This is a genomic window from Actinomadura geliboluensis (assembly GCF_043197915.1).
GTDB classification, from domain to species: Bacteria; Actinomycetota; Actinomycetes; order Streptosporangiales; family Streptosporangiaceae; genus Spirillospora; species Spirillospora geliboluensis.
In genome coordinates, this window is record NZ_JBICUA010000011.1 from 1 (window position 1) to 52,832 (window position 52,832).

At 75.9% G+C, this 52,832-nt stretch carries 64 protein-coding genes and 1 pseudogene (1 of these 65 running past the window's edge); 29 read left to right on the plus strand and 36 right to left on the minus strand.

All coding sequences use genetic code 11. The features are described 5' to 3' along the window. Positions 1–3: 3 nt before the first annotated feature. From ACGFI1_RS31335 to ACGFI1_RS31365, 7 genes and pseudogenes are all read right to left on the minus strand, one after another. On the minus strand, positions 4–402 hold the full coding sequence (locus ACGFI1_RS31335) for a hypothetical protein (protein ID WP_392791174.1): 399 nt from the start codon (positions 400–402) through the stop codon (positions 4–6). Then, positions 399–752 carry a sodium:proton antiporter gene (locus ACGFI1_RS31340; protein ID WP_392790617.1) on the minus strand — a complete coding sequence of 118 codons (354 nt, stop codon included), beginning with the start codon at positions 750–752 and terminating at the stop codon, positions 399–401. Before ACGFI1_RS31340 ends, ACGFI1_RS31335 begins: the two co-directional genes overlap by 4 nt. A gap of 49 nt (positions 753–801) precedes the next feature. Beyond that, positions 802–1,350, minus strand: a pseudogene (locus ACGFI1_RS31345) (MnhB domain-containing protein); the annotation flags it as partial. Next, positions 1,347–1,697 carry a Na(+)/H(+) antiporter subunit B gene (locus tag ACGFI1_RS31350; RefSeq protein ID WP_364554826.1) on the minus strand — a complete coding sequence of 117 codons (351 nt, stop codon included), beginning with the start codon at positions 1,695–1,697 and terminating at the stop codon, positions 1,347–1,349. The pseudogene ACGFI1_RS31345 and the gene ACGFI1_RS31350, both read right to left, overlap by 4 nt. Positions 1,698–1,714: 17 nt before the next feature. Next, complete coding sequence (locus tag ACGFI1_RS31355) at positions 1,715–2,008, minus strand: monovalent cation/H(+) antiporter subunit G (RefSeq protein ID WP_387066911.1); 294 nt, start codon at positions 2,006–2,008, stop codon at positions 1,715–1,717. A 16-nt stretch (positions 2,009–2,024) separates the two neighbouring features. Continuing rightward, on the minus strand, positions 2,025–2,291 hold the full coding sequence (locus tag ACGFI1_RS31360) for a monovalent cation/H+ antiporter complex subunit F (RefSeq protein ID WP_301178218.1): 267 nt from the start codon (positions 2,289–2,291) through the stop codon (positions 2,025–2,027). After that, complete coding sequence (locus ACGFI1_RS31365) at positions 2,288–2,821, minus strand: hypothetical protein (RefSeq protein WP_392790619.1); 534 nt, start codon at positions 2,819–2,821, stop codon at positions 2,288–2,290. The genes ACGFI1_RS31360 and ACGFI1_RS31365 overlap by 4 nt, the downstream gene beginning before the upstream one ends. A 145-nt stretch (positions 2,822–2,966) precedes the next feature. Between ACGFI1_RS31365 and ACGFI1_RS31370 the strand changes: the two genes are divergently transcribed. From ACGFI1_RS31370 to ACGFI1_RS31415, 10 genes are all read left to right on the plus strand, one after another. Further along, a complete protein-coding gene (locus tag ACGFI1_RS31370) occupies positions 2,967–3,926 on the plus strand; it encodes a TIGR03557 family F420-dependent LLM class oxidoreductase (protein WP_392790621.1) in 960 nt (319 codons plus the stop codon). A 62-nt stretch (positions 3,927–3,988) separates the two neighbouring features. After that, positions 3,989–4,261: a hypothetical protein gene (locus ACGFI1_RS31375; protein WP_392790623.1), complete on the plus strand. Its 273-nt coding sequence runs from the start codon at positions 3,989–3,991 to the stop codon at positions 4,259–4,261. 229 nt (positions 4,262–4,490) lie between these two features. Next, positions 4,491–4,937, plus strand: coding sequence for a gas vesicle protein GvpJ (gene gvpJ / locus ACGFI1_RS31380; RefSeq protein ID WP_301178214.1), 447 nt, complete (start codon positions 4,491–4,493; stop codon positions 4,935–4,937). Then, complete coding sequence (locus tag ACGFI1_RS31385) at positions 4,934–5,710, plus strand: GvpL/GvpF family gas vesicle protein (RefSeq protein WP_392790625.1); 777 nt, start codon at positions 4,934–4,936, stop codon at positions 5,708–5,710. Before gvpJ ends, ACGFI1_RS31385 begins: the two co-directional genes overlap by 4 nt. Before the next feature lie 5 nt (positions 5,711–5,715). Further along, positions 5,716–5,967, plus strand: coding sequence for a gas vesicle protein GvpG (locus ACGFI1_RS31390; protein ID WP_301178220.1), 252 nt, complete (start codon positions 5,716–5,718; stop codon positions 5,965–5,967). Between the two features lie 12 nt (positions 5,968–5,979). Next, positions 5,980–6,240 carry a gas vesicle protein GvpO gene (gene gvpO / locus ACGFI1_RS31395; protein ID WP_301178212.1) on the plus strand — a complete coding sequence of 87 codons (261 nt, stop codon included), beginning with the start codon at positions 5,980–5,982 and terminating at the stop codon, positions 6,238–6,240. Between the two features lie 7 nt (positions 6,241–6,247). Beyond that, on the plus strand, positions 6,248–6,691 hold the full coding sequence (locus ACGFI1_RS31400) for a gas vesicle protein (RefSeq protein ID WP_392790627.1): 444 nt from the start codon (positions 6,248–6,250) through the stop codon (positions 6,689–6,691). Further along, the gene (locus tag ACGFI1_RS31405) at positions 6,688–7,590 is read left to right on the plus strand and encodes a GvpL/GvpF family gas vesicle protein (protein WP_392790629.1); all 903 of its coding nucleotides are present in this window, start codon (positions 6,688–6,690) and stop codon (positions 7,588–7,590) included. The genes ACGFI1_RS31400 and ACGFI1_RS31405 overlap by 4 nt, the downstream gene beginning before the upstream one ends. Beyond that, positions 7,587–7,793 carry a gas vesicle protein gene (locus ACGFI1_RS31410; protein WP_301175847.1) on the plus strand — a complete coding sequence of 69 codons (207 nt, stop codon included), beginning with the start codon at positions 7,587–7,589 and terminating at the stop codon, positions 7,791–7,793. The genes ACGFI1_RS31405 and ACGFI1_RS31410 overlap by 4 nt, the downstream gene beginning before the upstream one ends. Further along, the gene (locus ACGFI1_RS31415; RefSeq protein WP_386865802.1) at positions 7,790–8,260 is read left to right on the plus strand and encodes a gas vesicle protein K; all 471 of its coding nucleotides are present in this window, start codon (positions 7,790–7,792) and stop codon (positions 8,258–8,260) included. The genes ACGFI1_RS31410 and ACGFI1_RS31415 overlap by 4 nt, the downstream gene beginning before the upstream one ends. Positions 8,261–8,300: 40 nt before the next feature. Here the strand turns inward: ACGFI1_RS31415 and ACGFI1_RS31420 are convergent, their stop codons facing one another. Then, positions 8,301–9,152: a methyltransferase domain-containing protein gene (locus ACGFI1_RS31420; RefSeq protein ID WP_392790632.1), complete on the minus strand. Its 852-nt coding sequence runs from the start codon at positions 9,150–9,152 to the stop codon at positions 8,301–8,303. A 29-nt stretch (positions 9,153–9,181) separates the two neighbouring features. Here ACGFI1_RS31420 and pdxR point away from each other — a divergent pair, with 29 nt between their 5' ends. Beyond that, a complete protein-coding gene (gene pdxR / locus ACGFI1_RS31425) occupies positions 9,182–10,669 on the plus strand; it encodes a MocR-like pyridoxine biosynthesis transcription factor PdxR (RefSeq protein WP_392790635.1) in 1,488 nt (495 codons plus the stop codon). Positions 10,670–10,700: 31 nt separating this feature from the next. Here the strand turns inward: pdxR and cydC are convergent, their stop codons facing one another. From cydC to ACGFI1_RS31455, 6 genes are all read right to left on the minus strand, one after another. Next, the gene (gene cydC / locus ACGFI1_RS31430) at positions 10,701–12,434 is read right to left on the minus strand and encodes a thiol reductant ABC exporter subunit CydC (RefSeq protein ID WP_392790637.1); all 1,734 of its coding nucleotides are present in this window, start codon (positions 12,432–12,434) and stop codon (positions 10,701–10,703) included. Continuing rightward, positions 12,431–14,041, minus strand: coding sequence for a thiol reductant ABC exporter subunit CydD (gene cydD, locus ACGFI1_RS31435; protein WP_392790641.1), 1,611 nt, complete (start codon positions 14,039–14,041; stop codon positions 12,431–12,433). Before cydD ends, cydC begins: the two co-directional genes overlap by 4 nt. 13 nt (positions 14,042–14,054) lie before the next feature. Next, a complete protein-coding gene (locus ACGFI1_RS31440; RefSeq protein ID WP_392790643.1) occupies positions 14,055–14,798 on the minus strand; it encodes a cytochrome d ubiquinol oxidase subunit II in 744 nt (247 codons plus the stop codon). A gap of 48 nt (positions 14,799–14,846) precedes the next feature. Further along, entirely contained in the window at positions 14,847–16,097 is a 1,251-nt protein-coding gene (locus ACGFI1_RS31445; RefSeq protein WP_392790646.1) for a cytochrome ubiquinol oxidase subunit I, read from the minus strand. A 122-nt stretch (positions 16,098–16,219) separates the two neighbouring features. Continuing rightward, entirely contained in the window at positions 16,220–17,311 is a 1,092-nt protein-coding gene (locus ACGFI1_RS31450) for an MFS transporter (protein ID WP_392790649.1), read from the minus strand. Between the two features lie 168 nt (positions 17,312–17,479). Further along, entirely contained in the window at positions 17,480–18,043 is a 564-nt protein-coding gene (locus tag ACGFI1_RS31455; RefSeq protein WP_392790652.1) for a TIGR03086 family metal-binding protein, read from the minus strand. Between the two features lie 144 nt (positions 18,044–18,187). Between ACGFI1_RS31455 and ACGFI1_RS31460 the strand changes: the two genes are divergently transcribed. Continuing rightward, positions 18,188–18,811, plus strand: coding sequence for a hypothetical protein (locus ACGFI1_RS31460; RefSeq protein WP_392790654.1), 624 nt, complete (start codon positions 18,188–18,190; stop codon positions 18,809–18,811). A gap of 571 nt (positions 18,812–19,382) precedes the next feature. Here the strand turns inward: ACGFI1_RS31460 and ACGFI1_RS31465 are convergent. Continuing rightward, positions 19,383–19,892: a GNAT family N-acetyltransferase gene (locus tag ACGFI1_RS31465; RefSeq protein WP_392790657.1), complete on the minus strand. Its 510-nt coding sequence runs from the start codon at positions 19,890–19,892 to the stop codon at positions 19,383–19,385. A 105-nt stretch (positions 19,893–19,997) separates the two neighbouring features. Between ACGFI1_RS31465 and ACGFI1_RS31470 the strand changes: the two genes are divergently transcribed. Together ACGFI1_RS31470 and ACGFI1_RS31475 are read left to right on the plus strand one after the other, a co-directional pair. Beyond that, on the plus strand, positions 19,998–20,558 hold the full coding sequence (locus ACGFI1_RS31470; RefSeq protein WP_392790659.1) for a hypothetical protein: 561 nt from the start codon (positions 19,998–20,000) through the stop codon (positions 20,556–20,558). Between the two features lie 17 nt (positions 20,559–20,575). Then, entirely contained in the window at positions 20,576–21,103 is a 528-nt protein-coding gene (locus ACGFI1_RS31475; protein WP_364553534.1) for a hypothetical protein, read from the plus strand. A gap of 129 nt (positions 21,104–21,232) precedes the next feature. Here ACGFI1_RS31475 and ACGFI1_RS31480 read toward each other — a convergent pair whose 3' ends face one another. Then, on the minus strand, positions 21,233–21,952 hold the full coding sequence (locus ACGFI1_RS31480) for a DUF72 domain-containing protein (protein ID WP_392790661.1): 720 nt from the start codon (positions 21,950–21,952) through the stop codon (positions 21,233–21,235). A 38-nt stretch (positions 21,953–21,990) separates the two neighbouring features. After that, positions 21,991–22,446, minus strand: coding sequence for a hypothetical protein (locus tag ACGFI1_RS31485; RefSeq protein ID WP_364553530.1), 456 nt, complete (start codon positions 22,444–22,446; stop codon positions 21,991–21,993). A gap of 82 nt (positions 22,447–22,528) precedes the next feature. On the opposite strand from ACGFI1_RS31485, the gene ACGFI1_RS31490 reads away from it, so the two are divergent. Next, positions 22,529–23,554 (plus strand): tyrosine-type recombinase/integrase, encoded by a 1,026-nt coding sequence (locus ACGFI1_RS31490; RefSeq protein ID WP_301175856.1) that lies wholly within the window; start codon positions 22,529–22,531, stop codon positions 23,552–23,554. A gap of 68 nt (positions 23,555–23,622) precedes the next feature. On the opposite strand, the gene ACGFI1_RS31495 is transcribed toward ACGFI1_RS31490, so the two are convergent. Both ACGFI1_RS31495 and ACGFI1_RS31500 read right to left on the minus strand, forming a co-directional pair. After that, positions 23,623–24,261, minus strand: a complete 639-nt coding sequence (locus ACGFI1_RS31495; RefSeq protein ID WP_301175857.1) for an HAD family hydrolase — start codon at positions 24,259–24,261, stop codon at positions 23,623–23,625. Between the two features lie 46 nt (positions 24,262–24,307). Then, positions 24,308–24,745 carry a DUF1707 SHOCT-like domain-containing protein gene (locus ACGFI1_RS31500; protein ID WP_364553526.1) on the minus strand — a complete coding sequence of 146 codons (438 nt, stop codon included), beginning with the start codon at positions 24,743–24,745 and terminating at the stop codon, positions 24,308–24,310. A 186-nt stretch (positions 24,746–24,931) separates the two neighbouring features. Here ACGFI1_RS31500 and ACGFI1_RS31505 point away from each other — a divergent pair, with 186 nt between their 5' ends. Beyond that, positions 24,932–25,600 carry a DedA family protein gene (locus ACGFI1_RS31505; protein WP_392790663.1) on the plus strand — a complete coding sequence of 223 codons (669 nt, stop codon included), beginning with the start codon at positions 24,932–24,934 and terminating at the stop codon, positions 25,598–25,600. A gap of 143 nt (positions 25,601–25,743) precedes the next feature. Next, positions 25,744–26,514, plus strand: a complete 771-nt coding sequence (locus ACGFI1_RS31510; RefSeq protein ID WP_392790665.1) for a phosphatase PAP2 family protein — start codon at positions 25,744–25,746, stop codon at positions 26,512–26,514. A gap of 83 nt (positions 26,515–26,597) precedes the next feature. Here ACGFI1_RS31510 and ACGFI1_RS31515 read toward each other — a convergent pair whose 3' ends face one another. Together ACGFI1_RS31515 and ACGFI1_RS31520 are read right to left on the minus strand one after the other, a co-directional pair. Next, positions 26,598–27,263, minus strand: a complete 666-nt coding sequence (locus ACGFI1_RS31515; protein WP_301175861.1) for a response regulator — start codon at positions 27,261–27,263, stop codon at positions 26,598–26,600. Next, positions 27,260–29,002 carry a sensor histidine kinase gene (locus tag ACGFI1_RS31520; protein ID WP_392790668.1) on the minus strand — a complete coding sequence of 581 codons (1,743 nt, stop codon included), beginning with the start codon at positions 29,000–29,002 and terminating at the stop codon, positions 27,260–27,262. The genes ACGFI1_RS31515 and ACGFI1_RS31520 overlap by 4 nt, the downstream gene beginning before the upstream one ends. A 179-nt stretch (positions 29,003–29,181) precedes the next feature. Here ACGFI1_RS31520 and ACGFI1_RS31525 point away from each other — a divergent pair, with 179 nt between their 5' ends. The 5 genes from ACGFI1_RS31525 (at position 29,182) to ACGFI1_RS31545 (ending at position 32,931) form a co-directional block, all read left to right on the plus strand. Further along, the gene (locus tag ACGFI1_RS31525) at positions 29,182–29,847 is read left to right on the plus strand and encodes a response regulator (protein ID WP_301175863.1); all 666 of its coding nucleotides are present in this window, start codon (positions 29,182–29,184) and stop codon (positions 29,845–29,847) included. 70 nt (positions 29,848–29,917) lie between these two features. Continuing rightward, on the plus strand, positions 29,918–30,571 hold the full coding sequence (locus ACGFI1_RS31530; RefSeq protein ID WP_392790670.1) for an RNA polymerase sigma factor: 654 nt from the start codon (positions 29,918–29,920) through the stop codon (positions 30,569–30,571). Next, on the plus strand, positions 30,571–31,374 hold the full coding sequence (locus ACGFI1_RS31535; RefSeq protein WP_301175865.1) for a methylated-DNA--[protein]-cysteine S-methyltransferase: 804 nt from the start codon (positions 30,571–30,573) through the stop codon (positions 31,372–31,374). The genes ACGFI1_RS31530 and ACGFI1_RS31535 overlap by 1 nt, the downstream gene beginning before the upstream one ends. 125 nt (positions 31,375–31,499) lie before the next feature. Beyond that, positions 31,500–32,576, plus strand: a complete 1,077-nt coding sequence (locus ACGFI1_RS31540; RefSeq protein ID WP_392790673.1) for an NAD-dependent epimerase/dehydratase family protein — start codon at positions 31,500–31,502, stop codon at positions 32,574–32,576. Positions 32,577–32,679: 103 nt separating this feature from the next. Continuing rightward, entirely contained in the window at positions 32,680–32,931 is a 252-nt protein-coding gene (locus ACGFI1_RS31545) for a hypothetical protein (RefSeq protein ID WP_301175867.1), read from the plus strand. Between the two features lie 40 nt (positions 32,932–32,971). Here the strand turns inward: ACGFI1_RS31545 and ACGFI1_RS31550 are convergent, their stop codons facing one another. The 6 genes from ACGFI1_RS31550 to ACGFI1_RS31575 all read right to left on the minus strand — a co-directional run bounded on the left by ACGFI1_RS31550 (position 32,972) and on the right by ACGFI1_RS31575 (position 37,810). After that, positions 32,972–33,136, minus strand: a complete 165-nt coding sequence (locus ACGFI1_RS31550) for a CDGSH iron-sulfur domain-containing protein (protein WP_301175880.1) — start codon at positions 33,134–33,136, stop codon at positions 32,972–32,974. Between the two features lie 73 nt (positions 33,137–33,209). Continuing rightward, positions 33,210–33,935 (minus strand): HemK2/MTQ2 family protein methyltransferase, encoded by a 726-nt coding sequence (locus tag ACGFI1_RS31555; RefSeq protein ID WP_392790676.1) that lies wholly within the window; start codon positions 33,933–33,935, stop codon positions 33,210–33,212. Beyond that, complete coding sequence (locus ACGFI1_RS31560; protein ID WP_392790678.1) at positions 33,932–35,050, minus strand: iron-containing redox enzyme family protein; 1,119 nt, start codon at positions 35,048–35,050, stop codon at positions 33,932–33,934. Before ACGFI1_RS31560 ends, ACGFI1_RS31555 begins: the two co-directional genes overlap by 4 nt. Beyond that, entirely contained in the window at positions 35,047–36,294 is a 1,248-nt protein-coding gene (locus ACGFI1_RS31565) for a carboxylate-amine ligase (protein ID WP_392790680.1), read from the minus strand. Before ACGFI1_RS31565 ends, ACGFI1_RS31560 begins: the two co-directional genes overlap by 4 nt. Positions 36,295–36,389: 95 nt before the next feature. Continuing rightward, the gene (locus tag ACGFI1_RS31570) at positions 36,390–37,181 is read right to left on the minus strand and encodes a sulfite exporter TauE/SafE family protein (RefSeq protein WP_387066843.1); all 792 of its coding nucleotides are present in this window, start codon (positions 37,179–37,181) and stop codon (positions 36,390–36,392) included. A 47-nt stretch (positions 37,182–37,228) separates the two neighbouring features. Further along, the gene (locus tag ACGFI1_RS31575; RefSeq protein ID WP_392790682.1) at positions 37,229–37,810 is read right to left on the minus strand and encodes a TetR/AcrR family transcriptional regulator; all 582 of its coding nucleotides are present in this window, start codon (positions 37,808–37,810) and stop codon (positions 37,229–37,231) included. Positions 37,811–37,934: 124 nt separating this feature from the next. On the opposite strand from ACGFI1_RS31575, the gene ACGFI1_RS31580 reads away from it, so the two are divergent. The 3 genes from ACGFI1_RS31580 to ACGFI1_RS31590 all read left to right on the plus strand — a co-directional run bounded on the left by ACGFI1_RS31580 (position 37,935) and on the right by ACGFI1_RS31590 (position 40,468). Further along, the gene (locus ACGFI1_RS31580; protein WP_386865752.1) at positions 37,935–38,285 is read left to right on the plus strand and encodes a YciI family protein; all 351 of its coding nucleotides are present in this window, start codon (positions 37,935–37,937) and stop codon (positions 38,283–38,285) included. Next, positions 38,282–39,571: an RNA polymerase sigma factor gene (locus ACGFI1_RS31585; RefSeq protein ID WP_392790685.1), complete on the plus strand. Its 1,290-nt coding sequence runs from the start codon at positions 38,282–38,284 to the stop codon at positions 39,569–39,571. The genes ACGFI1_RS31580 and ACGFI1_RS31585 overlap by 4 nt, the downstream gene beginning before the upstream one ends. Before the next feature lie 111 nt (positions 39,572–39,682). Next, entirely contained in the window at positions 39,683–40,468 is a 786-nt protein-coding gene (locus ACGFI1_RS31590; RefSeq protein ID WP_138641415.1) for an alpha/beta fold hydrolase, read from the plus strand. A 43-nt stretch (positions 40,469–40,511) separates the two neighbouring features. Here the strand turns inward: ACGFI1_RS31590 and ACGFI1_RS31595 are convergent, their stop codons facing one another. Beyond that, positions 40,512–41,135: an IMPACT family protein gene (locus ACGFI1_RS31595; protein WP_138641414.1), complete on the minus strand. Its 624-nt coding sequence runs from the start codon at positions 41,133–41,135 to the stop codon at positions 40,512–40,514. Between the two features lie 53 nt (positions 41,136–41,188). On the opposite strand from ACGFI1_RS31595, the gene ACGFI1_RS31600 reads away from it, so the two are divergent. Further along, a complete protein-coding gene (locus tag ACGFI1_RS31600; RefSeq protein ID WP_138641413.1) occupies positions 41,189–41,596 on the plus strand; it encodes an ester cyclase in 408 nt (135 codons plus the stop codon). 41 nt (positions 41,597–41,637) lie between these two features. Here ACGFI1_RS31600 and ACGFI1_RS31605 read toward each other — a convergent pair whose 3' ends face one another. Beyond that, on the minus strand, positions 41,638–42,417 hold the full coding sequence (locus ACGFI1_RS31605) for an HAD-IIA family hydrolase (protein ID WP_138641412.1): 780 nt from the start codon (positions 42,415–42,417) through the stop codon (positions 41,638–41,640). Positions 42,418–42,593: 176 nt separating this feature from the next. On the opposite strand from ACGFI1_RS31605, the gene ACGFI1_RS31610 reads away from it, so the two are divergent. Further along, on the plus strand, positions 42,594–44,363 hold the full coding sequence (locus tag ACGFI1_RS31610; RefSeq protein WP_392790689.1) for a class I adenylate-forming enzyme family protein: 1,770 nt from the start codon (positions 42,594–42,596) through the stop codon (positions 44,361–44,363). 70 nt (positions 44,364–44,433) lie between these two features. Continuing rightward, positions 44,434–44,868 (plus strand): RidA family protein, encoded by a 435-nt coding sequence (locus ACGFI1_RS31615; protein ID WP_392790691.1) that lies wholly within the window; start codon positions 44,434–44,436, stop codon positions 44,866–44,868. 80 nt (positions 44,869–44,948) lie between these two features. On the opposite strand, the gene ACGFI1_RS31620 is transcribed toward ACGFI1_RS31615, so the two are convergent. The 3 genes from ACGFI1_RS31620 to ACGFI1_RS31630 form a co-directional block, all read right to left on the minus strand. Next, entirely contained in the window at positions 44,949–45,524 is a 576-nt protein-coding gene (locus ACGFI1_RS31620; protein WP_138637870.1) for a TerD family protein, read from the minus strand. Between the two features lie 154 nt (positions 45,525–45,678). Then, a complete protein-coding gene (locus ACGFI1_RS31625) occupies positions 45,679–47,520 on the minus strand; it encodes an acyl-CoA dehydrogenase family protein (protein ID WP_392790694.1) in 1,842 nt (613 codons plus the stop codon). Beyond that, on the minus strand, positions 47,520–48,536 hold the full coding sequence (locus ACGFI1_RS31630) for an ACP S-malonyltransferase (RefSeq protein ID WP_392734814.1): 1,017 nt from the start codon (positions 48,534–48,536) through the stop codon (positions 47,520–47,522). Before ACGFI1_RS31630 ends, ACGFI1_RS31625 begins: the two co-directional genes overlap by 1 nt. A gap of 149 nt (positions 48,537–48,685) precedes the next feature. Here ACGFI1_RS31630 and ACGFI1_RS31635 point away from each other — a divergent pair, with 149 nt between their 5' ends. Beyond that, the gene (locus ACGFI1_RS31635; protein ID WP_392790697.1) at positions 48,686–49,696 is read left to right on the plus strand and encodes a 3-oxoacyl-ACP synthase III family protein; all 1,011 of its coding nucleotides are present in this window, start codon (positions 48,686–48,688) and stop codon (positions 49,694–49,696) included. A 7-nt stretch (positions 49,697–49,703) separates the two neighbouring features. On the opposite strand, the gene ACGFI1_RS31640 is transcribed toward ACGFI1_RS31635, so the two are convergent. The 4 genes in view from ACGFI1_RS31640 to ACGFI1_RS31655 are tightly spaced (at most 5 nt apart) and all read right to left on the minus strand, a layout consistent with a single transcriptional unit that may run on beyond the window. After that, a complete protein-coding gene (locus ACGFI1_RS31640; RefSeq protein WP_392790700.1) occupies positions 49,704–51,119 on the minus strand; it encodes a hypothetical protein in 1,416 nt (471 codons plus the stop codon). Then, complete coding sequence (locus tag ACGFI1_RS31645) at positions 51,116–51,532, minus strand: hypothetical protein (protein ID WP_392790703.1); 417 nt, start codon at positions 51,530–51,532, stop codon at positions 51,116–51,118. The genes ACGFI1_RS31640 and ACGFI1_RS31645 overlap by 4 nt, the downstream gene beginning before the upstream one ends. Next, a complete protein-coding gene (locus ACGFI1_RS31650) occupies positions 51,529–52,689 on the minus strand; it encodes a molybdopterin-dependent oxidoreductase (protein WP_392790705.1) in 1,161 nt (386 codons plus the stop codon). The genes ACGFI1_RS31645 and ACGFI1_RS31650 overlap by 4 nt, the downstream gene beginning before the upstream one ends. A 5-nt stretch (positions 52,690–52,694) precedes the next feature. Continuing rightward, a protein-coding gene (locus ACGFI1_RS31655; RefSeq protein WP_392790707.1) for a class I SAM-dependent methyltransferase crosses the window boundary here: on the minus strand, positions 52,695–52,832 show its 3' end. It continues 498 nt past the right edge of the window; 138 of the gene's 636 nt are visible here — the last part of the coding sequence; the start codon falls outside the window, past its right edge; it ends in the stop codon at positions 52,695–52,697.

Consider the following 52,832-nt stretch of genomic DNA (forward strand, 5'->3'; position numbering starts at 1 on the left):
GCGTCAACGTCCTGCACGCCATCCTGCGCACCCGACACCCCTACAGCACCGACTACACGCCCGCAGCGGCTTGACAAAGTCATTAGGCAGCCAGGAGAAGGCCAGCGCGGCCAGGGTGAGGGCGGCGGTGACGCAGGCCAGCCCGGCGGCGAGGGGGTCGGCGGCCAGGGGGATGCCGACGCCGGTGCCGGGCCCCCACCCGCCGAGCCAGGCGACCTGGGGGCCGCGGCCGGAGCGGGCGAGGGTGAGCGCGGTCAGGGCGGTGACGGCGGCCGCGGCCGCCAGCGCGGTCGCGTCCACGGCGGGCCGCGGCAGCCACCGCCCGGCGCCGGCCAGCACCGCCGCGGCCAGCACCGGCAGCGCGACGGCGGCCTGCAGCGCGACCGCGGCGGAGGGGATCACGATTCCAGCGAGCGCAGCGCGTCGGGGTCCAGGGTGCCGCGCCGCTTGGCGACCTGCACGGCCAGGGCCAGCAGCAGCGCGGTGACGGTGGCGCCGACGACGATGTCGGTGAGGGCCATGGCCTGCACGACGGGGTCGGTGACGGGCGGCCCGGCGGGCGGCGGCGGCCGGTCGGAGAACACCGGCGCGGTGGCGCCGTAGCGGTGCCCGATGGCCAGCAGCAGCACGTAGGTGCCGGACTGGGTGACCGACAGGCACACCACGGCGTGGATCAGGTCGCGGCTGGTGACGATCCCGTACACGCCGGCGAGCATGATCCACCCGGCGGTCAGGTAGGGCAGGACGCTCATGCGGGCCCCTCCCGCGTCCGGGCGCGGCCTGCCCGGCGGCGGCCAGGGCCAGCAGCGTGAACGCGGCGGCCGCCGCTGCCTCGGCGGACTCCAGCACCGGGACCGGGCGCAGCCGCCGCAGCGCCGGGTAGTCGCCGGCCAGGTAGAGCAGGTGGACGGCGGTGCCGAGGACGACGCCGCCCTGGAATCCGCCGCCGGGGGACTGGTGGCCGTGCGCGACGATGTAGACCCCGGCGACCAGGGTCAGGGGCAGCAGCAGGCACCCGGTGACGCGCAGCGCGTCCGGGACCTCGGCGGGCCCGTGCCGGTGCGCGGCGCCGCGCCGCTCCCCGGCGACGGCGCGCAGCAGCACGACGGCGCCGAGCGCCGCCGCCAGCAGGATCAGCTCCTCCCCGAGGGTGTCGAAGGCGCGCTGGTCGAAGGTGACCGACGCGACGGCGTTGGGGGTGCCCTGCCGGACGGCCTCCCGGACGGCGCGGTCGGCGTAGGGGTGCGACGCGCCGCCGAACGCGGGCAGGCCGAGGACCCCGGCGGTGAACAGCGCGAAGGTCCCGGCGGCGCCGCCGGCGAACAGCAGGAGGCGGGCGCGGGGCGTCATCGGCGCGCCTCCCGCCCGTCCCCGGCCCCCTCACCGCCACCGCCGTCGCTGTGGTCGCGGCGGTGGCGGCGGGCGGCGTGCAGGGCCAGCACCACGATGAGCGGCAGCAGGACCGTCCCGACGCCCAGCTGCGACATCGCGACGTCGGGCGCCTGCAGGATCAGGAACAGCAGCCCCAGCGTCGCCCCGTACCCCGACAGCACGATCGCCTGCCGGACGGGGTCGCGGGTCAGCACGACGGCGGTGGCCATGGCGGCGGTCAGCGCGAGCGCGGCGGTGATGAGCGCGTCGGCGAGCGGCCCCGACAGCGCGTCCGCGGCGACGGTGGTCAGGGCGGCGGTGGTCACGGCTGCTTCACTCCCTTTCACTCCCTGCCGGTGGTGGCGCGGTCGGCGGCCTGCCCGGCGGTGATGACGGCGGGCGGCCCCGTCGCGGTCAGCAGCACCGCGATCGCGGCGAGCTTGGCGACGTCGTGCCAGGACGACCAGGGCCGCAGCGCCACCCCGGCGATCAGCAGCGGCGCGGCCAGCGCGGTGACCGGCGCGACCGCGTGCAGCCGCGCCGCGGCGCCGCGGGTGAGGGGCAGCCGCAGCCCGGCGGCCACCGCGACCGCGGCGCCGGCCCAGGTCAGCGCGTCGGCGAGCAGGTCCAGGCTCATCACGGCTCCCGAGGGCTCACAGGGTCCGGTTCAGGAACCGGGCGAACACCAGCGACCCGGCGAACGACAGCAGCGCCAGCACCAGCGCCACGTCCAGGTAGGCGGGGCGGCCGTAGGCGGCGGCCAGCAGCACCAGCACCAGGGTGACCAGCGGCCCGGTGACGATGAGCCCGGCGAGCCGCGTCGCGGGACGCCCGCGCAGCGTGCCCAGCAGCGCCGGCGCGAGACCGCCGAGCATGAGCACCAGCGCGGGGACCGCGGTGCCGGCGGCGCCGCCCGTCACGGCGCGCCGCCGCCGCGTCCGGGACCGATGAGCCCGGCCGCGCGCAGGCTCCGCTCGAAGGGCGACGGCCCGCGCGCCAGGCGGTGGACGCGCACCACGCCCCGCCCGGGATCGACGCCGCCGACGTAGGAGGCGGGGGAGGCCGACAGCAGCAGCGCCGCGGCGCCGAGCCCGGCGGGACCGGGCACTGCGGGCAGTTCCGTCCAGTGCCCGCCGGACGCGCCGCGCACGGTGATCCGGGCGGTGTCGGCGACGACCTGGACGGGCAGCCGCGCCAGCGCCGCCGCGACCCGGCCCGCAGCCGGCGCGGGCCGCGGGCCCCACCCACGGCCGCCGGTGAGCAGGGCGCGGCGCGCGGCGACCGCGGCGGCGGCGCCGGCCGCTGCCGCCGCCGCCGCGACCGCGACCTCCGTCGGGGAGATCGCCGGCACCAGCCCGAGGTAGACCGCCATCAGCGCCGTCCACCAGGCCGGCGGCTCGGCGGCCCGGCGGACCCAGCCGGACCGATGGGGGAGTGTTGGGGCGGACATGACCTCCGCCATACCCGGACCGACGATTCCAACCGTCCCGCCCGGGCGCCTGGCCCCGCGCGGCGCCGATGTTTGGCGGGTTCCGCCGGGGTAGGGCGCGCTAAGCGCAGGCACGGCGAAACCCAGTGGCGCAGGGGAGGCGTGGATGACCAGGTACGGGTACTTCCTGGCGACCGAGGAGCACGAGCCCGCCGAGCTGATCCGGCAGGCGCGGATGGCCGAGGAGGCCGGGTTCGAGGCCCTGTGGATCTCCGACCACTTCCACCCGTGGCTGGACGAGCAGGGCCAGGCGCCGTTCGCCTGGTCGGTGATCGGCGCGCTGTCGCAGGTGACGTCGCTGCCGATCGGGACCGCGGTGACGTGCCCGCTGGTGCGCACCCATCCGGCGATCGTGGCGCAGGCGGCGGCGACGAGCGCGGTGCTGACCGGCGGCCGGTTCACCCTCGGCGTCGGGACGGGCGAGTTCCTGAACGAGCACATCCTCGACTCGCGGTGGCCGCCCGCCGCCGAGCGGCTGGAGATGCTGGAGGAGGCCGTCGAGCTGATCCGGCGGCTGTTCACCGGCACGCTCGTCACCCACCGCGGCGAGCACTACCGGCTGGACACCGCGCGGCTGTACACGCTGCCGGACGAGCCGCCCCCGATCCACATGTCCGGGTTCGGCGCCAAGGCGGCGACGCTGGCCGGGCGGCTGGCCGACGGGTTCATCTGCATGATGCCCGACGCCGACCTGGTGAGGGTGTTCCGGCACGGCGGCGGCGAGGGCAAGCCGGTGCAGGGCGGGCTGAAGGCGTGCTGGGGACCCGACGAGGCCGAGGCGCGCGAGACCGCCCGCCGGATCTGGGGCAGCGACTACCTGCCCGGCGAGGCCAACCAGCTGCTGCCGCTGCCGCGCCAGTTCCGGCAGCTGACGCAGCTGGTGACCACCGACATGGTGGCCGAGGCGGTGCCGTGCGGACCCGACCCGGCGGTGCACGAGCGGGCCCTGCGCGCCTACGCCGACGCCGGCTGCGACGACGTGTTCGTCTCGCAGATCGGGCCCCGCGCCGACGGGTTCTTCGAGTTCTACGCCGGCGAGGTCCTGCCGCGCCTGCGCGGCGGCTGACCCGCCCCCACGCCCACCCCACACGACCACTGCCCAACGATTCCCCGAAGGAAGGAAGGACGATGGAAACCCCCTCGGTTCCCGGCAACGGGTCCGGACAGGTGAAGCAGAACGCGGCCCGGCTCGGCGGGAACGCCGCCGACGCGGGCCGGTCCGCCGGCGCGACCGCGCAAGCCGCGGCAGGACCGGTGGCGGGACCGGTGGCGGCGCTGCCCGGCCGCGCGAAGGCGCTGGCCAGGCTGGTGACGCTGCGGCGGTTCCTGCGGGCCGCGCCGGTCGCGGCGGCCGCCGTCGCCGGCGTCGCCGTAGGCCGCCTCACCGCCAAGAGGCGCTGACCCCGCACCACCGGCAACCGCCCCCTACCGGACGCCCCCGGGCAGGCCCCGGGGGCGTCCGCACGCCCACCCGCTGACACGCGGTGAAACAGCACCGTGACGGTCCGTGGACGGACGCCGACCTGTCCGTGACCAAAACCAGACCTCCCGTTTAGAGAGATCGGTGTGGGTACACCGGGGTCCATGCCGAACCCCAATCCCATACAAAACCCCCAGCAGAGGAGATGACATGACTGGGCCGATCGCCCAGCAGACTTCGGGCAGCAACTACGTCCAGCGCGGCGGATCCAGCAGCAGCCTCGCCGACGTCGTCGACCTGATCCTGGAGAAGGGCCTGGTCATCGACCTGTACGCGCGGGTGTCGCTGGTCGGGATCGAGATCTTGACCATCGACGTGCGGATCGTCGTCGCCAGCGTCGACACCTACCTCCGCTTCGCCGAGGCGGTGAACCGGCTCGACATCGCCCACGACGGCACCTCCCAGGGCCTGCCGCAGTTCGTGGAGGGCATGCAGGAGTCGGGCGCGAAGAAGAAGACCCGCGGCGCCCTGGAAGGCGCGCAGGAGCGGCTGAAGGAGACCTTCGGCGGCGGCGACTCCGACTCCGAGGACTCCGGTGAGGAGCGGCAGCCCGCACGGCGCCGCTCGTCCCGCAAGAAGGAGGACGAGGACGAATGAGCACGCCGCAACCCCCCGCCGGCGCCGGCGCCCCGCAGTACGTGTACGGAGTGACCCGCGCGGACGCGCGGCTGCCCGACGGCCTCGCCGGCCTGGACGACGCGCCGGTGGCGCTGGTCGGCGACGGCGGCCCCTGCGCAGCGGTCGTCAGCGACCTGCCCACCGGCCGCGCGCTCGGCGAGCGCGCCGACCTGGTCTCCCACCAGCGGGTCCTGAACGCCCTGGTGGAGGCCGGAACCGCGGTGCTGCCGTTCCGGTTCGGCGCCGCGCTGGCCGACCGCGGCGCCGTGGAGAAGGAGCTGCTGGCCGGCAACGCCGACCGCTTCGCCCAGGTCCTGGACGGCCTGGAGGGCCGGGTCGAGCTGCGCCTGAAGGCCACCTACGTCCAGGACGAGGTCCTCGGCGAGATCATCGCGGCCGAACCGGAGATCGCCGAGCTGTCGCGGCGGCTGCGCGAGGTCCCCCCGGACGCCGCCGACGCCGTCTACTACGACCGCATCCGGCTCGGCGAACTGATCGCGCAGGCCATGGAGCGGCGCCGCGGCGGCGACGGGCAGGCCCTGCTGGACCGGGCCGCGCCCGCGGCGGAGGCGTTCGCCCGCAAGACGCCCGCCCGCGAGGAGGACGTCCTGGACGCCTCGTTCCTGGTCCGCGCCGACCGCCGCGACGCGTTCGAGCGGGCGGTGGAGGAGCTCGGCCGCGAGCACGCCGACCGGATCCGGATCCGGCTGATCGGGCCGCTGCCGCCCTACGACTTCGTCCCGGAGGCGTGACCGCGATGGGACTGTTCACCGGCCTGGTGACGCTGCCGCTCGCGCCCGTGCGGGGCGTGATGTGGCTGGCCGAGACCCTCACCGAGCAGGCCGAGGCGCAGCTGTACGACCCGGCGCGGATCGCCGCGGAGATGCAGCAGGTCGCCGACGAGGCCGCCGCCGGCGAGATCACCGACGAGGAGGCCGCGGCCCGCGAGGACGAGCTGATCCGCCGGCTCAACGAGGGCCGGGCCCGCGGCTACCGGCCGGGCGGGTGACGGGAGGCCGCGATGCTGTCCGCGTCCGAGGCCGCCAAGCGGGCGGCCGAGCACGTCACCGCGATGACCGGCCGCGCCGCCGAGAGCGTGGTGGGGATCGAGCGCGCCGGGGAGGGCGGCTGGCGCGTCACGGTCGAGGTCGTGGAGACCCGCCGCATCCCCGATTCGGCCGACATCCTCGCGGCCTACGACACCGAGGTGGACGCGGAGGGGGAGCTGGTCGGCTACCGCCGCGCCCGCCGCTACCCCCGCGGACGAGTGGAGAGGGACTGAACGCGACGTGAGCGAGATCTCCTGGACCGGCGCCCGGTCCCCGGCACGGTCGATGGCCGGCGAGCGGACCTCGGCCAACCTGGCGGACCTGCTGGAGCGCATCCTCGACAAGGGGATCGTGATCGTCGGGGACGTGCGGGTGAACCTGCTCGACATCGAGCTGCTGACCATCAAGCTGCGGCTGCTGGTGGCGTCGGTGGACCGGGCCAAGGAGATGGGCATCGACTGGTGGGAGCACGACCCGTCGCTGTCGTCCAAGGCCCGCCGCGACGACGCGGCGGGCGCGGGCGACCGCGACGAGCTGGCCGCGGAGAACCGGCGGCTCCGCGAACGCCTCGCCGCCCTGGAAGCCGGCACCGCCGGCACCGCCGGCACCGGCGCGGACGGCGCGGACGGCGGCGGCGAGCGCGACGCGGCCCGCCCGGCACCCGGGAAGGAGTCCACATCATGACCGGCACCACCGAAACCGGCCCCGAGACCGGCACCGCCACGGCCACGGGCATGGACGGGGACAGCGCCGTCTACCTGTACGGGGTGGCGCGGGGCCTGGACCCGGCCGCGCTCGGCGGCGCCGCCGGGGTGGGCGGCGCGCCCGTGCGCGGCGTCGCCGCCGGCGGGCTGACCGCGCTGGTCAGCACCGTCGCGCTCGCCGAGTACGGCGAGGCCGCGCTGCGCGCCAACCTGGAGGACCTGGCGTGGCTGGAGGCCACTGCCCGCGCCCACCACGACGTGGTGGACCGCGCCGCGCGCACCGCTCCCACCGCCCCGGTGCGGATCGCCACGATCTACCGCGACGACGGCCGCGTCGCCGAGGTGCTGGCGGCGCAGGGCGAGCGGTTCGCCGAGATCCTCGACCTGGTCTCCGGCCGCGCCGAATGGGGCGTGAAGGCCTACGCCGACCCCGAGGCCATGCGGGCCGGCACCGACCCCGGTGGGGGGCTCGAGCCCACGGCCGAGCCCCTCACCGGCCCCAACCCCGGCGCCGGCGACGCACCGGCCGCCGGCGCGGGCACGGCCTACCTGCAGCGCCGCCAGCGCGAACGCCGCCGCCGCGCCGACGCGGGGCGGCGGGCCGCCGAGCAGGCCGCCGCCGTCCACGCCGAGCTCGCCGACCACGCCGTGGCGTCCCGGCACCACCCGCCGCAGGACCCGCGCCTGTCCGGCCGCGACGGCACGCAGATCCTCAACGCCGCCTACCTGCTGGACGAGGAGCAGGCGGCGGGGTTCCTGGCGGTGGCGCGCGCGGCGGGGGACCGGCTGCCCGGCATCGAGGTGGAGGTGACGGGGCCCTGGCCGCCGTACTCCTTCATCGAGGCCGCCGCGCCCGCCCGGACGCCGGAGGACGTGTGACGGCCGTCCTGGACCACGGCGCCGACGCGCCGCTGGAGCGGATCGCGCTGGTGGACCTGCTCGACCGGCTGCTGGCCGGCGGCGTCGTCATCGCCGGGGACCTGGTGATCTCCATCGCCGGGGTCGACCTGGTGCAGGTGTCGCTGCGGGCGCTGATCACCACCGTCCGCGACGAGCTGCTGCCCGAGGAGGACCGCCCGTGACCGACCACGCCCCCCACCACGACCACCACCACGACCCCTACCGGGAGCCGGTGACGGGGGAGGTGTCGGTGCGCGACCCCGCCCCCGGCGACCCGTTCACCGACGACCTCCTCACCGGCCCCGCCGCCGGCGGCGGCCCGGTGCGGGCGGCGCCCGCCCGGGAGCGGGACCTGCGCGAGCGGTCGTCCCGGACGATGCAGCGGCTGCGGTCCGACCCCGAGACGGTCGAGCGGGACCTGGTCAAGCTCGTCCTCACCCTGGTCGAGCTGATCCGCCAGCTCATGGAGCGGCAGGCGCTGCGCCGCGCCGAGGGCGGCGACCTCACCGACGCGCAGATCGAGGACCTCGGGCTGGCGCTGATGCGGCTGGAGGAGGCCATGACCCGGCTCAAGGACCACTTCGGCCTCGACGACCACGACCTCAACCTCGACCTGGGCCCCCTCGGGCCCCTCCTGCCCGACGACTGACCGCCCGGCCCCGCCGGGACGGGCGGGGACCGGCGGGGCGTCACCCCGGGTTCACCGCCGTCGCCTTGAAGAACGTGTAATGGAACGTCCCCTCCGGCCCGGCGGCCCGCAGCAGGTCGGCGACACCGCGGTCCCAGTCGGCGGGCGTGGCCAGCCCCGCCGCGACCGCCTCGTCGCGCACCGACGCCATCATCGCGGTGAACGTGGCGCGCGTGAACGCCTCCGCCAGGCCCGGCCGGTCCCGGTCGGTGTACACCGTGCGGGGACCGGCGCTCACTCCCGCGTACCCGGCCGCCGCCAGCAGCGGACGCAGCCGCCGCCCGATCAGCGCGTCCCCGCCCGCCGCGGCCTGCAGCGCCACCTGGTGCGCGATCACGGCGCGGGCGTGGGCGCTGTCGGGGTGCAGGAACGCCGACCCGTGGTCGCCCTCCACCACCGTCAGCGTCCCGCCCGGCCGCAGCACCCGCCGCAGCCCCGCCAGCGCGCCCCGCGGATCCGGCAGGTGCTCCAGCACGAAGCAGACGAACACGTGGTCGAACACGCCGTCGCCGAACGGCAGGTCGTACAGGTCCGCGCGGCACCACTGCACCCGCGCGCCGGGACGCTCGGCCTCCACCCGGGCGCGGGCCCGCGCCAGCGACGCCGCCGAGACGTCCATCGCGGTCACGTGCGCGCCGGGGGAGCGGGCCACCAGGTGCACCGTCTGCGCGCCGACCCCGCACCCGGCCTCCAGCACGCGGCTGCCCGCCGGATAGGACGTCCCGCCGTGCAGCAGCTCGGCGAGCGCGTCGGCCTGGTCGCCGAGCCGCCGCGCCTCCCGGCCCGAATACCCGTGCACGTAACCGGCCGCCGCCCCCGCGCCGCCCCCGGCCGCCGTCGTCATCGTCTCCATGGAACCCACCCTGGGGCCACAATGGTCCGGTGCACAGGTCCAATCGCGACGAAACCGACCGGGCCATAACCCGCGGGTCGGACTTCCTGCAGCTCGACCCCGCCGACGCCCCGCCCGGCGGCCTGGCGGACTGGCTCGCCCGGCGGCTCCGCGACGCCATCGCCGACGGCCGCCTGCCCGTCGGCGCCCGCCTCCCGCCCACCCGCACCCTCGCCGCCGACCTGCGCGTCTCCCGCGGCGTCGTCACCGACGCCTACCAGCGCCTCACCGACGAAGGCCACCTCGCCGGACGCGGCCGCGCCGGCACCGTCGTCGTCGCCGCACCCCTCACCCCGCCCCCGGCACCCGCCGCCCCGCCCACCGCCGACCCGTCCCACCCCGACCCGTTCCACGGCGCGCCCGGCGCCGACGCCTTCGACGCCCTGCGCGCCGCACCCGCCCGCATCGACCTCACCCCCGGCGTCCCCGACCTGTCGGCCTTCCCCCGCGCCGCCTGGCAGCGCGCCGAACGCACCGTCCTGCGCGACCTGCCCGCAGCCGCCCTCGGCTACGGCGACCCCCGCGGCGCCCCCGCCCTGCGCACCGCCGTCGCCGACTGGCTCGCCCGCAACCGCGGCATCCGCGCCGACCCCGCCGCCATCGTCATCACCGCCGGCACCGCCCAGGCCCTCGGCCTCATCGCCCGCGCCCTCACCGCCGCCGGCACCCGCACCGTCGCCGTCGAGGACCCCGGCTCCCTCGGCGCCCGCCAGCACCTGCGGCACGGCGCCATCGCCACCCCGCCCGTCCCCGTCGACGCCGACGGCGTCCGCGTCGACCGCCTGCGCGCCACCGCCGCGCCCGCCGTCCTGCTCACCCCCGCCCACCAGTTCCCGACCGGCGCCGTCCTGTCCGGGCCCCGCCGCCGCGACCTGCTGGCCTGGGCCGCCGCCGGCGGACTGATCATCGAGGACGACTACGACGCCGAGCACCGCTACGACCGCCCGCCCGTCCCCGCCCTGCGGTCCCTGCTCACCGACCGCGTCTTCTACGCCGGCAGCGTCTCCAAACTCCTGGCCCCCGCCCTGCGCACCGGCTGGCTCCTGCCGCCCCCCGCCTTCCTGGACGCCGTCATCGCCGAGAAGCGCTTCGCCGACCTCGGCAACGCCGCCCTGCCCCAGCTCGTCCTCGCCGAACTCATGGCCACCGGCGCCATGGAACGCGCCCTGCGGCCGCTGCGGACCCGCCACCGCCGCCGCCGCGACACCATGATCGACGCGATCCGCGCGCACCTGCCCGGCGCCGCCGTCCACGGCGCCGCAGCCGGCCTGCACCTCACCATCACCCTGCACCCCCGCACCGACGACACCGCCCTGGCCGCGGCCGCCCTCCGCGAAGGGGTCAAGGTCCAGCCGCTGTCCTGGCACGCCCAGCGCCCCGGCCCGCCCGGACTCGTCCTCGGCTACGCCGCCGCCACCGCCACCGACATCACCGACGGCATCGCCGCCCTCGGCCGCGCCCTCAAAACCCTCACCTGACCACCCACCCCACCACCGGAGGCGAAGGGGGTCACGCCGCCAGCAGCTCCGCCTCCCACAGATCCCGGTAAGCACCCGGCACCGCCACCAGCTCCGCATGCCGGCCCCGCTGCACCACCCGCCCCCGGTCCATCACCACCACCTCGTCCGCCGAACCCAGCGCCGCCAGACGATGCGTCACCAGCAGCAGCGTCCCCCCGCCCGGCGCCTCCAGCAGATCCCGCGTCAACGCGTCCGCCGCCACCGGATCCAGCGCCTCGGCCGGCTCGTCCAGCACCAGCACCGGCGGATCGGCCAGCAGCGCCCGCGCCAGCAGCAGCCGCTGCCGCTGCCCGCCCGACAGGCCCCGCCCGCCCGCGCCCACCACCGTGTCCCACCCCTCCGGCAGCGCCTCCACCACCTCGGTGAACCGCGCCCGCGCCGCCGCCGCCGCGAGCTCGGCCTCACCCGCGTCCGGACGCGCCAAAAGCAGGTTCGCCCGCACCGTCCCGGCGAACACGTGCGCGTCCTGCGCCAGCCCCCGCACCGCCGCCCGCACGTCCCCGGGCGCGTACCGGGCCACCGCCCGCCCGCCCAGCAGCACCGCCCCCGACACCGCCGCGACCTCACCCGACACCGCCGCCAGCAACGTGCTCTTGCCCGCCCCGCTCGCCCCCACGACCGCGACCCGCCGGCCCCGCCCCACCCGCAGATCCACCCCGTCCAACGCCACACGCCCGCCATAGCGGACCCGCACCCCCAGCAACTGCACCTCCAGCGGACCCCGCGGCACCGCCACCGGACACGACACCGCCAGCTCCGCCGGAGCCGCCAGCACCGCACCCACCCGCCGCACCCCCGGCCACACCTCCCGCAGCCGCTGCGCCGCACCCGCCAGCGGCAGCACCGACTCCACCGCCACCAGCGCCGTCAACGCCAGCACCGCCGCCCCCACCTCGTCCACGCCCGCACGCAACCCCGCCCACACCGCCGCGGCCACCACCGCGCCCTGCACCGCGAAACCCGCCGCGGCCACCACCGCCGCCACCCGCGCACCCGACCGCTCCGCACGCTCCAGCCGCCCCGCCACGTCCCGCGCCCGCGCCGCGAACCGGTCCGACGCACCGAACACCGCCAGATCCGCCGCCCCCTCCAGCACGTCCAGCGACGCCACCGCCAACGCCTCACGCCCCGCCGCGGCCCGCGCCGCCGCCCGGCCGCCCGCCACCGCAGCCGCCACCGGCAGCACCACACCCGCCACCAGCACACCCGCCGCCACCACCAGCCCCGCCCGCACGTCCACCGCCGAGCACACCGCCACACCCGCGCCACCGCACACCACCGCCGCGAACGCCGGCAGCACGCACCGCAGCAGCAGATCCTGCACGGCGTCCACATCCGACACCATCCGCGTCAGCGCATCACCGTCCCGCACCCGGCCCCGCACCGCCGCGGACGACGCCGCCAACGCGTCGAACACCCGCCCCCGCAACTCCGCCAGCGCCCGCAGCGCCGCGTCATGCCCCGCCAGCCGCTCCACATACCGCAGCGAACCCTTCGCCAGCGCGAACCCCCGCACCGCCACGATCGCCAGCGACAGCGCCGCCAGCTCCGGCCGCTGCGCCGCCCGCGCGATCAGCCACGCGGCCGCCGCGATCAGCCCCAGCCCGCACAGCTCCGCCGCCGCACCCGCCAGCCCCGCCGCCACCAGCCGCACCGCATGCGGGCGCACCGCACCCCACACGCCCCGCAGCCCGCCCGCCCCGTTCACGTCCACCCCGTTCACGCCGCCTCCTTCTCCCGCGCCGCCGCCACACGGCCGCCCTCCAGCCGCACCACCCGGTCCACAAGCCCCAGCAGCGCCGGACGATGCGCCACCACCACCGCCGTCCGCCCCGCCAGCAACCGGCCCGCCGCCTCCACCAGCAACCGCTCACTGTGCAGATCCAGCCGCGCCGTCGGCTCGTCCAGCAGCATCACCGGCCCACCCGACAAGAACGCCCGCGCCACCGCCAGCCGCTGCCGCTGACCCGCCGACACCCCAGCACCGCCCTCACCCAGAACCGTCGCGAACCCCTCCGGCAACTCCTCGACGAAATCCGCGGCCGCGGCCCGCGCCGCCGCCCGCACCTCCGCGTCCCCGGCCCCCGGATCACCCAACCGGATGTTGTCGGCCACCGACGCCGCGAACAGATGCGGACGCTGCGGCACCCACCCCAGCCGCGCCCGCCACGCCGCCGCGTCCAACTCCGCCAGATCCACCCCGTCCACCAGCACCCGCCCCGACTCCGGAACCACCAGCCCCGCCACCACCAGCAGCAGCGTCGACTTGCCCGCACCCGACGGACCCGTCACCGCCACCCGCTCACCCGCCGCGACCCGCAACGACACCCGGTCCAGCGCCGGCTCCGCCGACCCCGGATACCGCACCGTCACCTCCTCCAGCACGATCTCCGGCACCCCGCCCCCCGGAACCACCCGCCCCGGCGCCGGGGGAGCGGGCACATCCAGCGCCCCGAACACCGCCTCCGCCGCCGCAACCCCCTCCGCACTCGCGTGGAAACGCTGCCCCAGACCCCGCAACGGCGCATACACCTCCGGCGTCAGCACCAGCACCAGCAGCCCCGACGCCAGCACCATCCGCCCGTCCAGCAGACGCAACCCCACCGGCACCGCCACCAGCGCCACCGACAGCGCACACACCAGCTCCAGCACCAGCGACGACAAGAACGCCACCCGCAGCGCCCGCACCGTCGCCCGCCGATGCTCACCCGCCAGCTCCCGCACCACCACCGACTGATGCCCCGTCCGGCCGAACGCCCGCAACGTCCCCAAACCCGCCAGCACATCCCGGAAATGCCCGCCCAACCGGTGCAGCAGCCCCCACTGCCGGCCCGTCAGCGCCGCCGTCCGCATCCCCACCAGCGCCCCGAACACCGGAACCAGCGGCAACGTCACCGCCACCACCAGCGCCGACGCCCAATCCACCGTGAACAGCCGCACCAGCACCAGCAGCGGCACCGCACACGCCGCCAGCAACTGCGGCACATACCCGGTGAAGAACGGATCCACCGCGTCCAAACCCCGCGTCAGCAGCGTCACCCGCGACCCCGCGTCACCCGCCGGGACACCCAGCAGCCCCGCCCGCAGCCCCCGCTTCACCCGCGCCGCCGCCCGGCCCGCCACCAGCGTCACCGCCCACGCCAGCACCGCCCGCACCGCCACCGCACCCGCCAGCCACGGCAGCGGACCCGCATCCAGCCCCGCCACCGCCCGCACCAGCAGCTCCGCCTGCACCACCAGCAGGACGCCCTGCCCCACCGCCAGCACACCCAGCCCCGCCACCACCCGCCGGGGCAGCAACCCCAGCAGACGCCGCTCGACCGCCTTCACCGCCCGCCACCGCCTACAGGTACGACGGGGCCTCGACCCGCCCCCGGAACGTCCACCACACCAACGCCTGCGACCCCAGCAGGAACGGCAGCACCACCACCGTCCCCACCACCGTCAACGTCAGCCCGCCACCCGCGGCCACCACCTCCGACCACGGCAGCTCCACACCCGCCACCACCGGCGCACCCGCCATCACCAGCGCCGACAACCCGTACCGCGCCGGCACCCGCGCAGCCCGCGCAGCCAGCCCCTCCGGCAGCCGCCACCGCGCGAACCCCGCACCATGCCACGCGAACAGCGCCGCCAGCGGCAGCCCCAGCACACTCCCGGCGTTCAACCCGCCGCCCGCCACCACCGAACCCAGCACCGACCCCCACGCCAGCGCCAGCGCCCAACTCCCCGCCACGATCGCGCCGTCCCACAGCGACCGCCACGCCGCCGCGTCCACCCGGCCCCGCAGCCACAACCCCATGTCGCGCACCACCCAGCCGATCAGCAGCACCACGACCAGCGGATACAGCTCCTCCAGCAGCCGGTGCTCCAACCCCGGGAACGCACCCGCCACCAGCCCCGCCGACGCCACCAGCCACACCTCGTTGCCCAGGAAGAACGGCGCGAACGACGCGATCACCAGCCGCCGCTCCCGCTGATCACGCCCCAGCCAGGGCAGCAGCATCCCCACCCCGATGTCCGCGCCGGCCAGCACCAGATACCCGCCGGCGAACAACGCCAGCAACAGCACCGCGAGAGAATCCATGATCAGGCTCCAGTCGAAACGTCGTGCGCCACTTCGGAACGACGCGCGTCAGAACGTCGGGCTCATCGCCGGGACCGGCGGCTCCGCCGGGGGAGAGGCACCCAGCCCCGCCCCCTCCGGCCCCCGCCGCGCGAACCGCGCCAGCAGCCACGCGTTCACCCCGAACAGCACCGCGAACAGCACCGAGAACGCCGCGAACGACACCGCGACCGTCCCCGAACCCACCCCCGGCGACAACGCGTCCTCGGTCTTCAGCACCCCGTACACCATCCACGGCTGCCGCCCCACCTCACGGAACACCCACCCCGCCACCATCGCCACATACGGCAGCGGCACCGCCACGATCATCAGCACGTGGAACACCCGCCCCCGCACCAGCCACCGCCCGAACGGCAGCTTCACCAGCGCCACCCCGGCCACCAGCATCATCAGCGACCACATCGACATCATCAGCGCCTCACCGACCCCCGCCAGCCCCGGCGCCATGTAGTCGCCCGGACCGAACCGCGCCGTGAAGTCCGCCACCGCGGCCGCCGCGTCGTCCCCGCCCGACTTCGTCGGCTGGACGTACTGGAACTGCATCCCCCCGAACACCACCACCGGCATCACCGACAGCACCACCGTCACCAGACCGATGCGCATCGACCGCCGGAAGAACTCCACCTCCGCCGTCCGCCGCAGCAGATGGAAGCCGCTCACCCCCGCCATGAAGAACCCAGCCGTCAGCAGGCCCCCGAACAGGACGTGGAAGAACGCCAGCACCGCCGTCGGATTCGCCAGCAGCGCCCCCGCATCGGTCAGCCGCGCCGTCCCGTCCACCATCTCGAACCCCACCGGACGCTGCAGCCACCCGTTCGCGACCAGCACGAAGTACGCCGACAGGTACGCCGTCAGCGTCACCACCCAGATCAGCGCCAGATGCACCCACCGGTTCAGCCGATCCCACCCGAAGATCCACAACCCCAGGAACGTCGACTCCACGAAGAACGCGATGATCGTCTCCAGCGCCAGCGGCGCCCCGAACACGCTCCCCGACACCCGCGACAGACCCGACCAGTTCAACCCGAACTGGAACTCCATCACCAGCCCCGTGACGATCCCCACCGCGTAGTTCACGACGTACAGCTGGCCCCAGAACCGCACCATCCGCGCGTGCACCGCACTGCCCGACACCGCCGCCCGCGTCTGCGTCAACGCCACCAGCGTCGCCAGACCCAGCGTCAGCGCCACGAACAGGAAATGCGTTCCCGCCGTCAACGCGAACTGCACCCGCGCCAGCATCAGCGCGTCCACACCCATCAGCGCACACTCCAAGGATCGCCCCGCAAAGACCCCACGATCCTCGGCCCCCGCACCCCACCGGCGAATCGGGCGAGAGCGTGCAACCGCCATGCGCTTTTTGCGTAGCCGCCCCGCCCCGCCTACATCTCCCGATGTACGCGCCGCCGCCGCGGCACCAACCCCAGCACTAACGCCACCACCGCGTACGGCGCCGCGGCCACCCCCATCAGCACCCCCGCGCCCGCCCACCGCGACCCCAGCGCCCACCCCGCGAACACCAGCACCGCCACCGTCTCCGCACCGAAACCCGCCACCGACGTCACCGTCGCCCGCGCCCCGTCACCGATCCGCTCCTGCAACCGCGCGTCCGCCGCCGCCATCGCCCACCGGAACACCCCGAACGCCGCCGCCACCAGCACCAGCCCACCCGCACGCCCGCTCAACGCACCCGCCGCAAGGCACACCGCACCCACCACCAGCACCGGCGCCAGCCACCGCGCACCCCGACCCGCCAGCCACCCGCCCACCGCATCACCCACTGTCACCACCAGAACCAGCAACGGCACCGACGCCGCCGCCACCCCCGTCGACCGCACCAGCAGCGGCACATACTCGTCCAGCGACGTCACCCCCTCCAGCACCACCACCAGCAGCAGCGCCCACCGCACCGCCGGCTCCCGCCGCACCTGCGCCCACCCGTCCCGCACCACCGCCCTCAGCGACGGCTCATCCCCGCCCGCACGCGACCCCCGCACCTCCGGCAGGAACCACCCCGCCACCGCGCACGCCGCGCACACCACCGCACTCGCCACCCCCAGCGCCCGGTAACCGCCCACCGCCAGCACCGGCGACGCCACCGCCGACGCCGCCACCACAGCCAGCAGCGACACCGCCTCGGACCGGCCGATCACACGCGCGTACGCACTCGCCGCACCGACCCGCTCCAACTCCTCGTACACCAGCGCCTGCATCGTCCCCGAACGCAGCGCCGACCCCACACCCCACAGCACGAAACCCGCGGCGAACACCGGGAACGACGGAAAGAACGCCCACAGCACGAAACCCGTACCAGGCAGCAGGGGAGCGATCACCAGCAGCAACCGGCGAGAGAACACATCCGCCCACAAACCGGACGGCAGCTCCAAGAAGAACGCCGTGGCCGACCACAGCGCGAACAGCGACGAGATCTCAGCGGGGGACAGCCCGGCGTCGGCGAACAGCACCGCGTACACCGGGTACAGAAGAACGAAATCCTCGAGGAACGCGTAGGCGTACAGCCTCCGCGCGAGCCCCGCCTCAGGTGAAGATCAATGTCGTCGGCGCATACCCGCACCCTAACCGCCGCCACCGCTCCCGCGCACCCCTGTATTCCGGGGCAGGGGAGAGGCCGGTCGGACGGGTCAGGCGGCGGGGTCGCGGCCGAACAGCGCCAGCAGCCGCGCCTGGGAGTCGGCGTCGCCGGGCACGGGGACCTCGGCCCCGAGCATCCCCGCCTCACGGCCCCGAGGCGCCATCGCCTTCGCCGTCTCCAGCGCCGCGTCCACCAGGTCCGCGGGGAGTACCACGGTCTGCCCGGTCGCCCGCGCCAGGTCCCAAGTGTGCACGAGCAACTCCAGCGGATACTGCTCGATCCACTCGCGCACCGTCATCTCGATGCCCATCGCCAGCGGAACCCGCCGATCCAGCGCAGCGGGCGTCAGCTCCGCCGTCATCCTGGCGCGGACCTCGCGCCAGGACGCCAGCGGGTCCGCGCCGGCGACCTCCCGCCAGTCCGGATCGTCCTGGGGGAGCGGCCGCCCGGCCGCCCGCAACTCGACCACCAGCAGCCCGGCGGTGACGTGCCCCGCCACATCGACGGCCGCCCAGCCCTCGCACGGCGACGGCGACAGCCACCGGTCCACCGGCACCGCCGCCAGCACCGCCTCGAACGCGTCCAGCGCACGGACGAACCCCTCAGGAACCACGTCGCCACCACCTCGCCGGGCCCGGAACACCGTCATGCGAACCCCGCCAATCTAACGATCAGCGCGGCGCGCGTCCGCCTCTTTTCCGCGTTGATCGTCCGCCGAGCAGGCGGGCCCCCCGCATGGGAGTGGGAGAGTGGCGGCATGGAAGCTGCCAATCGCACGCTTACCGCAGACGTGATCGCGGCACTGACGTACTGGCCCGGCATCCTTTACGCCGGTCAGAAGAACCCTCCGGACCCGGTCGACATCTCCGTCCTGCTCCCTTTCTTCAACGAATTGCTGCAGGATTTGCCCTGGTGGAACCGCGACTGGAAAGTCACCCGCGTCGAACCCGGCATCCCCTTGGAGATCGCGAGCGGTCACGACCGCGGCAGGACGAGGTTCACTGAGACCTCCGTGCCCGGCACCGTCGGCCCCGGCGACGGGGAGAGCCTGCCCTTCGTCGCGAAGGTCAGGTTCGAAGGCGACCGACTGATCAGGTTCCAGGCCAAGGTCGGCGACCTGCTCATCGAGCCCGCGGCCGCACCGGCCGGCCAACTGGAACCGCATCCGTTCGGTAACGTGTTCAGCGGACTGATGGACCTGCGCGGAATCCCGAGCAGGGAAATGGCGGAGCGAACCGCACGATCGAGGTCCACGATCCACATGCTGCGCAGCGGAAGTCTCAATCCGCATCCCGTTCTCGTCAAGGAGATCGCCAACGCCTTGGACATGTCCGAAGCGGACATCAGGGTAATTTCCGGGCTCGGCGACGGCGATATCTGATCCGCAGCGGCGCCTGCAACAGCAGAGACCAGGGGAGTGTCTTCGGTCAGGTTGGCTGACAATCTCGCGTAAGCAGCCAGGGGAGCGGACGGTGCGGCAGGGCAGGCTCGCGGATGATTGTCGACTGCAGCCAAGCAAGCCGGCAGCGCTGGACGGTTCTCTCCCGGCGGCCGGGATGGCGATCCGAGCGATCTTGGAGCCTGGCCGGGTGACGCCGCCGCGGAGGCAGTAGCCAACTCGGCGTCGGCGGAGCGGGTGCGGAGGTCGACTTGTTCGCCATGTGCACGCGGACGAGTGGCACGAAGGGAGCCGGGCTCGTCTTCGAGGGGGCGACGAGGACGCCACGGGCCGTCCACACCCGCAGAGGTCTTCTTCGGAACCGTCAGACCAGCTGAAGGGCCTCGCATGGTCCGGAATCCGGTCTACTTAACATAATGTGCATTATCGACCATCGATCAGACGAGGCGGGATAGGGGCGAACCGGGCGAGATTGCGCGTGCTGCGCTCGACGCGCGTGCTCCGTCGAGCGTCTGCGGGTTCTACTCGCGGCGCCGGTCGTCCGGCCGGGATCTCAGTGCGCCGGGGTGAGCGCGATCCAGTAGCGATCTTCGCCGCGGACCCGGCCGTCGTGCACGCCGCCGTTAGCGATGATCACCCGGCGGGACGGCTCATTGTCGGCGGCGCAGGTCAGCAGGACGCGCTCCAGACCCAGCCCGCGGCACTCCACCAGCCCGGCGGCGAGCATCCGCGTGGCGTGCCCGCGGCGCCGCCACGGCGCGACGACGTGGTAGCCGACATGGCCGCCGACCTCGGCGAGCTCCGGCGTCAGGCGGTGCCGGACGATCAGCGTCCCCAGATAGTGCTCGCCCGCCACGTACCAGAACGTCGTGCACGGCACGCCCCACCGCTCCTGGACGCCGCGGCGCCGCGCGACGAACGCGCCGAAGTCGCGGTACGCCTCGTCCAGCCAGTCCATCGGGTCGCCCGCCGCCAGGTGGTCGGCCCGCTCCCCGGCCAGGAACGACTCACGCACCGCCGTGCTCGGCGGGATCAGGCGCGGCGCCGGGACGAGGAGGCTCACGCGCCCAGTGTCCCCGATCCGGCAGTGTCCCCGATCCGGGAACCGGGGGCGGCGGCGCGGGAGTCTCACACCCGTCCCCCTGATCCGCAACGACGAAAGGTGATCGTGAGCGAGCACCTCGACCAGGTCTTCGGCCAGCTCGTCAACCGCAGCTGGGAGCGGTTCTCCGAACAGCTCCACACCTGCGAGATCGACGACCTCCTCGTCGGCGCCGTCATCACCGCGGCGGTTGCCCAGGGCAACGCCCTCATCGACCTCAACTCCGACGGCGACCACCACTACCTGCGGTTCCAGCACCGGGAGCGCAAGCACCGGCTGATGTTCCAGCTGACGCACCTGGCCGGCAGCGTCACCGCCGCCAGGACGCTCGGGCAGCACGCCGCCGTGACGATGGCCTACGGCGAGTACGTCCAGGACGCGCGGACGGTGTGGCAGGCGCTGAAGTCGGAGGTCAAGAGCGGCTTCCTCGACGTGGGCGAGCCGGGTGTGTTCACCGTCGACGCCGACCTCGGCACCGGATACGTGTACGTCCAGGTCCCCCTGCTGCTGGACCTGGACCAGTACTTCGCCGGCCACTACACGGTGAAGTACCCGGTGCTGCAGGAGCACATCGCCGCCGTCGCCCAGGCCTGCGCGAAGTACCTGCACGGCCGCATCGCCGCCTGAACGGGAGGACACCCCCAATGCTTTCGATGATCAACAAGTTCAAGAACAACGCCGAGGCGCGGGAGAGCAAGGACGAGGCGCTCATCGGCGAGATGGTGTTCACGATGGCGCACCTGGGGTGCCCCGTCATCGGGATCAAGTCCGGCGGCGACCTGCAGTACGTGCGGTTCAAGCCGGTCGGCGACCCCGTCCTGTACAGCTTCACGATCGTGCTGGACCGCAAGACCGGCGACGGCGTGCTGCAGCAGGCGGTGCTCGGCAGCAAGGCGACGCTGACGTTCGTGGCCGAGGTGAAGAACCACATCGCCGATCCCGACGACCTGGTGGCGATGTTCCGCACCGACATGGCGAACATGCTGCGCAGCCCGTGGTTCGGCGACGTCAAGCTCGACCACCAGCTCAACTCGGTCACCGCGACGAAGAAGCAGCTGATCGACATCGACGACTACGCGGACGCGGACGGCGCCGACCGCGACCGGCTGCGGCAGCTGCTGCAGGGCACGATGCAGGAGCTGCGGGAGAAGGTCGCCCCGTACAAGAAGTGAGGGCGGGCGGGGGGCGGCGCGAGGGTGTCGCCGCCCCTCCCCTCCACGGCCTTCGTGCCGCTCCCCTGTGGTCTCTGTGGTTGACCGGACAGAATCCAGCTTCTGTCCGGTTTCCGTAGTTTGTTGTCTTTAATCCGTTTCGGGGTGCGCGGTGAGCTCGGCGAAGCGCAGTGCGTTGCGGACGGCCGCTCCTCCGGGGTCGTTGTTGAAGTAGACGTAGGCGTCGTCGGCGTCGGCGAGATCGTCCGCCCAGCCCTGAAGGGTCTCGTCGTCGTAGTTCGGCCAGGGCTCGGCGGGGCCTTCGTGGAAGCGCAGGTAGAGCCAGCCGGTGGTCCGCCACAGCGGTGTCTGGGGGCGGCCGAGGCGGTCGGTCCAGCACAGGGCGGCGCCGTGGCGCTCCAGGAGGCGGCGGGTCTCGTCCGTCCACCATGAGGGGTGGCGCGGCTCGACCGCGACGCGCACGCCCGCCGGGAACCGCTGCAGGCACGCGGCGAGGCGGTCGGGTTCGGCGCGCAGGGTGGGCGGGAGCTGCAGCAGGACCGGCCCGAGCTTGGGACCGAGCCCGGCGGCGGCGTTCATGAGGCGCTCGACGGGCTCGGCCGGGTCGGTGAGGCGCTTCATGTGGGTGAGGTAGCGGCTCGCCTTCACCGCCATGACGAAGCCGGGCGGGGTGCTCCCCCGCCACTGCTCGAACGTCTCACGGCCCGGCAGCCGGTAGAAGGCGTTGTTGTTCTCGACCGTGGCGAAGACGTCGCCGTAGTGCCGCAGCCAGCGCCGCTGCGGGAGGCCGGGCGGGTACAGGACGCCGCGCCAGTCGGCGTACTGCCAGCCCGATGTGCCGATGAGCATCGGCCCTCCCCTACGTCCGGCGGTGCCCTCGGGGGTGGTCATACCCGCCGGTGGGGTTCCAGGGCGCGGATGTAGTCGACGAGGCGGACGCCGATCTCGAAGGGGGCGTCGGGGGCGTCGAGGTCGAGGTCGGGCCAGGTCTCGGAGATCCGGCGCCAGGTGCCGCGGCCGAGGAAGGGGCCGGTGGCGGGGTCGTCGCCGAGGTCGGCGCGCCAGCGCGGCTCGGTGGTGCGCAGGCGGGCGAGGGCGGCCTCGTTGGCGGGTTCGTCGCGGTGCTCGGCGTGGAAGCCGATCTCGACGGCGTGGGTGCGGGCGCCGGGGGCCAGTTCGGCGGGGATGACCTGGGCCTCGTAGTGCTCGCGCTGGGGTTCGGGGTCGCCGAACCACGCCTTGACGCCGTTGTGGCGCACCTGGACGCGGGGGCGTCCGAGGCCGGGCGGGGTCGAGGCCCGGACGATCTCGCCGACCTGGTCGAACAGTGCGCGGTCCGTCACGGTGCCGATGTTACGGGGGTTTCTGTCGGTGGCGGACGGTAGCGTCCGGCGGGTGCGTCCTTCCGATGTTCAGCGTCTGACGGTGGCCGAGTGCGTGGACCGGTACGGGGAGATGGTGCGGGCGAAGACCTCGACGGGTGCGCTGGCGCCGGCGTCGGCGGAGGTGTACGCGCGGGACGTGGTGACGTTCGCGGCGCTGGCGGGTGCGGAGCGGGTGCTGGACGATCTGACCGGTGAGGACGTCGATGAGGTGCTGCTTCGGTTCGCGCGCAAGCCGGATGAGCGGCGCCGGGTGCGGGCGGTGGAGCCGGGGGGCGGTCCGGTGCAGAGCGCGGCGTCGCAGGCGCGGTTCCGGCGTTCGGTGTCGGCGTTCTTCCGGTACGCGGTGGTTGCGGGGTGGGTGCAGCTGAATCCGATGGACGCGGTGACGGTGCGGCCGAAGCACCGGGGCGGGCTGCGGGCGGAGCGGCGGGCGCTGACGGTGGAGCAGGCGGAGGGGCTGCTGGGGGCGGCGCGCGAGCTGGCGGAGGCGCCGGTGTCGGCGCCGCGGCGGCGGGCGGATCAGCGGACGGAGCTGCGGGACGGGCTGATCGTGCTGCTGCTGGCGGCGGTGGGGCCGCGGGTGTCGGAGCTGACGGCGGCGAACTCGGAGGACTTCTTCGTCAACGGGGGGACGCGGTACTGGCGGATCTTCGGTAAGGGCGGGCGGACGCGGGATGTGCCGCTCCCCCGTCCGGTGGTGGAGGTGCTGGACGCGTATCTGGCGGACGGGCGGCGGCTGCTGGACCGGGGGCGGGAGCCGAAGGCGCTGCTGCTGTCGTGGCGGGGGCGGCGGTTGGCGCGGGGTGATGTGCAGGGGGTGATCGACCGGGTGCTGGAGCGGGTGGAGCCGGTGCGGCGGCGGAGTGTGACGCCGCACGGGCTGCGGCATACGACGGCGACGCATCTGCTGGCGGCGGCGACGGACATGGACGCGGTGCGGCGGGTGCTGGGGCATGCGGACCTGTCGACGCTGGGCCGGTACCGGGACGAGTTGCCGGGTGAGTTGGAGGCGGCGATGCGGGTGCATCCGCTGCTGGGCCCGGTGGAGGGTCGGCGCGGCGGCTGAGCCGCGAGCGCGGTGAGGCGTTGCCTCGGGGGCTCGGCTCCGCTCCCCTGCGTTTGGTCGAGGGGCGGTCAGGTGGTGGAGAGGGTGCGGGCGAGGGTGTAGGCCTCGGTGAGGTCGGTGCCGCGGTAGTCGAGGGCGGCGATGTCGGCGAGGTGGTGGTCGGCGTTGACGGCGACGGTGTTGGTGAGGTGGCGGAACAGGGGCGCGTCGGACATGGAGTCGCCGTAGGCGGTGCATTGGCCGAGGGTGAGGCCGTGGCGGGTGCGGAGTCGTTCGGTGATGCGGACCTTGTCGGCGGGGGTGAGGATGCCGGCGGGGTCGAGGGTTCCGGTGAAGGGCATGGGCGGGAAGCGGGAGGCGATGACGTCGTCGAAGCCGAGGGCGAGGAGGCGGTGGGCGAAGAAGTCGGGCGACATGGTGATGACGGCGGAGTGCTCGCCGCGGGCGCGGATGTCGGCGCAGACGTCGGCGATGCCGGTGAGCCAGGTGGCGGCGTTGTAGGCGGTGGCGACGACGGCGGGGGTGAGGTCGCGCCAGAGCCGGTGGATCTCGGTGGAGAAGCCGCGGGTGTCGAGGGTGCCGGCGGCGAAGCGCGCCTCGAGTTCGTGGAGTTCGGGGAGGGTGCCGAGGTGGCGGGCGATCTCCAGGTTGGCGGTGGTGCCGTTCAGGAGCGTGCCGTCCATGTCGAAGATGTGCAGGTGTCCCACGGGATGTGCAGTGTGCCGGAGGGGTGGGGCGCGGCGCGAGTGGTTTTCAGTCGTCGTCGGAGGGCCAGATGGCGTAGGAGATGAGGATGGCGGCCCAGATGCCGAGGGGTGCGGCGGGCCAGAAGAAGGTCCACTCCCCCTCGCGGAGGGCGTTGACGGCCCAGATCGCGGTCATGATGGCGGCGCCGCCGGTCCAGTAGCGCCATTCGGCGGCCCATGCGCGTTTGTCGGCCTGGTCGCGGGCGGCGCGGCGGGCGGTGTCGGCGCGGGTGCGGGCGGCCTGGGAGGGGGGCAGGTCGGCGGTGAGGCGGTGGAGGTCGCCGCGGGTGGTGGCGGTGAGGGCGCGGTGGAGGCGGTGGTGGTGTTCGGCGGGGTCGAGGGCGCCTTCGGTGAGGGCGTCGGTGAGGCGTTGGGCGGTGGTGTCGCGGTCGTGGTCGGAGGCGCGGACGTGGTCGTCGGTCGGGTGTTCGGTTCGGTGTTCCATGGTGGGCTCCCCCGGGTGGTGTGGTTCCAGGGTGGTGGTGCGAGGGGGTGCGGGTCGTCCTCCGGTATGAGGAATGGGCGGTACATCGTTCGCAGGACGCGGGGTCGGACCCCTGTCGTAAGTCGGGGGTGGTGGTGGCCGTTCGCGGGATCCGCCGGGGGGTGATCGTTTTCTAGCGTCGTGGGCATGGACGGAATCCTTGGTGTGGTGGACACGGCCGTGACGTCGCCGTGGTTCTACCTGGTGTTGTTCGCGGTCGCGGTGATCGACGGGTTCTTCCCGGTGGTGCCGAGCGAGAGCCTGGTGATCACGGCGGGGGTGTACGCGGCGTCGGGGAGTCCGGAGCCGGTGGCGGTGGTGGTGCTGGCGGCGCTGGGGGCGTTCCTGGGTGATCACGTGTCGTATCTGGTGGGGCGCCGGGCGGGTGGGCGGCTGGTGCGGGGGTTGCGGGCGGGGACGCGGCGGCATGCGGCGTTCGGGTGGGCGCGGCGGACGATGGCCGAGCGGGGCGGGTTGATCCTGGTGGTGGCGCGGTATGTGCCGGGTGGTCGGACGGCGGTGACGTTGACGATGGGTGCGGTGGGGTACCGGTTGCGGTGGTTCTCGGGGTTCGCGGCGGTGGCGGCGGTGTCGTGGGCGCTGTACGGGACGTTGCTGGGGTATGTGGGCGGGGTGGCGTTCGAGGACGATCCGATCAAGGGTGTGGCGGTCGGGTTGGGGTTGGCGTTGTCGGTGACGGGTGTGGTGGAGGGGGTGCGTTTCGTGCGGGGGCGGCGGCGTGGGCCGGTGGAGGCGGGCCGGGTCGAGGAGGAGGGGGCGCCGGTGGGGGCGTCGGGTGTGTCGCCGGGTCGGTGATGCTGGGCGATCGGGCCGATCCGCGGGGTGATCGGGGAAAGTGACCGGGTTGGCGCGGTCGTGGCCATAGGGTGAACTCCGGTGGTCCGTCCGGTGTCTCAAGGGTGTCGGGCAGTGGCTGCCCGTTGAGTGTGAGGGAGAGTATGGGAGCGCCGGATTTCAGCGCCGATCTGTACCGGGAGATCACCGAGTTCGCGCAGGGCACGCCGTCCTGGGTGCATGAGGTGGCGGATGTCGGGACGGATGCGGGGCTGCTGTTGTTCGCCGTGTTGTTCGTGGCGGGCTGGTGGCGGGCCCGGGGTCTGGACGCGCGGGCGATGGGGCTGGCGCTGGCGGCGCCGTTCGCGGTGGTGTCGGCGTATCTGGTGAGCGAGGTGTCGAAGAGCTTCATCCAGGAGGAGCGGCCGTGCCGGGCGGTGGCGGGTGCGGTGCACATCGCGGCGTGTCCGGCGCCGGGCGACTGGTCGTTCCCGAGTAATCACGCGACGATCGCGGCGGCGTCGGCGGCGGCGATCGTGGTGGCGTGGCGGGCGATGGCGCCGCTGGTGCTGCCGTTGGCGGCGCTGATGGCGTTCTCGCGGGTGTTCGTGGGCGTGCATTATCCGCATGATGTGGCGGCGGGGTTCCTGGTGGGGGTCGTGGTGGCTCCGCTGGTGGCGCTGGTGCTGGTGCGTGCGCTGCGGCCGCTTGTGGAGGGGTTGCGGGGCGTGCCGGTGGGTGTGTTGCTGCTGGGTGCGCGTGCGGTGGGGGCTGGTGCGGGTGCGCCGGTTCCGGCCGGTGCCGCGGGTCCGCTGGACGGGCCGGCGCCGCAGGGCGGTCTGGGTGCGGTGGCCGGTGCCGCGTCGGTGGACGAGGCGTCGGTGACGATGCCGGACGTGATGGGCGGTGTGACGCGCCGGGGTCCTCTCGGTTAGTCGGCGCGTCGGTCGGTCGACGCGAGGGACGGGCCGTTCCGGGTGGTGGTGCCACCGGGAGCGGCCCGTTCGGTGTTCCGGGGTCAGTGGTGGGTGTCGTCGCCGACGAGGCCGGCTTCGTAGGCGATGACGGCGGCCTGGACGCGGTTGCGGACGTCCAGTCGGGTGAGGATGGCGCTGACGTAGGCCTTGACGGTGCCTTCGACGAGGTGGAGGCGGGCGGCGATCTCGGCGTTGGACAGGCCGGCGCCGAGCAGGGCGAGGACGTCGCGTTCGCGGGGGGTGAGGGCGGTGATGCGGGCGCGGGCGCGGGCACCGCCGGCGAGGCGGCCGCCGCCGATCTCGGTGATGACGCGGTGGGCGACCTTCGGTGACAGGTAGGCGGCGCCGTCGGCGACGGCGCGGACGCCGGCGATGAGTTCGCGGGGGTCGCCGGATTTGAGGAGGAAGCCGCTGGCGCCGCCGGACAGGGCGCGGGCGATGTAGTCGTCCTCGCCGAAGGTGGTGAGGATGATGACGCCGGTGGCGGGGGCGGTGCGGCGCAGTTCGGCGGCGGCGGCGAGGCCGTCGAGGCGGGGCATGCGGATGTCGAGGAGGGCGACGTCGGGGCGGTGGCGGTGGGTGAGTTCGACGGCTTCGTGGCCGTCGGCGGCCTCGGCGACGACGTCGATGCCGGGGTCGGCGGTGAGGATGGCGCGGACGCCGGCGCGGATCATCGTCTCGTCGTCGGCGAGGAGGGCCCGGATCACTCGTTCTCCTGGTCGGTGGGTCGGGGGGTGCCGCGGTTGCGGTCGGGGTCGAGGGCTGCGGTGGAGTAGCTGTTCTTGCTGGTGAGGTGTCCGCCGGTGAAGCAGAGGCGGTAGATGCGGGCGGCGCCGAGGAGGTTGGCGTCGGGGCGGTAGTAGCGGCAGTCGGCGCGGGGTGGTTCGGGGACGGCGGCGTGGACGACGCCGGCGTCGAGGGTCTGCTTGCGCGGGAGGGTCTGTTCGACCTGGTGCTGGGGTGTGCCGACGCGGAGGGCGGCGTAGTCGGCGGGTGGGAGGACGGAGTTGAGGGTGACGTAGATGTAGTAGCCGGCCATGACGGCGCCGAGGGCGGCCATGAGCGCGATGGGGACGGTGATGGCGGTGATGAGGCCGCGGCGGACCTGGAGGCGTTCGCGGGCGAGGTGGAGCGCGGATTCGGAGGGCCACTCCCCCGGTGGGAGGGGCGGCGCGTCGGGTGCGGGTGCGGTGGGCGGGGTGTCGGGGAGGCGGGCGGTGAGGGTGAAGCCGCCGCCGGGGTCGGGGGCGGCGTCGAGGGTGCCGCCGAGGAGGCGGACGCGTTCGGTGAGGCCGGTCAGTCCGCGTCCGCCGGCGGGCAGGAGGGGTGTGTGGCCGGGCGGGGGTTCGTTGGCGACGGTGATGTGGAGGGTGTCGCCGGGGCGGGTGAGGGTGACGGTGATGGGGGCGCCGGGGGCGTGTTTGGCGGCGTTGGTGATGGCCTCTTGGACGATGCGGTGGGCAGTGAGCGCGGCCATGGGGGTGAGGTCGTGCAGGGCGGCGGCGCCGGTGAGGTGGACGGGGACGCCGGAGGCGCGGGCGCGGTCGACGAGGTCGGGGATGGTTTCGCGGGCGGGGTTGACGGGTGCGGCGGGGTGCGGGCCGCCGGGGTCGGGTGGGGTGTCGTCGCGGAGGACGCCGATGATCTCGCGGAGGCGGTCGGTGGCGTCGGCGGCGCCGGTGCGGAGCTGGGCGGCGGCGTCGCGGTGGCGGTCGTCGAGTCCGGGGGCGACCTGGAGGGCGCCGGCGCGGACGGCGATGAGGGCGAGTTCGTGGCCGAGGGAGTCGTGCATGTCCTGGGCGATGCGGGCGCGTTCGCGGAGGCGTTCGCGTTCGGCGATGATGCGCTGCTGGTGTTCGAGGCGTTCGGCGCGTTCCCAGCCGGCGTGCAGGAGTTCCTGGTGCTGGCGCCAGTAGCGGCCGATGAGCCAGGGCAGGACGCCGAGCAGGACCAGCCAGACGGTGGAGGGGAACCAGACGGCGACGTCGAGGCCGCGGGCGGTGGCCAGGGCGGTGCCGCCGATGAACACGGCGGTGAAGCCCCATAGGAGGGGTTGGGGGCGGGCGGTGCGCAGGCCGGCGAGGTAGGCCAGGACGGGCATGGCGAACACGAAGTTGCCGTGGACGAGGTTGAGGGTGATGGCGGTGAGGAGCGCGGTGGTGGGGCGGGCGCGGGAGACGGCGACGGCGGCGGCGAGGGCGGCGAGTCCGGCTCCGCGCAGCCACCAGGTGGCGAGGTGGGGCTGGAGCGGGGAGATCATGTCGACGGCGACGGGGAACGCCAGGGCGCCGTAGAGGAGGGTGTCCTTGACGCGTGCGGCGCGGTTGGGGCGGCGGATCGCGGTGCGCAGCGCGGCGGGGTGGGCGTCGCGGGCGGCCGCGCGCAGTGCCCGGGTGGCGGCGCGGGCGGTGACGCGGTGTTCCCGGGTGGCTGCGGGGTGGTTCACGGGGTCCACGCTACTGGCCGGTGAAGTGCGGGGTTACCGTCGAAAGTCAGGGGTCGGGGGCGGTGAAGATCGCGGGTGGCGGGCGGGAGGGGGGTGGGCTGAACTACGGTTGGCGGGTGGTCCGGCGGGTGGGCGGTGGCGGCCGGGTGGCGAGGTGCGGAGAGCATGGAGGAGATCGCGTGATCCGGGTGATGCTGGCTGACGACCAGACGCTGGTGCGGGCGGGGTTCCGGTCGATCCTGGAGGGCGAGGCCGACATCGAGATCGTCGCCGAGGCCGGGGACGGGGCGCAGGCGGTGGAGCGGGCGGTCGAGGTGCGCCCGGACGTGGTGCTGATGGACATCCGGATGCCGGTGCTGGACGGGTTGGAGGCGACGCGGCGGATCATCGCCGATCCGCGGCTGGGCGGCGTCCGGGTGGTGATCTTGACGACGTTCGATCTGGACGACTACGTGTACGAGGCGATCAAGGCGGGGGCGAGCGGGTTCCTGGTGAAGGACACCGAACCGCCGGAGCTGATCCACGGGGTGCGGGTGGTGGCGCGGGGGGACGCGCTGCTGGCGCCGACGGTGACGCGGCGGCTGATCTCGGAGTTCGCGTCCCGGATCACGGCGCCGCCGCCGGCGGCGGAGCTGAGCGCGCTGACCGAGCGGGAGCGGGAGGTGCTGGAGCTGGTGGCGGCGGGCCTGTCGAACGAGGAGATCGCGGGGCGGCTGGTGCTGTCGCCGGCGACGGCGAAGACGCATGTGAGCCGTATCCTGGCCAAGCTCGGGGCGCGGGACCGGGCGCAGCTGGTGGTGCTGGCGTATGAGAAGGGCGTGATCCGGCCGGGGTGGCTCGGCTGAGCGCGGCCCGGTCGGGCGCGGGCCCGCGGGCGGGGTGCAACGGGCCGGCGCGGGCCGGTGTTGACGGGATGTGACGGTTACGGACGAAGCGCTCCCCCGCCTTCCGGACGGCGCCCGCGGCGGTGCCGGCGATGACGTGGGCGCGGCGGTCGCGGCGGCGCTGGCGCGGGACCTGGACGCCGGGTTCGCGGCGCTGTACGAGGCGTACCGGGGCGCGGTGTTCTCGACGGCGCTTCGGTTGTGCGGGCGGTGGGCCGAGGCCGAGGACCTGTCGGCGGAGGCGTTCCTGCGGGCCTACCGGGCGTTGGCGGGGTACGAGGCGGCGCGGATCGAGGGGCTGCGGCCGCGGGCGTGGCTGCTGGCGATCCTGACGAACGTGTGGCGCAACAGCCTGCGGTCGGCGGCGCGGCGTCCGGTGGCGGCGCCGATGGAGGACGCGCCGGACCCGCCCGATCCGGGCGAGGGGGTGGAGGACGCCGCGGCGCGCCGGGAGACGGGCCGGGAGCTGGCGGCGCTGCTGGCCGAGCTGCCGGAGGCGCAGCGGGCGGCGGTGGTGCTGCGGCATGTGACGGGTCTTCCCGTCGCCGAGGTGGCGGCGGTGCTGGGGCTGCCGGAGGGCACGGTGAAGTCGCATGTGTCGCGGGGGCTGGCGCGGCTGCGGAGGCTGCGCGGCGTCCCGGACGGGCTTGAGGGGCCGCGTGAGCGGCGGGAGGGAGGCCGGTGATGACCGGTGCCGATGCCTTCGGCGGGGCGGTGGATCCGGCGGTGGATCCGGCCGTGGACGCGGTGGTCGACGAGTTGGCGGGGCTGGCGGCGGACGCGCCGGCGGGGCTGCTGGAGCGGATCGCGGCGCGGCGGGTGCGGGTTCCCGGGCCGGTGGAGGACGGGCCGCTGGCGGGGCTGCAGGTGGCGTTCACCGACCGGGGGGTGGCGTACGTGCGCGCGGGGATGGGCGAGCGGGAGTTCGCCGAGGCGTTCCGGGAGCGGTTCGCGCGGCCGCTGCTGCCGGCGGAGCGTCCGCCGGCGGGGCTGGTGCCGGCGCTGCGGTCGGGGCGGCTGGGCGGGCTGCGGCTGGACCTGCGGGGGCTGAGCGAGTTCGAGGCGGCGGTCCTGGAGGCGGCGGCGGAGATCCCGCGCGGGCAGACGCGCCCGTACGCGTGGGTGGCGCGGCGGGCGGGGCGGCCGCGGGCGGTGCGGGCGGTGGGGTCGGCGCTGGGCCGCAACCCGGTTCCGCTGCTGATCCCGTGCCATCGGGTGACGCGGTCGGACGGGTCGCTGGGCGAGTACGTGTTCGGTGCGGGGGCCAAGGAGCGGCTGCTGCGGGCCGAGGACGTGGACGTGGACGAGGCGGTGGAGCTGGCGCGGCGCGGGGTGCGGCTGGTGGGGTCGGACACGACGGGGATCGTGTGCTATCCGACGTGCGCGGACGCGCGGCGGATCGCGCCGGGGCACCGGCGCGGGTTCGGCGGGCTGGCGGCGGCGGAGGCGGCCGGGTACCGGCCGTGCCTGCGCTGCCGTCCCGCCTGACCGGCCCCGGGCGGGTCGGCGGGCGCCGGCGGGGGGTGGGGCATAGTTCGGCGCTGGCCGGGAATGGGGCCGTCCACCTGCGGGGACGAGCCCGCGGGCGGACCGCCGAGGAGAGGGAGACCGCCATGCGCGTCGTCGTGACCGGCGCGACCGGCAACATCGGGACCAGCACGCTGCGTGAGCTCGCCGAGGACCCCGCCGTGACCGCCGTGACCGGTGTGGCGCGGCGCGCGCCGGGGCCGGGCGCGGTGCGGGAGACCGACCCGGCCGGCAGCGGGAAGATCGAGTGGGCGCGGGCCGACGTCACCGACAGCGACCTGGTGCCGCTGCTGCGGGGCGCCGACGCGGTGGTGCATCTGGCGTGGCTGTTCCAGCCGACCCACCGGCCGGCGGTGACGTGGGACGCGAACGTGGTCGGCAGCGGCCGGGTGTTCGACGCGGTCGCTGAGGCCGGGGTGCCGGCGCTGGTGCACTCCTCGTCGGTCGGCGCCTACTCCCCCGGGCCCAAGGACCGGCCGGTGGACGAGTCGTGGCCGACGCACGGGTGGCCGGGCGCCGCCTACTCGCGGGAGAAGGCGTACGTGGAGCGGCTGCTGGACGCGTTCGAGGCCGCCAACCCGCGGTGCCGGGTGGTGCGGATCCGGCCGGGGTTCGTCTTCCAGCGGCAGTCGGCCAGCCAGCAGCGGCGGCTGTTCGCCGGGCCGCTGCTGCCGGGCCGGCTGGTGCGTCCGGGCGGGATCCCGTTCGTGCCGGACATGCCGGGGCTGCGGATGCAGTTTCTGCACGCGGCGGACGCGGGGCAGGCGTTCCGGCTGGCCGCGACCGGTGCGGCGCGCGGGGCGTTCAACGTCGCCGCCGACCCGGTGGTGGACGCGGCCGAGCTCGCCGGCATGCTCGGCGCGCGCACGGTCCGGGTTCCGCAGCCGGCGGTGCGGGCGGCGCTGGCGGCGGCGTGGGGGCTGCATCTGGTGCCGGCGTCGCCGGGTCTGTTCGACCTGGCGATGCGGATCCCGGTCATGGACACCGCGCGGGCCCGCGCCGAGCTGGGCTGGACGCCGCGGCACACCGCCCGGGAGGCGTTCAGCGACTTCCTGGAGGGGCTGCGTTCCGGTGCCGGGCGGGACACGCCGCCGCTGGCGCCGGGTGGAGCCGGGCCCGGCCGCGCCCGAGAGTTCAGCACCGGCGTCGGCCGCCGCCCCTGACCCGCCCCTGGCACGCCGCGGACTTCACCCCGCACCGTCTCGTCCATCCCACTGCCACATCCCACTGCCATCCCATCGCCATCGCGCTACCGGAGGTCACCTGATGCCGACGATCACTTCCGACCACCTGCACACCCTGCTGGCCTCCACCGACCGCGACGCGGCGCTCGTCGTGGTCGGGGGCCGCGCGGCGGTCGTGCCCGGCGATCCCGGCCGGGGCGGCGGTCCCGAGGACGCGCTGGTGATCACCACGCGGGACGCCGTCATCGCCGAGTTGGACACCGGCGCCAACGAGGAGCAGATCGAGGCGCTGGCCCAGCGGCTGGACGTCGCGCTGGAGAGCCTCGGCGGCTGAGACTCCCCGCGGCTGAGCTGAGCGGCCTGCTGAGCGGGCCTCAGCCGCGGGTGCGGCGGCGGTGGCTGGTGTCGCAGAACGGGTAGGAGCGGCTGCGGCGGCACGCGCACAGCGCGACCAGCCACCGGTCCGACACGACCGTGGAGCCGTCCTCCAGGACGACCTCGACGGGGCCCTCCACCAGTACCGGGCCGCCCGGCACCATCCGCACCCGCCGCCGATCCCGGCGCGCGGACGCGCGTCCTTCCCGATGCTCTTCGTCGGGCGCGGGGGCGGGGTCAGGCCGCCCGGTGCCGGTGCTCATGGCCCTCCTCACCGCCCTCACCGCCTGCGGCGCCGGCCGCGATCCGGTCGGCGCGGACCACGACGAGGTCCTCGTGCAGCTGCCCGGGCCCGAGCAGGCCCCGCGCGGCCAGCAGCGCGGCGCGGCGCCGCATCACCGGGCCGAACGGTTCGCGGCGGCGGGCCACCACCGACGCGCGCATCCCGGCGGCGCGCAGGGCCACCAGCGTCGCCGCGACGCCGTTCAGCGCCGAGTGCACCACCAGCAGCGTCCCGCCCGGCGCCAGGTGCTGAGGGGCGTGTGCGCAGATCCGGTCCAGCAGGGCGCGGCCGTCGCGGCCGCCCTCCCAGGCGCGGGCCGGGCCCCGCACCGCCGCCGGGTCGGCGTCGCCCGCCACGTACGGGGGGTTGGCGACGATCACGTCGAAGACCTCGCCGGCGACCGGGGCGAACAGGTCGCCGCGCAGCACCCGGACGGGCAGGCCCCGCAGCCGGGCGTTCATCCGCGTGGTGAGGACCGCGGGCGCCGAGACGTCCACGGCGACGACGTCGCAGCCGGCGCGGGCGGCGGCCAGCGCGACCGCGCCGGTGCCGGTGCCGAGTTCCAGGACGCGGGCGCGAGGCGGGGCGCCGGCGCGGGCCAGTGTCCGGGTGAGCGCGCCGGTCAGCAGCGAGGTGTCGGTCTGCGGCCGGTACACCCCCGGCGGGCGCAGCAGCATCATCGCCGGTCCCCCTCTCCCCCACCGGCCGGCGGGGTGTCGGGGGCCGCGTCGGGGGGCGCGTCGGGCAGTGGGCGGCGCAGTGCGGGCCGGCCGGCGCGCCAGCGTGCCAGCAGGTGTTCGGCCAGGCGGTCCTCCAGCAGTCCGGTCGCTCGGATGCCCAGGGCCACGTCGGCGGCCAGTTCGGGCTCGGCGGCCAGCAGCGCGCCGATGACGTCGTGGCGCAGGACCTGCTCGTGGACGGCGTCGGCCTCGATGTGCTCGGTGTAGAACAGGACGGCGCCGGGGCCGGCGCCCAGGCGGCGCAGGGCGGCGGCCATCCGCCGCGCGGACGGCGCGGTGGTGATCTCGGCGGCGGCGAAGTGCCCGACCAGGGCGCCGCGCAGCGACCGGTGCAGCCCGAACAGCGACATCATGGTGACGGTGGCGAGCATCTGCGGTGGGGCGGCGTCGACGTAGGCGCCGTAGGCGGAGTCCAGGCCGAGGTCGTCCAGGAGGGCGGCGTACAGGCCCTGGTGGGTCATCTCGGGGCGGCCGCCGCCGAACTCGTCGTTCTCGACGGCGACCAGCGCGGTCTTGGCGCGGCCCCGCAGCCGCGGGATGACCCAGGCGTGCGGGTCGGCCTCCTTCAGGTGGTACACCGACCGCAGCGCCGCGTGCTCGCGCAGCTGCCAGGGGCGGCCGTCGTCGCGCAGGTGGTGGGTGACGCCTCCCCCGCCGACCGGTTCCACCAGCAGCTCCTCCAGGGCGGCGTCCACGTCGGCGCCGGCGTCCGGGCCGGTGCCGGTGGCGGTGTCGCGGCGGAGCGCGGCCAGGAACTCGGTCTCCAGGGCGGCGCGGGTCCGCAGCAGCGCCGGGTCCCACTCCCAGTCGGGGTGGACGCCGGCGAAGCCCTGGTAGTGCAGCTCGTAGCAGGTGTGCAGGGCGAGCTGGAGGTCGTCCCCGTAGGGGTCGGCGGCCGCGGCGTCGGCCGGGCCGGGGAGGCGGTCCGGGTCGCCGGGCGGCGGGCCGGCGAGCAGGGCCGCGGTCACGGCGCGCGACAGCGGGCCGCGCGGGGGCGGCGGCGCCGGCGGTGCGTCGGGCGCGGCCGTGGCGGCCGGGGCCTGCGGAGCGGTCATCTGTCCTCCGTCGTCAGGGGGCGCCCGTCAGGGGGCGTCCGGCCCTCCGGTACCCGCTCACACGCGTCCCATACGCCCGGTTCCTCCCCAGGTGGCGCGGGGGGCGCCTCCGGAACGGGAGGCCCGGCGGCCTCGGTCTGCCGCGCCAGCATCTCCACCACCGCGCGGGGGCCGCCCCGCGCGGCGGCGCGGCGCTGCCGGTCGGCGCCCGTCCCCGCCCGCCGGAGGGCGGCCAGCAGCGCGCGGACGGTGTCCAGGTCCCCGGCGGCGGCCAGCGCGGGGGCGGCGCGGCCGACCATCGCCTCGGCCCGCCGCCACGCCGGGACGGCACGGCCGGCGACGGGGTCGGCCAGCATGCCGGACATGCCGTGCCGGGCGGCGTTCCACAGCGCCGCCGCGCACAGCTGCCCGTCCGCGCGGGGCGCCTCCCGGCCCACCGCGAGGTCGGCCAGCGCCGCGCCGACCAGGCCGCGCACCAGCCCGGCCTGCAGCGCCGCCTCCGCCGCGGTCGGGGCCGCGTCGGCGGCCCGGACCTCCACCGTCGGCCACCGCGGCGACGGCCGCGCCAGCCAGAACGTCATCGCCTCGTCGACCAGCACGCCCGCCTCCACCAGCGCCGCGACCCGCGCGTCCCACGCGGCGGCCGACGCGGTCCACGGCGGGACGCCGGAGCCGGGGAACCGCGCCATCGCCACGGCCCGGCGCGCGGCGTAGGCGGTGAGGCGGCCGTGGTCGAACGGGGAGTTGGCCGACAGCGCCAGCAGAACCGGCAGCCACGGCCGCAGGTGGTTGACCACCGCCACCGCGGTGTCGCGGTCGGGGACGCCGACGTGGACGTGGCAGCCGCACGCCTGGTAGTCCTCCACCACGTCCCCGTAGGCGGCCATGACCGCGGCGTACCGGTCGCCGGGCGCGGGCGGCGGCGGGGGCCCGTCCAGCACCGGCGTGCCCGACGCGACCAGCAGCGCGCCGCGCGCGCGGGCCGCCGCCGCCAGCCGCTCGCGTCCGGACCGCAGCTGCGCGCCGAGCCCGGCCAGGTCGCGGCATACGCCCGTCGCCGCCTCCACCTGCGAGGACAGCAGTTCGGGCTGGAAGGAGCCGCCCGCGGCCGCCCACCGGTGCGGGCCGGCCGCCGCCAGCACGGCGGCGGCGTCCGGGACGCACCTGCCGGTCGCGGCGTCCGCCAGGACGAACTCCTCCTCCACCCCGATCGTGCCGGGTTCGGCCGCGCGGTCCTGGTCCATGTGGCGCCCCCTCGCTCGTGTGCACCCGTCCCGGGGGGATGCCCGTCCAGGCGGTCCCCTCCCGCCCGCGGCCAAGATCCTTTCGGGGGCGGGGTTCAGCCGTGCAGGGCCACGTAGGGGGCCAGGACCAGCAGGCACACCACCAGCGCGGCCTTCAGCGCCGCCGCCGGCACGGCCCGCGCGATCATCCAGCCGGCCAGCACGCCGGCCAGTTCCGGGACGCCCATCAGCGCGGCCAGCCGCCAGTCGACGGCGCCGGCGGCGACGTACCCGGCGGTGCCGATGCCGGCGATCACCACGGACTGGGCCTGCGCCGCGGCCAGCGCCGCCAGCACCGGCGTGCCCAGCGCCACCAGCAGCGGGACGCTCAGCAGCGGCCCGCCGACGCCGAACATCGCGCCGACCGCGGCGACGCCGGTGCCCACCGCGACCGCGGTCGGCGCCCCGATCCCGGTGGCGGCGGGCGCCGGGGCGCCGTCCGGGCCACCGTTCGGGGCGGCGCCGGGGCGGCGCCACAGCACCAGCGCCGCGGTCAGCGCGACGAACGCCCCCAGCAGCATCCCGAACACGCGGCCCTCGACCAGCCCGTTCGCCGCCACCCCCAGCGGCGTCCCGGCGACCGCGCCGGCCGCCAGCAGCACCGCCGTGCGCCGCGTCGCCGGGTCCCGCAGCTGCCCCGACCGCGTGTAGACGGCCGTGCCCGCCAGGCCCGTCGCGACGTTGGTGACGATGGCGGTCCCGGCGACCTGCGCCGGTGTCAGGTCGGTGAACGCGAACAGCCCCACGGTGATCAGCACCCCGCCGGGCCCGACCGCGGTGATCCCCACCCCGGCGGCCAGCCCCAGCAGCACCAGGGCCGCGGCCACCACCGGTTCCAGTCCCGCCACCGGCCGCTCCCTCGCCTTCGCCCGATTCCCCCGCCCGCCGGCGCGGGTCAGCCGCCGCCCGGGCCGTCCGGGCGGGCCAGTGCGCCCGACAGGAACAGCGTGGTGACGGCGTCGCTCGCCTCCTCCACGCCCAGGCGGCGCCGCACGACCCGCGACACCACGCCCTCCAGCAGGCTGAAGTACATCTCGGCGAGCGTGTGGACGGGCATGTCGGTGCGGAAGTGCCCGCCCGCGGCGCCGCGCTCGAACACCGCGCGCAGCGGCCCGGCGAGCTGCCGCTCCACGCGGCGCGCCTCCCGCGGCGTCTGCTCCAGCAGCCCCAGGGCCCGGTGCCGGGCGGCCGCGGCGATCGTCGCGCGGGTCATCCGCGCGACGGCCTCCTCGATCGGGACGCGGTCCAGCCGGGCGTCCTCCAGCCGCGCCACCAGGTCGGCCAGGGCCGCCTCGTACAGCGCGGCCAGCAGCGCCTCGCGGCTGGGGAAGAAGCGGTCGAGGCCGGCCCGGTCCACGCCCGCGGCCGCGGCGACGTCGGACATGCCCGCGGCCCCGCCCCGCTCGGCCAGGACCGCCGCGGCGGCCCGGAGGATCCGCGCCCGCTGCTGGTCGCCGACGATCGTGCCCCTGCTCATCGCGGGAAAGGGTACACCGCGCTCCCCCGGTCCGGGCCGTGCCGGTGACCGCGGGGCCGCGGATCTGGCATCCTGGCCCGGCGGCCGGGGCGGCCCGGCCGCCGAGCCGAGGGGGAGGCCGCGGGTGCGCTACGTACTGATGATCTGCAGTGACGAGACCGCCGGGACCGATCCCGAGCGGGCCGCCGCGACCGGCTGCGGCGGCTGGTCGCGGGAGATGGCCGAGCGCGGCGTCGTCCGCGGCGGCGCCGGGCTCGCGCCCGCCGACCGCGCCACCACCGTGAAGGTCCGCGGCGGGGACGTGCTGCTCACCGACGGGCCGTTCGCCGAGACCAAGGACCAGATCGGCGGGTTCACCGTCATCGAGTGCTCCGGCCTGGACGAGGCCGTGGAGATCGCCGCCCGGCACCCGTGGGCCGAGCTCGGCCAGATCGAGATCCGCCCGGTCGAGGAACCGGGCCCCGCGACGGCGTGACCCCCACCCCCGCCCCCGTACCCGGCGGCGCGGCCCCGAGCGAGGTCGCCGGGGCGGTCGCGGGCGCGTTCCGCGCCGAGTGGGGGCAGCTCGTCGCGACGCTGATCCGCCTCACCGGCGACTGGGACCTGGCCGAGGAGTGCGCGCAGGACGCCTTCGCCGCCGCGCTGGAGCGCTGGCCCCGCGACGGCGTCCCGTCCCGCCCCGGCGCGTGGCTGACCACCACCGCCCGCAACCGCGCCGTGGACCGGCTGCGCCGCGACGCCGCCGGCGCACGCAAGCTCGCCGAGGCCGCCCGCACCGCCCCGCCCCGCGAGGACCCCGGCGCCGCCGGCGGGCCGGACGCCTTCGGCGACGACCGGCTGCGGCTGATGTTCGCCTGCTGCCACCCCGCGCTGCCGCTCAAGGCCCGCGTCGCCCTCACCCTGCGGACCCTGGCCGGCCTCACCACCGGCGAGATCGCCCGCGCGTTCCTGGTCGAGGAGGCCGCCATGTCCAAGCGCCTCACCCGCGCCAAACGCGCCATCCGCGACGCCGGCGTCCCCTTCCGCGTCCCCCCGCCGGACCTGCTCCCCGACCGCCTCAACGGCGTCCTGGGCGTGCTGTACCTGCTGTTCAACGAGGGCTACACCGCCACCGGCGGGGACGGGCTGGCCCGCCCCGAGCTGTGCGGGGAGGCGATCCGGCTGGCGCGGCTGCTGGCCGCGCTCATGCCCGCCGAGCGCGAGGCGCGCGGGCTGCTGGCCCTGATGCTGCTGCACGACGCGCGCGCCGCCGCCCGCACCGGCCCCGGCGGCGCGCTGGTCGTCCTGGAGGAGCAGGACCGGTCCCGGTGGGACGCCGCCGAGATCGCCGAGGGCGTCGCGCTGCTGGAGGAGGCGCTGGCGCCCGCGCCCGGCCGTCCCCCGCCCGGCCCCTACCTGGTCCAGGCCGCGATCGCCGCCTGCCACGCCACCGCACCCGACGCCGCCGCGACCGACTGGCCGCAGATCGCCGTGCTGTACGAGCGGCTGGAGCGGCTGGTGCCGTCCCCGGTGGTGCGGCTGAACCGGGCCGTGGCGGTCGGCATGGCGGACGGGCCCGCCGCCGGGCTCGCGCTCGCCGACGACCTGGACCGCGCCGGGGACCTGGACGGCTACCACCTGCTGCACGCCGCGCGCGGCGACCTGCTGGGGCGCCTGGGCCGCCGCGCCGACGCCGCCGCGGCGTTCCGCCGCGCCCTGGACCTGGCCGCCAACGACGCCGAGCGCCGCCACCTGGCCCGCCGCCTGGACGAACTCACCTGACCCCGGGTCCGCCGGAAGAAAACCGGCGCCGGAGTGTCCGCCGGGGGCCCGCCCGTTCGTCGGTGGGGCGAGACCGGCCGTCGAGGCCGCCGACCTGGGAAGGACACCCTCATGGAAACCGTGCACTCCAAGGACGGGACGCCCATCGCCTGCGACCGGACCGGGAGCGGCCCCGCCGTCGTCCTGGTCGGCGGGGCGCTCAACGACCGCCGCTCCGGCGCCGACCTGGCCGCTCTGCTGGCGGGCGGGCACACCGTCCTCACCTACGACCGCAGGGGCCGCGGCGACAGCGGCGACACCCCGCCGTACGCCGTCGACCGCGAGATCGACGACCTGGCCGCCGTGCTGGACGCCGCCGGGGGCTCCGCCGCCGTCTACGGGATGTCCTCGGGCGCGGTGCTGGCGCTGCGCGCCGCCGCCCGCGGCCTGCCCGTCACCCGGCTCGCGCTGTTCGAGCCGCCGTTCCACTCCGGCCACGACGACCGCCTCACCCGCTCCCGCGCCTACAACACCGAGCTGACCGGGCTGCTGGCCGGCGGCCGCCGCGGCGACGCGCTCGCGCTGTTCATGGGCAGCGTCGGGATTCCGGAGCAGATGGTGGCGCAGCTGCGGGAGGCGCCGATGTGGCCCGCGCTGGAGGCGCTGGCGCCGACGCTGGCCTACGACTCGGCGGTCATGGACGACGCCGGCGGCGGCGCGATGCCCACCGGCCTCATCGGCCGGGTCACCGTGCCCGCGCTGGTGGTGGCGGGCGGCGACAGTCCCGCCTGGATGCGCGACACCGCCCGCCGCGTCGCCGAGCTGCTGCCCGCCGGGACCCACCGCGTCCTGGAGGGCCAGACCCACGACGTCGCGGCCGACGCGCTCGCGCCCGTCTTGGCCGAGTTCCTCGGCTGACCGGCCCCCGCCCGGCCCGGCGGGCCCTGCCTGCGGGGCGGGGTCAGGTGACGGGGACCTCGATGTGGCCGGGCGCGCCGCGCCGCAGCGACGCGCGCCCGGCCGTGGCCGCCGCGGCCCACGCCTCGAACTCCGCCAGGTCCGCGGCGGGCACCGCCACGTCGGCCTCCACCGCCGTCCCGTAGCGGACGTCGGCGGGCTGGTGCCCGGCGGCGTGCAGGTCGCCGAGGAACCGGCCCGCCAGCGCGTGCTCGACCCCGACGGTGACCGTCACCACCGGGCGCAGCTCCACCACCCCGACGGCGTCGACGGCGCCGGCGACCGCCTGCGCGTAGGCGCGGACCAGGCCGCCCGCGCCGAGCTTCACCCCGCCGAAGTAGCGGGTGACGACCGCGGCGGTGCCGGTCAGGCCGCGCCGCACCAGCACCTCCAGCATCGGCACGCCCGCCGTCCCGGCCGGTTCGCCGTCGTCGCTGCTCTTGGTGATCTCGCCGTGCTCGCCGACGACGTAGGCGGTGCAGTTGTGGGTGGCGTCGCGGTGCGCGCGGCGGTGCGCGGCGATGAACGCGACGGCCTCGCCCTCGTCGGCGACGCGGGCGAGCGTGCAGACGAACCGGGACCTGCGGATCTCCAGCTCGCGGGACCCGCCCTGTCTGATCATGCGCATGGCGCTCCCGAGTGTATGTTCGCCGGGCCTCGCACGGGGGAAGGGTGCCCGCCATGGACCCGTTGGACGCGCTGTACCGGCGCTGGCTGTTCGAGGTGTGGGAGGGCGACTACGCCGTGGCCGAGGAGATCCTCACCCCCGGATTCACCGGGCACTGGCCGAACCTGGAGGTGCGCGGGCCCGCCGAGGCGGCCGAGCAGGTCCGCCGCTCCCACGCGAGCTTCTCCGGCGTCCGCACCGCGCTGGAGGCCGGCCCGGTCGTCGGCGGCGGCATGGTCGCCGCCGCGTGGAGCTTCCACGGCTCCTACCAGGGCGGGATCCCGGGCGCGACCGCCGCGCCCGGCACGCGGGTGTCGTTTCGCGGGCAGGACATCTTCCGCGCCGAGGACGGCCGCTTCGCCGAGTACTGGGTGGTCTCGGACGCACTGGGCCTCATGACCGCGCTCGGCGCCCTCGGCTGACACCCCGTCCCCGCGCCGGGGCCAGGGCCGGGGTGGCGGGGTCAGACCAGGTCGACGAGGTCGGCGATGGAGGGGACGACCCGGCTCGGCCGGAACGGGAACCGGGCGATCTCCTCCTCGCGGGTCACGCCGGTCAGCACCAGGATCGTCTCCAGCCCGGCCTCGATGCCGGCGACGACGTCGGTGTCCATCCGGTCGCCGATCATCGCGGTGCACTCGCTGTGCCCGCCGACCACGTTCAGCGCGGTCCGCATCATCAGCGGGTTGGGCTTGCCGACGAAGTACGGCTCCACCCCCGTCGCCCGGGTGATCATCGCGGCGACCGCGCCGCAGGCCGGCAGCGACCCCTCCGGGGACGGGCCGATCGGGTCGGGGTTGGTGGCCACGAACCGGGCGCCGCCCTCGATCAGCCGGATCGCGCGGGTGATCTGGGAGAAGCTGTAGGTGCGGGTCTCGCCGAGGACCACGTAGTCGGGGTCGATGTCGGTGAGGACGAAGTCGGCCTCGTGCAGCGCCGTGGTCAGCCCCGCCTCCCCGATCACGTACGCGGTGCCCTCGGGGCGCTGGTCGGCCAGGAACCGCGCGGTCGCCAGCGCCGAGGTCCAGATCGACTCGGCCGGGACCTGCAGGCCGGCCGCCGCCAGCCGGGCCGACAGGTCCCGGCGGGTGTAGATCGAGTTGTTGGTGAGGACGAGGAACGGCGTGCCGGACGCCGACAGCCGGCGGATGAACTCCTCGGCGCCGGGCACGGGGCGGCCCTCGTGGACCAGGACCCCGTCCATGTCCGACAGCCAGTACTCGATCGGCCTGCGTTCGGTCATGTCCCCATTGTCGCAGGTGGGGATCTTCGCTCGCGCCGCCGTGCCCGGGACGCCGCCGCGGCCGGGGCGTTGACCTGCACGTGATGTGGATCATAGATTCTCGGCACGGCGCACCGAACCGTGTTCGGCGGTCGGGCCGCGCGGCGGGCGCGCCGTCACCCCGCGGGAGGCGCGACGTGCAGGACCGTGAACGACAGGACCGGGACGTGCAGGGGAACGGCCGGGACGGCGCCGCCGGCGCCGCCGGTGCCGGGAGGCTGCCGGGGATCGCCGAGGTCAGGGCGGCGATGACCGCGCCCGGGCAGCCGTTCGAGATGGACGAGGTGGACATCCGCGGCGTACCGACGCGGGTGTGGCGCAACGCCCCCGGCACCCTGCGCGACGTCCTGGAGATCTCCCGCGCGCACGGCGAGGCCGACTTCCTGGTCTACGGCGGCGACCGGCTCACCTTCGCCGGCCACTACGCGCGCGCCGCCGCGTTCGCGCGGGTCCTCATCGGCCGGTACGGGGTCGCCAAGGGCGACCGGGTCGCGATCGCGATGCGCAACTACCCCGAGTGGTCGGTGGCGTTCTTCGGCGCCGCCGCCGCGGGCGCGGTGGTGGTGCCGCTGAACGCCTGGTGGAGCGCCGACGAGCTGGAGTACGGCCTGGCCGACAGCGGCGCCGAGGTCCTCATCGCCGACGCCGAGCGCGCCGAGCGGCTCGCCGGTGCCTTGCCGGGCCTGGGGGCGGCGTGCCTGGTCGCGCGGCCGGACGGCGCCCTGCCGGCCGGTGCCGAGGCGTTCGACGACGTGCTCGGCGACCCCGGCGACCCGGCCGCGGCGTCCCTGCCCGAGGTGGCGATCGAACCCGACGACGACGCCACCATCTTCTACACCTCCGGCACCACCGGGCGGTCCAAGGGCGCGCTCGGCACGCACCGCAACATCACCACCAACCCCGTCAGCCTCGCCTACGGGATCATGTCGGCCGGGGTCCGCGCCGGCCGCACGGTGGAGGAGCTGGCCGTGCCGCAGCGGCGGGTGACGCTGCTGAGCGTCCCGTTCTTCCACGCCACCGGCTGCCATTCGGTGCTGGTCAGCAGCGCGCTGCAGGGCGGCACGGTCGTGCTGATGTACAAGTGGGACGTCCGGCGGGCGCTGGAGCTGATCGAGCGGGAGCGGGTCACCGGGTTCGGCGGCGTCCCCACGATGGCGTGGCAGGTGCTGACCTCCCCCGACTTCGGCGACTACGACACCTCCAGCCTCACCGGCGTCAGCTACGGCGGCGCGCCGGCCGCGCCCGCCCTGGTCGACAAGATCAAGGAGCGGCTGCCCGAGCGGGTGCCCGGCAACGGCTACGGGCTGACCGAGACCTCCTCGGTCACCACCTACAACGGCGGCGTGAACTACCTGGAGCGGCCCGAGAGCGTCGGCCCGGCCGTCGCGGTCTGCGACGTCAAGGTGGTCGGCCCCGCCGGGGACGAACTGCCCGCCGGCGAGGTCGGCGAGCTGCTGATCAAGGGCCCGAACGTCATCAAGGGGTACTGGAACAAGCCGGAGGCGACCGCGGCCGCGTTCGAGGACGGCTGGTTCCGCAGCGGCGACCTGGCCCGCCTGGACGAGGACGGGTTCGTCTACATCGTCGACCGGGCCAAGGACATGCTGATCCGCGGCGGCGAGAACATCTACTGCGCCGAGGTGGAGGCGGTCCTGTACGAGCATCCGGCGGTCGCCGACTGCGCGGTGATCGGCGTCCCGCACGAGGTGCTGGGCGAGGAGGTCGGCGCGGTGATCGTGCCGCGGCCGGGCGCGAAGGTCGACGAGGCGGAGATCCGGGCGTTCACCGGCGGGCGGATCGCGGCGTTCAAGGTGCCGGTGCACGTGTGGTTCCGGGACGAGCCGCTGCCCCGCAACCCCGGCGGGAAGATCCTCAAGCGGCGGCTGCGGGAGGAGCTGCTGGCCTGACCCTCCCGGGCTCTGCCGGGCCCGCCCGGTCCGGGCCCGGCGGGGCGGGCGCCGCTAGGGTGATCTTGTGATGAGCGACGATGACCCGCGGTCCGGCATCCGGCAGGTCGACGCGCCGGGCCTGGCGCCCGGCCCCGGCTACAGCCACGCCGTCTCGGCCGACCTGCCGGGGCGGCTGGTGGCGGTGAGCGGGCAGATCGCCCTGGACGCCGCCGGGAACCTGGTCGGGCCCGGCGACCTGGAGGCCCAGACGCGGCAGGTGTTCGCCAACCTGGAGGCCGCGCTGGCCGCCGCCGGCGCCGGCTGGGAGCACGTGGTGCGGCTCGGCTACTTCCTGCGCGACGCCGGCGGCGTCGGCGTGGTCCGCGCCGTCCGCGCCGAGTTCGTGCCCGAGGGGGTGGCGCCGGCCGCGTCGCTGGTCGAGGTGTCCCGGCTGGTCCGCGACGACCTGCTGGTGGAGATCGAGGCCCTGGCCGTCGTCCCCGCCGCCCCGCCCGGCGCCTGACCCCCGGCCGGGGCCGCGTCAACGCGGAGCGGGGCGCCCCGGAAGGATCCGGGGCGCCCCGCCGCGTCGGGACCGGACGGTCAGACGTTCACGCCGAAGTCGGAGGCGATGCCCGACAGGCCGGAGGCGTAGCCCTGCCCGACCGCGCGGAACTTCCACTCGGCGCCGTTGCGGTACAGCTCGCCGAACACCATGGCGGTCTCGGTCGAGGCGTCCTCCGACAGGTCGTAGCGCGCGATCTCGCTGTTGTCGGCCTGGTTCACCACGCGGATGAACGCGTTGCGGACCTGCCCGAAGTTCTGCTGGCGGCCGTCGGCGTCGTAGATCGACACCGGGAACACGATCTTGGCGACGTCGGCCGGGACCGTGTTCAGGCTGACCTTGATCTGCTCGTCGTCGCCCTCGCCCTCACCGGTGAGGTTGTCGCCGGTGTGCTCGACCGAGCCGTCGGGGCTCTTGAGGTTGTTGAAGAACACGAAGTGCTGGTCCGACAGCACCTTGTTCTCCGCCGACACGAGCAGGGCGCTGGCGTCCAGGTCGAAGTCGGTCCCGGTGGTGGTCCGCACGTCCCAGCCCAGACCGACCACGACGGCGGTCAGTCCGGGGGCCTCCTTGGTCAGCGAGACGTTGCCGCCCTTGCTCAGACTGACTCCCACTGTTGTCTACCTCCGTATCGGACTGCGGGTGGATGCACCCGCGATCGGTCTGTCTTACGAGAACGGTAGCCATCCCCGCCCGGTTCCCCCGGGTCCTTGGAGAATTAGCGGCGCGGCGTGCCGTTTCGCATGATCCGAGCGTAGGGGACGGGGGTCAGGAGCCGGTGAGGAACGCGGTGGGCGCGGTGACGGGGGCGGGCAGGTCGAACGCGGCGGCAAGGTCCGCGGCCGCGGGCGCCAGCGCGTCGCAGGCGCGGCGGCGCGCCGCCCGCACGTCCTCCAGCGTGCCGGGCGGGGCGGCGCCCTCGTCGAGCAGGTCGGCGGCGCGGCGGTCCACGACGTTCAGGGCGTGCAGGTGCAGCACCCGCGCCAGCTCGGCGGGTCCGGCGGCCGCGGCGGCGGCGCAGATCTCCAGGACGATCCGGTCGGCGCAGGCGGCGGCGGTCCGCGCGGCCAGGGCCAGGTTGCCGTTCCAGGCGGTGAAGGCGTCGCCGCCGCCGCGCAGGGCGGTGTCGACGCGGTCCTGGAGCCGGTCGCGCATGCGCCGTTCGGCCTCGCGGAGCAGGAACAGCGGCGTCCGCGGCGAGTCGAGGTCGCCGCCGCCGGGCGGGGCGCCGCCGGGGTCGGGCGGGGTGTAGCGGTCGAGGGCGGCCATGGCGCGGGCGGTGTCGTAGAGGATCAGCTCGTTGTCGCCGCCGGCGTTCTGGTAGGCGTGGGCGAGGCCGCGGTAGGCGTTGAGGCGCTCGTCGGCGGCGAAGCCGGGCGCGCCGCTGTGCACCCGGCACGCCGACACCGTCTGCTGCGCCTGCGCGGTCGCGGCGGCCTTCAGCAGCGCCAGGTCGCGGTCGACCGCCGACCACGGCGCCCACGCGGTGTCGGGCCCGGCCCCGCCGGAGGCGCCAGCGGGGCCGACGGGGCCGGTGGGGCGGGGCGCGGTGACGTGCGCGGCGACGGCGGTGAGCGCGTACCCGGCGGCGAGCGCGCCCAGCACCGCCTCCTGCTGGTTGCGGTAGTCGGTGAGGGGGCGGCGGGGCGCGAGCCGGCCGAGGGTGGTGCGGCCGGCCGAGTGCGCGGCCAGCATCCCGGCGGACGCGCGGGTGATCGCGGCGGAGGCGGAGATCACGGCCCGCCACACCGGCGGCGCCACGCCCATGGAGCGGGTGAGGCGCGCCGCGGGGTCGCCGGCGGGGTCGTGGAAGGTGCCGTCGGGGTCGATGCGGGCGCCGTCGCGCAGCCACGCCGCGTAGGGGACGCGGACGCCGTCGAGCAGGACGGCGGCGTAGTCGATCTGCAGCCCGGTCGTCTCGGGGGCGGGGACGATCCGGACGCCGGGCGGGACGGTGCCGTCCGGGCGGCGCAGCGGAACCGCGAACACGAACACGCCGCGTTCGCGGCCGTCGTGGACGAGGGTGGCGTAGACGGCGGCGGTCTTGGCGACGGCGGGGTGGGCGGTGTTGGTGGGGAACTTGGCGGCGCGGGTGTCGGGGGTGGTGAGGACGAACCCGCCGGTGGCGGGGTCGTGGTGGGCGGTGGTGCGGGGCGACAGGTGGCTGTTGCTGCGGCCGACCTCGGTCATCAGCAGGGTCCCGGCCGCCTGCATCGACTCCAGCGACTCCCGTGCGCTCACCGCGCCGTCCTCGGCGGCGGTGTCGTCCTGGCCGCCGCCGAACCGGATGATGGGGCCGAGCGCGAGGGTGTAGTGCAGCAGCATCACGTGGAACAGGGCGGGGTCGGCGATCGCGGCGCGGTCCAGCAGCGCGCACAGCGCGGGCGGGTCGGCGAGCAGGTCGGCGGCGGGCGGCGCGGCGAGCCCGGCGCCGCGCAGCCGCTCGTAGGTGAGGGCCTGGTGCTCGCGGGCGGTGAGCCCGCCGGGGTAGGTGAAGAACTCCTCGGGGACGGCGTCGCGCAGCCGGGCCCGGGTCTTGGCGTCGAGGGACGCGCCGCGCACGAACGTGGCCAGCGCGGTGTCGGGTGTTCCGTTGGGTGCGGTGTCCATCAGTGCTCCTCTCCCCCGGCGCCCGGTGCGGCCTTGCCGGTGCGTCCGTGGCGGGGCCGGTCGCGCAGCGGCGCCAGGGTGCGCGCGCCGGGGACGGCCAGCCGCGCGCACTGGCACAGCGCGTCGCCGGGGCCGGCCTCGGTGAACACGGTCGCGCCGGCGGCGTGCACGGCGCGCAGCGCGTCGGGGAGGCGGACGGGTTTGACGATGCAGTCGGCCATGGCGCGGTGCAGGTCGTCGCCGTCGCGGTAGGCGCGGCCCCGGACCGGGGAGTGCACGGGGATCTCCAGGGGCCGCTGGGGCAGGTGGCGGATCATGGCGTACCACTCGTCGTCGGCGCCGGCCATCGCCGGGTGGTGCGACAGGTAGGGGACGGCGAGCCGGACGGCGCGCACGCCGGCGGCGCGGGCGGCGTCGACGACGCGGTCCAGGGGGCCGTCGGGTCCGGACACGATCGTGACCGAGGGGGCGTTGAGGCAGGCGACGACGACCTCGGGGGCGCCGGCGGCGTCGATGCAGGCTCCGGCGCCGTCCTCGCCGGCCTCCAGCAGCGCCATGCCGCCGCCGCGGCCGCGGCGGGCCAGGACGCCGACGGCGGAGACGGCCATCCGGGCGCCGTCGGCGATGGTGAACGCGCCGGCGCACACGAGCGCGGCGATCTCGCCGAAGCTCTGCCCGACGGCGCAGGCGGGGTGGACGCCGTCGGCGCGCAGGGCGCGGTCGACGGCGACGGAGGCGGCGTAGGAGCACAGCTGCGCGACGCCGGGGGTGCGGGACGCGGCGCGGTAGCCGGAGGGGTCCTCCAGCAGGACCGCGCGCAGGGACGGCCATCCGGTGGCGGGCAGGCCCTCCTGGACGGCGTCCAGGACGTCGGCGACGGCGCGGGCGGCGCCGGGCCCGGTGCGGGCGAGGGCGGGCAGGTCGGGGACGCCGGTCGAGCCGGTGCCGGGGAACAGGAAGGCGCAGCTGTCGTCGGGCTTGAGCGCTTCGGCCGGGGGGAAGGCGGTGGACGGCACGCGGGGGTCTCCTTACCTGGAAGGAAGGCTCACTTTCCCATTCGGATAAAGGCCGCTTTACGGATAGGTATGGAACATAAACCGTGAAATGGGATTATTCACTCGTGGGTTGGGCCTGACAACCGTTGTGACGCGAGGGGGAACCGAGCATGTCCTCGAGGCAAGGCCCGGCATGGGCGATTCACGGGACCGGCGCCTACCTTCCCGAGCGGTGCGTGCCCAGCGAGGAGCTGTCGCGCACGCTCGGCCTGGAGCCGTCCTGGATCGAGGACCGCACCGGAATCCGCCGCCGGCACCTGGCCGCGCCCGGGCAGGCCGCCTCCGACCTGGCCGCGGCCGCCGCCGCCCGCGCCCTGGACGCCGCCGGGCTCGACGCGGCCGACATCGGCCTGATCGTCCTCGGCACCTCCACCCCCGACCTGATCGCCCCGTCCACCGCCTGCCGCGTGCAGGCGCTGCTCGGCGCCCGCCGCGCCGCCGCGTTCGACGTCGCCGCCGCCTGCACCGGCTACGTGTTCGGGCTGCAGGCCGCGCTCGGCTGGCTGGCCGCCCAGTCCGGCCCGGCCCGGTACGCGCTGGTCGTCGGCGTCGAGGTGTACTCCCGGTTCCTGGACCCCGCCGACCGCGGCACCGTCGCGGTGTTCGGCGACGGCGCCGCCGCCACGGTGATCGGCGCCGCCGCCGCGCCCTACGGGTTCGGGCCGGTCACGCTCGGGTCCGACGGCTCGGGCGCCGACGACGTGCTCATCCCCGCCGGCGGCAGCCGCACCCCCGCCAGCGCCGACACCCTCGCCTCCCTCGGCCACACCATCCGCATGGACGGCCGCGCCGTCCGCGGCTTCATCACCCGGATCTTCCCCCGGCTGGTCGCCGAGGCCACCGAGGCCGCCGGGATCAAGCCCGCCGACCTGGCCCTGGTCGTCCCGCACCAGCCCAACCCGCGGCTGGTGGCGGCGCTGGCCGCCGAGGCCGGCCTGGACGCCGCGCAGCTGGCGATCGTCGGGCAGGACGTCGGCAACATCGGCGCCGCGAGCATCCCCTACGCCCTGGACCAGGCCGTCCGCGCCGGCCGCCTCGCGCCCGGCGACCAGGTGCTGCTCGCCGGGTTCGGCGCGGGCGTGACCTGGGGCCACACCCTCATCACCTGGCCCCCCGCCTGACCCCCGGCTACCAGGGGGAGGCCACGAGGGCCTGCACGGCGAGCGCGGTCAGCGCCTGCGCGGCCAGCCACGCCCGGGCGGGCGGCCCGTGCAGGGACGCCGCCGCCGGCAGCCATACCGCGAACGGCACCCAGATCCGCTCGACCTCGCCGCGCGTCACCCCGGAGGCGTCCAGCACCAGCACCCCCACCAGCGCCGCCGCCGCCAGCGCCGCGACCGCGGCCCGCGCCGGGACGGCCCCCGCCCGCGCCGCGCCGCGCAGCACCCCCGGCACGTCGCGCAGGGCGGCGGCAGCGGCGGGCAGCGCGTGCGCGACCGCCGGGCCCGTCAGCAGCCCCAGCACCGCCAGGTTCGCCAGGACGAAGTAGGCGTAGGAACGCTGCGCCGACCCCCGGCTGACCAGGTAGGTGTCCAGGGTGGCGCGGACGCCGTCGGGCCACCAGAACCCCGCCAGCGTGAACGCGGCGGGCACCACGACCAGGCCCGCGCCCAGCGCCGCGAGCACCCGCCCCCGGGGCCGGGCCAGCACGACCACCGCCAGCGGCAGCGCGAACAGCGGCAGCAGCCCGTAGCTGAGGTAGGGCAGGGAGCCCAGCAGCAGCCCGCCGCCCGCCGCGAGCACACCCGCCGCGAGCAGGCCCGCCCGGCGCGGGGGGCGGTCCCGGCGGGCGGCGGCCGCCAGCAGCGCCGTGCCCCACGCGGCCACGGCCAGGAAGAACGCGTCCATCGCGGTCGCGATCCACACCGCCAGCGGCGCCAGCACCAGCAGCGGCACCGCCGCGCGCGCCGCCCGCTCCCCCGCCGTCCACCGCAGGGTCACCGCGACGGCGGCGGCCGCGGACGCGCCCGCCACGACGATCACCGCCGCCGCCCAGCCGGTGCCGCCGAGCCCGACGCGCTCCAGCGCCCACAGCGCCAGCGTCGGCAGCGGCGGATGCCCCCGCACGTGGGTGGTGTAGCCGCCGAGCCGGTCGGTGAAGGTCCGCACCCACTCCAGCGGGTCGGGCCGCACCTGCGCCAGCCCGGCCGGGTACTCGGTCGGCGCGTCCAGCGGCGCGGCGAGCGCGCCCCGGCCGTCGCCGGCCGCCAGTACCACCGCCCACGCCGCCGACCCCGCCCACGCCAGCACCGGCACCGCCCGCCACGGCAGCCGCGCCGCCAGCGGCGGCAGCACCGCCACCGCCGCCGCCGCGAACGCCGCCGCCGGCAGCAGCTCCCAGGTCAGGGGCCGCTCCCGCGCCCGCGCGTGCAGCGGCGGCAACGCGTCCTCGGTCTCCAGCCCGGCGCGCCGCAGGTACCACCCGGCCGCGAACGCCGCCGCGATCCCGGCCGCCCACACCGCGACCGCGACCCACCCGTACCGCCCGCGCGTCCGGGTGCCGCCGCCGCGGGTCGCGGGCCGCCGGGCGCCGGTGAGCGTCACCGCCGCCCGCCCTTGCGGCGCCGCGCCAGCCGCACCGCCACCGCGAGGGCGGTGGCCACGGCGATCGCGGTCAGGACGAGCGCGAGGTTGCGGCCGTAGGGCAGCGGCAGCCGGGACGGCTCGTCGGCGCGGCGGCCGTAGCCCAGGACGAGCGGCAGCGCGACCGCGGTGACGCATCCGGCGACGACGAGCGCGGCCCGCACGGCGGGCTTGGCCGCGGCCGGAAGCCGCGCGGTGGCCAGCCCGGCGGCCAGCACCAGCGGGACCAGCACGGCGTCGTGCAGGACGGCCGCGCCCGCGAACCACGCCGCCCACCGGGCGACGGGGACGTCGTCGGCGATGCCGCGCGCGCCGAAGCCGATGAGCGCCAGGCCCGCCGCGTAGGCGGCCCACACCGCGATCCGGGAGGTCATGTCACCACCAGCCGGTGCACCCATTTGGTCTGGATGACCCCGGGCCGGTTCGGTGCGATGAGGCGGCACGGGTAGCCGTGGTCGAGGGCCAGGGGCGCGCCGTTCAGGCCGAGGGCGAGCAGGGTGAGCGGGTCGGTCCAGTGCGGCGGGTCGACCATGGAGGTGCGGTAGGGGCCGCCGCGTTCCAGCGACTCGACGCGGACCCTGGCGCCGGCGGGGGCGCCGGCCAGGCGCAGCAGGTCCCGCAGCCGCACGCCCGTCCAGTCCGCCTCGACGCTCCAGCCCTCCACGCAGGCGATCGGGAGCCGCGCGGTGTGCTGCGGCAGGGCGCGCAGGCCGTCCAGGGACAGGGTGAGGGGCCGGTCGACGCGGCCGGTGACGGTGAGCCGCCAGGCGGGGTCGCGGGCGGCGGCGGTGACGCCGGTCGCGGCGGCGGACTTGTTGACCGGGACGCCCTGCGGGCCGGTGCCGGGGCGGCGCGGCGCCAGCACCGCCAGCCGCGCCAGCGGCGTCACCGTCTGCCCGACCGTGGTCGCGGCGATGACGCCGCCCGCGGCGGCGGCGGTGAGCAGGAACCCGCGGCGGCCCACCCCGTCCCGGGGACGGGTCATCAGCGCCCGCCGCGCCGTGCCGCCCTCGTTGGCGATGTGCACCAGCAGCGCCCCGAACAGGATGTAGGCCGTCCAGTAGTGCGCGGTGGTGAAGAAGAACCGGAACACGTACCAGTAGGCGATGTTCAGCACCCCGGTGACGGTCTGGAACAGCGCCGCCCCGACCAGCACGAACACCAGCAGCCGCTGCACCGCGTGCCCGGCCGAGCGCACCGGCGGCCACTGCCACAGCCGGGGGTAGACCGTCCACAGCTTGGCCAGCAGCAGCGGCACGGTCGCCAGCCCGCCGATGACGTGGACGCCCTGGGTGACGCGGTACAGGCCCACCGGCCGCGACGGCCACTGCATCCACCCGGCCGGGTGCTGCATGAAATGGCTGACCAGGCCCGTGGTGAACGACACCGTGACCGAGACGCCGAGGGCGACGCCGAGCCACGACGCGATCCGGGTGTCGTGCAGGCGGCTGGTGAACCGCCCGGCCATGCCGGTGAGCAGCGGCGGCGGTGCCGGCCGCGCACGGGTCAGGCGCGCGGGGATCCGCCGCACGCGGGTCAAGCGTGCGCGGGTCGGGCGCGCAGGGCGACGAACCACCGTCCGGCCTCCTCCCACAGTTCGGTCACGGTCGCCGCGCTCGCGGCGGCCAGGTCGCCGGCGGCGTCGGCCGACACCCGCGCCCAGGTGAACCATTC

What these genes read in the sequence shown, in the direction of transcription:
- gvpJ (WP_301178214.1), top strand. Translation starts at nt 4,491, where the DNA reads ATGACTGGGCCGATCGCCCAGCAGACTTCGGGCAGCAACTACGTCCAG.
- ACGFI1_RS31440 (WP_392790643.1), bottom strand. Translation starts at nt 14,798, where the DNA reads ATGGATTCTCTCGCGGTGCTGTTGCTGGCGTTGTTCGCCGGCGGGTAT.
- ACGFI1_RS31385 (WP_392790625.1), top strand. Translation starts at nt 4,934, where the DNA reads ATGAGCACGCCGCAACCCCCCGCCGGCGCCGGCGCCCCGCAGTACGTG.
- ACGFI1_RS31615 (WP_392790691.1), top strand. Translation starts at nt 44,434, where the DNA reads ATGAGCGACGATGACCCGCGGTCCGGCATCCGGCAGGTCGACGCGCCG.
- ACGFI1_RS31420 (WP_392790632.1), bottom strand. Translation starts at nt 9,152, where the DNA reads ATGGAGACGATGACGACGGCGGCCGGGGGCGGCGCGGGGGCGGCGGCC.
- ACGFI1_RS31635 (WP_392790697.1), top strand. Translation starts at nt 48,686, where the DNA reads ATGTCCTCGAGGCAAGGCCCGGCATGGGCGATTCACGGGACCGGCGCC.
- ACGFI1_RS31625 (WP_392790694.1), bottom strand. Translation starts at nt 47,520, where the DNA reads ATGGACACCGCACCCAACGGAACACCCGACACCGCGCTGGCCACGTTC.
- ACGFI1_RS31605 (WP_138641412.1), bottom strand. Translation starts at nt 42,417, where the DNA reads ATGACCGAACGCAGGCCGATCGAGTACTGGCTGTCGGACATGGACGGG.
- ACGFI1_RS31545 (WP_301175867.1), top strand. Translation starts at nt 32,680, where the DNA reads ATGCCGACGATCACTTCCGACCACCTGCACACCCTGCTGGCCTCCACC.
- ACGFI1_RS31445 (WP_392790646.1), bottom strand. Translation starts at nt 16,097, where the DNA reads ATGGGTGTGGACGCGCTGATGCTGGCGCGGGTGCAGTTCGCGTTGACG.
- ACGFI1_RS31370 (WP_392790621.1), top strand. Translation starts at nt 2,967, where the DNA reads ATGACCAGGTACGGGTACTTCCTGGCGACCGAGGAGCACGAGCCCGCC.
- gvpO (WP_301178212.1), top strand. Translation starts at nt 5,980, where the DNA reads ATGCTGTCCGCGTCCGAGGCCGCCAAGCGGGCGGCCGAGCACGTCACC.
- ACGFI1_RS31535 (WP_301175865.1), top strand. Translation starts at nt 30,571, where the DNA reads ATGACCGGTGCCGATGCCTTCGGCGGGGCGGTGGATCCGGCGGTGGAT.
- ACGFI1_RS31600 (WP_138641413.1), top strand. Translation starts at nt 41,189, where the DNA reads ATGGACCCGTTGGACGCGCTGTACCGGCGCTGGCTGTTCGAGGTGTGG.
- ACGFI1_RS31595 (WP_138641414.1), bottom strand. Translation starts at nt 41,135, where the DNA reads ATGCGCATGATCAGACAGGGCGGGTCCCGCGAGCTGGAGATCCGCAGG.
- ACGFI1_RS31510 (WP_392790665.1), top strand. Translation starts at nt 25,744, where the DNA reads ATGGGAGCGCCGGATTTCAGCGCCGATCTGTACCGGGAGATCACCGAG.
- ACGFI1_RS31560 (WP_392790678.1), bottom strand. Translation starts at nt 35,050, where the DNA reads ATGACCGCTCCGCAGGCCCCGGCCGCCACGGCCGCGCCCGACGCACCG.
- ACGFI1_RS31390 (WP_301178220.1), top strand. Translation starts at nt 5,716, where the DNA reads ATGGGACTGTTCACCGGCCTGGTGACGCTGCCGCTCGCGCCCGTGCGG.
- ACGFI1_RS31355 (WP_387066911.1), bottom strand. Translation starts at nt 2,008, where the DNA reads ATGAGCCTGGACCTGCTCGCCGACGCGCTGACCTGGGCCGGCGCCGCG.
- ACGFI1_RS31550 (WP_301175880.1), bottom strand. Translation starts at nt 33,136, where the DNA reads ATGGTGCCGGGCGGCCCGGTACTGGTGGAGGGCCCCGTCGAGGTCGTC.
- ACGFI1_RS31405 (WP_392790629.1), top strand. Translation starts at nt 6,688, where the DNA reads ATGACCGGCACCACCGAAACCGGCCCCGAGACCGGCACCGCCACGGCC.
- ACGFI1_RS31480 (WP_392790661.1), bottom strand. Translation starts at nt 21,952, where the DNA reads ATGCTCATCGGCACATCGGGCTGGCAGTACGCCGACTGGCGCGGCGTC.
- ACGFI1_RS31340 (WP_392790617.1), bottom strand. Translation starts at nt 752, where the DNA reads ATGAGCGTCCTGCCCTACCTGACCGCCGGGTGGATCATGCTCGCCGGC.
- ACGFI1_RS31565 (WP_392790680.1), bottom strand. Translation starts at nt 36,294, where the DNA reads ATGGACCAGGACCGCGCGGCCGAACCCGGCACGATCGGGGTGGAGGAG.
- ACGFI1_RS31540 (WP_392790673.1), top strand. Translation starts at nt 31,500, where the DNA reads ATGCGCGTCGTCGTGACCGGCGCGACCGGCAACATCGGGACCAGCACG.
- ACGFI1_RS31375 (WP_392790623.1), top strand. Translation starts at nt 3,989, where the DNA reads ATGGAAACCCCCTCGGTTCCCGGCAACGGGTCCGGACAGGTGAAGCAG.
- ACGFI1_RS31460 (WP_392790654.1), top strand. Translation starts at nt 18,188, where the DNA reads ATGGAAGCTGCCAATCGCACGCTTACCGCAGACGTGATCGCGGCACTG.
- ACGFI1_RS31555 (WP_392790676.1), bottom strand. Translation starts at nt 33,935, where the DNA reads ATGATGCTGCTGCGCCCGCCGGGGGTGTACCGGCCGCAGACCGACACC.
- ACGFI1_RS31645 (WP_392790703.1), bottom strand. Translation starts at nt 51,532, where the DNA reads ATGACCTCCCGGATCGCGGTGTGGGCCGCCTACGCGGCGGGCCTGGCG.
- ACGFI1_RS31505 (WP_392790663.1), top strand. Translation starts at nt 24,932, where the DNA reads ATGGACGGAATCCTTGGTGTGGTGGACACGGCCGTGACGTCGCCGTGG.
- ACGFI1_RS31365 (WP_392790619.1), bottom strand. Translation starts at nt 2,821, where the DNA reads ATGTCCGCCCCAACACTCCCCCATCGGTCCGGCTGGGTCCGCCGGGCC.
- ACGFI1_RS31500 (WP_364553526.1), bottom strand. Translation starts at nt 24,745, where the DNA reads ATGGAACACCGAACCGAACACCCGACCGACGACCACGTCCGCGCCTCC.
- ACGFI1_RS31590 (WP_138641415.1), top strand. Translation starts at nt 39,683, where the DNA reads ATGGAAACCGTGCACTCCAAGGACGGGACGCCCATCGCCTGCGACCGG.
- ACGFI1_RS31475 (WP_364553534.1), top strand. Translation starts at nt 20,576, where the DNA reads ATGCTTTCGATGATCAACAAGTTCAAGAACAACGCCGAGGCGCGGGAG.
- ACGFI1_RS31575 (WP_392790682.1), bottom strand. Translation starts at nt 37,810, where the DNA reads ATGAGCAGGGGCACGATCGTCGGCGACCAGCAGCGGGCGCGGATCCTC.